Raw genomic sequence first — 57211 nt, 5'->3', positions numbered from 1 at the left:
CCGCGCACGTTCAAGGTCGGGTATTGCATCGCTTCCTGATAGTTCTGTCCGACCTTCTCGGACTGGGCGATGCCGAGGCGCTTGCGCAGCGCGACTTCATCGTCGGGCACCGCGCGCATGACGCGACGCGATTCGTCGTCGAGCTTGACGGCATCGTAGTAGCCGGCGATCGTCACGCGGCCGTCGTCATCCTTCATTGACGCCAGCAGACGCGCCATGGTCTGCGCCGGATTGGCGGCGTAGTTGCCGTAATGGCCGCTGTGGCTGTCCTGACGCGGCCCGAACACCTTCAGCGTGGCCTGGGCGACGCCGCGATTGCCGAACACCAGCGTCGGCAGATTGCTGGCGTGCATCGGGCCGTCCAGCACCACCAGCAGGTCTGCCTTGAGCAATGCCTGGTTCTGGTCGATCACCTTGCCCAGCGACGGCGAGCCTTTTTCTTCTTCCGCATCGAGGATGATCTTGACGTTGACCGACGGCGTCACGCCGCTCGCCTTCAACGCATCAAAGGCAGCCAGCATCATCAGGATTGGCGCCTTGTCGTCAGCCGCCGCGCGACCGAACAAGCGCCATTCCGGATTCGGATTGGCGCCGTAGAGCTGCTCGATCGGCAGCGCTTCCCACTGCCCGGCGGCGTTGCGTTGCTTGAGCGTCGGCTTCCATGGGCTTTCCTGTTGCCACTCGGATGGCGTCACTGCCTGGCCGTCGAGGTGGGCATAGAACAGCACAGTGGTGGCGCCGGCCTTGTTACCCGGCAGTTCGGCGAACAGCATCGGCTTGCCGTCGTTGGCCAATTGCTGCGTGCGGAAACCGCGGCGTTTGAAGGCCTGCTCGAACCAGGCGGTGTTGCGCTGGATGTCGGCGGCGACGATGGAATCGTTGGGAATGGCGATGGCCTCGACCCATTCCCTGAACGTGCCCTTGGCGGCGGCAGAAGTTTGTGCGACGCCGACTTCAGCGGCTTGCAGCGACGCGGAGCACAGCATCGCTGCGGCGATACAGGCGGCAGAAAGTGAAAGGGACAGCGAGCGGCGGGACAGTTTTTTCACGGGATTTCCTCTTGGCAATGGATGCCACATCATACAGAAATCACCGCTCTTGCCGCATTGAAAATAATTCACGGATGCGCATCAACTATCGCTGCGCATCCGTGGTTCATGCCGACGTGTTCAGGCAGAGGTATCGATGATGCTGCCAATCGCCTTGAAGCCGTCCGACACTTCGTCGGCCACGGTATGTGCGGCGGATTTGACGGCATCGACCGCGGTGTCGACGGTATCGCTGATTTCATTGCCGACTTTGACGGCGGCGTTCTTGACGGGAGCAACGACGTTGTCGTAAATGGCGTTGCTGTAGGACGAGGTGACGGACGAGATGCTCATGGCTGACTCCTGCAGGTTGTTGATAATTCTTCTGCGTTCAGCATAGCCATTCGCTGCGCGGACCGGAACCCATGCAGACGTCATTCCAGGTAAAACGGTTTAAAGATTTGTAAACCTGAGCGCCATCGCGATCAAGGCGTGTTGATGAAACGCTCGATCATGCCCGCCGCCTTGTCGATGTTGAGCACGCCTTCCAGGTGACCGCCCGGCCCTTGCAGCAAATACAGCGTGCCGCGCCCGCCCAGCTTCTTGAAACGCTGCAGCGCCTCCGAAGACAGCTTGAGCGGGAACACCAGGTCGGTGGAACTCGGGATGAACAGGATCTTGGCCTTGATGCCTTTGACCTCCTCGTCGCTGAGGTGGTACAGCTGATTCGCTTTCGACATGTAGATGATGCTGTTGCCATCGGCGACTTTTGCGCGGGCACGGGCTCCGGCTTCCAGCGTCGCTTCGATCTTGAACTGGTTGCCCATGGCGGCGCCGGGCGGCTTGGCGGCATCGGCCGGAGCGTAGCCGAACGCGGCTTGCGCCCAGTCCCAGTGGCGCGTCTGCACGGTCACCACCTTGAGTGCAGCGGCCACGCCGTCGTCCGGATCGCCGCTGCCGTAGTAATCGCCCTGCCGCCATTTCGGATCGAGCCGCACCGGCAACGACCATACGTCAAGCAGGCCGATCACGTAAGGACTGATGTCAAAACCGGGACCGATGACGTGCACCACGCGCTTGACGAAATCGGGATACAGCGCCGCCCATTCCATCGCCTGGATCGAGCCGCCCGACGCGCCCATCGCCGCCACCAGCTGGCGCACGCCGAGCTTGTCGAGCAGTTGCTTGTGCACGCGCACCGAATCGCGCATCGACACCACCGGGAAGCTCATGCCATACGGCTTGCCGGTGGCGGGGTTGATCGACGCCGGACCGGTGGTGGTCACCATCGGATCTTTGGTGTTGATGTTGACCAGCGTGTCGGCGCTGATGACGAAATACTTGTCCGTGTCGATCGCCTTGCCGGGACCGATCAGGCTGTCCCAGTAACCGGGCGCGGCGTCGCTGTCCTTGTATTTGCCGGCGGCGTGCGAGGTGCCCGAATAGAAGTGCGCGACAAAGATGGCGTTGTCGCCGGTATCGTTGAGCTTGCCGTAGGTTTCATAGCCGACGCGCACGTTGCGGATTTCCTGGCCGCCGACGGTGGTGTAGGACGCCAGCGTGAAGACCTGTTTGGTCACCAGCGGCAACGGCGCCGCGCTGTGTTGCGCCGGCTGTGCCTGCTGCGGCGACGGCGATGGTTGTGACAGCGGCGGCTGCGGCTGCCGTGCCTGCAATTGCTGCGTCGAAAACGCGGCGCCGGACAACGCCAACAGTGCAATGAAGAACGTCAATGCGCAATACGCGCGGCGAACAGGGGTCATGAAGTCGTCTCCGGATTGTGTGAATGTGCGGGTCCGGCAATGCGGAGCAGCCACTTTACGACAAGCTCCGGCACGCTACAACCACCCATGTGTAAAAATACGGGCTTGCATTCATGCTTTCATTACGGAGACTTCCCTTGCCTATCGCCAAACTTCCCGACGTCGCCGGTCTTTTGCAACTGCACAACGCGCATGGCGACAGCGCCGTCATCAGCCTGTACGGCGCCCAATTGCTGTCATGGCAAACCGTCGACGGCTGCGAACATCTGTATTGCACGCCCGAGCCTTCGCTCAAAACCGGCGCGTCCATTCGCGGCGGCGTGCCGGTGTGCTTCCCGCAATTTTCCGGACGCGGCGCCTTGCCCAAGCACGGCCTGGTGCGCAATCTGGTCTGGCAGGTCGATGGGGATGTATTGAGCGGCGCCGACCAGGATGTCGCCTATGCACGCCTGTCGCTGTCGGACTCCGACGCCACGCGCGCCTTGTGGCCGCACAGTTTCGCCTTGCAGTTGCAGGTCGAGCTCGGCGCCGGCTGGGTCAGCGTTGCGCTCAACGTCACCAACACCGGCGACGGCGCCTTCGATTTCACCACCGCGCTGCACACCTATCTGGCCACACCCGACGTACGCAATGCCGGCGTCACGCAACTCGGCAACGTGCGCTTCACCGACACCACCGTCGGCAACGACGAAGCAATCCATGACGGCAGCGTGCTGCGCATCGCCGACGAAACCGACAACATCTATTGGGCGCCCCCGGCCGCGCTGGCACTGCAGCAGGACGGCAAGCCGTTCCTGCATCTCGAGCAGCAAGGTTTCTCCGACAGCGTGATCTGGAATCCGGGTCCGGCCAAGGCGGCCCAGCTCGGCGACATGCCGGCGCAGGACTGGACCCGCATGCTGTGCATCGAAGCGGCGCAGATCGAGCACCCGGTGCGCCTGTCGCCGCAGGCGACCTGGCGCGGTTTGCAGCGCCTCACACGCGCAGGTTGAGTTTGGTCCGGCGGGTTATTTTTCGAGCAGCACTTTTTCCACCGACCATTTGCCCTGCTCCAGGCGATAGATCGTGTAGGCCGGATTGATCAGCGCGCCGTTCGCATCGAAGGACACGATGCCGGTCAGTCCGGAGTAGCGGATTTCATGCAAGGCGGTAGTGACGGCTTTCGGGTCGAGCGAGCCGGCCTTCTGGATGGCGGCGATGAGGACATTGGCGGCGTCGTAGGCGAACAGGGCGTAGTGCGTGATCTCGCCCTTGAAGTGGGCACGCATCTTGTCGTTGAACTCGCGCCAGCCAGGCAGGCGATCGCGCGGCACGCCGGTTTCCAGCGCCCATACATTATCCTGCACGCCCTCCGCCAGTTGCACGAACAAACCGGTCGCAGTGCCGCCGGTGGCCACCAGCCGGGTGTTCATGTTCCGGCGCAGCATGCCGCGCGCCAGCAAGGCGCTTTGCGTCACGACGCCGCCAAACACGATCACGTCGGCGTTAATCTTCTGCACATTGTTCAACACCGGATTGAAATCGGAAGTCTTGCTGCTGATGGCCTCGCGACTGACGACGACGCCGCCGGCGCGGCGCACGCCGGAGATGAAGGAATCGGCGAAATCCGTGCCGTACACCGTACCATCCTCGATCACGGCGATCCGCACAGCCTGCAACTGACGAACGATGAATTCCGCCAGGCGCACGGCGCCGACGCCATCGTGTCCCTGGACCTGGAAGATGGTGCGCAAGCCTTCCCGCGTGAAGCGGCTGCTGGTGGTCGCCATAGGAATCTGCGGAATGCCGGCGGCGCTGTAGAGCTCCGCCATGGCGATGCTGGGACCGCTGTTCCAATGGCCGATCACGCCCACCACTTTGGAGCGGATGAAGTATTGCGCAATGGGCGCGGCGAACAGGGCGTCACCCTTGTCGTCTTCCACCAGCAAACGGAACACCAGCTGCTTGCCGCCGATGCGGATGGCGCGGCGGTTGGCGTCGTCGAAAGCCAGACGCACGGCCGCGATGCCGCTCTCCGTGCGCGGCGATGTCAGCGGCGCGGCCACACCCACCAGCACCACCTGTTCGTTCGCGCCGGTGGATTGAGCGTGCGCCGCAACGGCCAGGCAGAGCGCCGGCAACAAGATGGTCAGTTTCATCGGATCCCCCCTCCCGCTTCCGCTTCCGCGCCTCAAAGGCGACGGCGTCATTGATGACCGATTGATTGTGCGCGCGCGCCTCCATTGTCTTTACGACAATGAGCGTGGTATTGCTCCTCCTGTTCTGCCACTACATCGCCGCGCAGCGTGGCGCGGCGGCCACAACTGCGCGGTCGACTCTGCGCCGGTCAGTTCATTTCCAGCAACAACGCGCCCTGCGCCGCACCTGCCTCCAGCAAACGATGCGCCGCGGCAACCTGCGCCAGCGGCAAACGGCCGGCGATGTCGATGATCAATCCTGCCTCCAGGCGCGTCGTGGCGGCGGCAGTGGCGAGGCGATATTGAGCGAGATCCTTGATGAAGGACAGGATGCTGGGACGCTCCATCAACACGCCTCGCAATTGCGCCGCCACCAATGCCTCGGCCGGTGCGCCCTCGCCCGAAATCGAGCCGATGGTGATGGCCATGCCACCGCTGCGCGTGGCCTCGATGCTGCGCAGGAAATGCGCGCCGCCGATGCCGTCCACGACGATGTCGGCGCCGCCGCCGCCGGTGTAGTCGCGCACCGCCGCGACGAAATCCTGCTCGCGATAATTGATTGCATGATCGAGTCCGCGCGAGCGCGCCAATGCCGCCTTCTCGTCACTGCTGACGGTGCCGATCACGCGTGCGCCCATCGCCTTGGCCCATTGCGTGAGCACCAGCCCGAGTCCGCCGGCGGCGGCATGCACCAGCACCGTCTGGCCGGGCTGCAGGCGGCCGTAGTGGTTCAGCAGCAGGTAGCCGGTCATGCTGCGCAACAGGCCGGCGCCGCCCTGCTCGAACGAGACCTTGTCCGGCAACGCGATGGCGCGCTCGGCGGCGACGTCGACCACCTCCGCATAGCTGCCATTGGTCGCCGACCACGCCACGCGCTGGCCGACGCGCGACGCGTCCACTCCCGCACCGACCGCCGTGATCACGCCGCTGCCTTCGACACCGAGCACCGCAGGCAAAGGCAAGGGATAACGGCCAACGCGCTGATAGACGTCGACGTAGTTGACGCCGGCGACATGCTGGCGCACGCGCACCGCCCCCGCAGCCAACGGCGGCAAGGTGCGCGTGACGAGTTCGAAGTTGGCGGCATCGCCATAGGCGGTCAGTTCGATAAGCTGGGTGGTGACGGTGGAGATTGCGGTCATATCTGTGCTCCTGTAATGAATGAGGAAGGTGGACGCTCAGAATAACTTCGTGCAAAATCGAACGGAATTCCCTATTTAGGCGCAAGTACTGTGCAAAAATCATCGAAACCGACCATATCGCCCGAGCAGCTGTCGTGGGATGACGTGCGCTACTTCCTCAGCCTCGCGCGCGGGGGCAGCCTGTCGGCGGCGGCGCGCGAACTTGCGGTGGAGCACTCGACCGTGTCGCGCCGCATTGGCGCGCTGGAAGGCGCGATCCAGCTGCGCCTGTTCGACCGCCTGCCGCGCGGCTGGCAACTGACCGACGAAGGCAAGACCCTGCTCGACGCCGCCGAACGCATCGAGCTCGAAGCACACGCCTTCGGTCGCGCGGTACAAGGGATGACGGCGATGCAAGGCACGGTGCGGCTGTCGGCGCCACCGGCCCTGACCAGCCATTTCCTGATGCCATTGATGGCGCAGCAACACAAGCGCTGGGAAGGAATCCAGCTGGACATGGTCGGCGAAATCCGCGCCGCCAACCTGCACCGTCGCGACGCCGACCTGGCGTTGCGGCTGTCGCGCCCGGACGATCCCGGCCTGATGGCGCGCCGCCTAGGCAACGCCGGCTACGGCCTGTACGGCCATGCGCGCTGGAAGCGCACCGCGCGCAGCAAACGTGAGTTCATCGGCTACGGCGAAGCATTGCAAGGCGGTCCCCACCAGGCCTGGCTGGCGCAGTACGCCGACGGCGCACCGTATGTCATGACGGCCAATGATTTTTCGCTGCTGCACCAGGCCTGCCGTGCCGGCCTCGGCCTGACCATCTTGCCGCATTTCATCGCACGCGGCGACGCCGAACTGACCGAGTTCGACAGCGGCCAGCCGGCGTGGCAGCGCGAGTTGTGGCTCACTGTGCATCCCGACCTGCGCCGCTCGCCACGCGTGCAACGCATCGCCGAACTGGTGGCGGAAATTGTGCAGGAGCGGCAGGATTTGCTGGTGTGAATTCGAACTAGAGAGATACAGAATCGGCATCTCCGGTATTCTTTGACAATCACAAATCGAGGCCAACGCTGATGCTGCTGTATATCATCTACCTGATCGCCATTTCCGCCGAAGCCATGTCAGGCGCCATCATGGGCATCCGCCGCGAGATGGACCTGTTCGGCATTTGCCTGATTGGCACCGTCGCCGCGCTTGGCGGCGGCACCGTGCGCGACATCCTGATCGGCCACTATCCGCTGGGCTGGGTCGCGCATCCGGAATACCTCGCCTTCACCATCTGCGCCGCCATCGTCACCGCCGTGGCCGCGCGCAAGATGCATCACTTCAAATCGGCCTTCCTGATCGTCGACGCGCTCGGCCTGGTCGCCTTCACCATCATCGGCTGCGACATCGCACGCGGCTTCGCGCATTTCAATCCGTTTGTGGTGGTGATATTCGGCATGATCACCGGCGTCTTCGGCGGCCTGCTGCGCGACGTGCTGTGCAATGAAATCCCGCTGGTGCTGCAACGCGAAGTGTATGCCAGCGTGTCGCTCGTCACGGGCGGCTTGTACGTCGGCATGCTGTGGCTGAACATCGATGCATCGATATCGACGCTGACGGCGCTGGGCGTGGGATTCCTGTTCCGGCTGCTGGCGATCCGCTATCACTGGACGCTGCCGAAATTCAACGACAAAGACATTCGCGGTTTCGAATAACACCTCACTCCACAGGAGCGCTTCACCATGCACGTCAGCCAGGAAACACCGGAACAAACCACCGCCCGATTGCGCCAGGTCATGGCGCAAGCCAGGCTGGAAATCTTTGACGGCGCCTACGCGTTTTACGAAACGCCGGTCGCGCAATTCCCGTCGCACCGCGTCGCCGATGCGCTGGCCTTCGTGCGCGACGAAGAAGTGTGGAGCTTCCTCGCGCCCGCCGATACAACGGTGGCGGCAGTGGATAAGTTCGTGCTGTTCTCGTTCCACTTCCCGCCCGCGCTCGACAACTCCGGTTTCGTCGGTTGGCTGGCCTCGCATCTCAAGGCCACCATCGGCACCGGCATCCTGGTGGTCTGCGGTCAGAACGCCGGCCAGGGCGGCATCTTCGATTACTGGGGCGCACCGGAAGTGGTGGCGCAAAAAGTGATCGCCGAGGTGCAACGCCTGCGCGGCCCACTGTAGTTTTTTTCATGCAAAGCCGACACGCTGTTCATTTGTTGAAACAAACACGGCGCGTCGCCACCTTCCGCTGAATTTTTCTCTCTTGTTGCCGCCGCACCTGTGCGCGCAGAATGGCCGTTCCAAGCTCGTCCGCCATATAACAACCAAGAGTTCACAATACCGGAGCCGGCCGCATGACAACTGATAACGCCCCCGACAAGCACGCCATCGCCGCGCAACTGCTGCAGGCACAAGACCATGTACGGCAGATCACGCCCATCACCACGCAGGCGCCCGGCTTCGACGTCGCTGCCGCCTACCAAGTCGCCGACCTGATCCACCAGCAAAGGCTGGCGCAAGGCGCGCTCGCCGCCGGCCGCAAGATCGGCTTCACCAACGCCGCGATGTGGGCCAGGTACGGCGTGGAGGCACCGGTATGGGGACACATGTATGACCGCACCATCGTCGACGTCGCCGGGTCGCAAGGGACATGCAGCGTCGCTCAGTTAGCCGAGCCGAAGATCGAGCCCGAGATCGCCCTGCACTTTCATCAGGCGCCGCCCGAAGATGCGGACATCGCCGCACTGATCGATTGCATAGACTGGATTGCGCCGGCGTTTGAGATCGTGCAGTCGCACTATCCGGGCTGGCAGTTCAAAGCCCCTGACACCATTGCGGACGGTGGATTGCATGGAAGATTGTTTGTGGGAGAACGTACCTCGCTGGCCGGCTTGGGCAGCGAGGCGTTGACGCAGCTGGCGTCATGTTCCGTGGATCTGCTCTGCGACGGCGCCCTGCGAGAAACCGGCAAAGGCGAAAACGCCCTCGGCAGCCCGCTCGCCGCGACGGCGCATCTGATCGCCGTGCTGGCGAAACAGCAAATCCGCCGCCCGATCCAGGCCGGCGAAATCATCACGACTGGCACGCTGACTGCGGCGTTTCCGGTCAGCGCCGGAGAAATCTGGAATATGGAATTCGGCGGGATTGCACTGCGGGGAATGACGTTGACGTTCACTGCCTGACATCGAATCAACAGGATAGCCGACAGCAGCAGCAGCAGCAGCAGCAACTACGTCGGACCATCCCTCAACACTTCACTACTGCGTCTGACTCAGGAATCTTGAGGAACGGCATCGCTGGGCGTTGGCTTTTCCGTCATCGGCCTGTTCAGACAGGAAATCCGATTCTGTCCCTCTGACTTGGCCATCTGCAAGGCGCTGTCGGCACGCTGCAAGAGAGCGTCCATATTCTTGTCGCCATGCTCACTGACGGCGACCCCGACGCAGATGGTGAAGGGCGGCAGATTGTCGCTGCGATCGTCGGCGATGCCGCGGCGCAGTTTTTCCGCGATGATCATCGCGCCGTGCAGATTCATGACCGGCAGCGCCAGGGCAAACTCTTCGCCGCCGACGCGGCTGATGATGTCGGTGTCGCGCAAGATGCGCGCCGCCAGTTCGCCGAAGCGGCGCAGCACGGCATCACCGACGGCGCGGCCATGCTTGTCATTGATCTGCTGGAATTGATCGATATCGCAGATCGCCATCGACAAGGGTTTGGCGGTGCGACGCGCCAGCCGGAATTCGCGGTTGGCGTATTCGTCGAATTGACGCCGATTGGCCAGCCCGGTGAGCGGGTCGAGGGTAGCCATCTCATAGAGGTGCGCATTGTAGAGGCGGATTTTCGTGATCAGGGGACGGAAAATCAGCAGTGCCTCCAGCGCCAGCACAATCAGCAGCAGCGCCAGCAAAACCTGTTGCGCCAGGCGTGCCTGTGCAATGCGGGCATCGGCTTGCCCGGCGAACAAGGCAGCCGCACGATCCAGCGCAGGCAACAGCAGATCGCGGGAATGGTGTTGCAGCGCCTTGTAGGCCGCGTCGCCGGCGCTCATCGTGGTCGCCGCCATGAAGCGGCGCGTGTCGTCCAGGAAGCTGCGCACCTCGGCATCGAGCGGTGCGTTGCCGCCAAAATACAGTTCATGTTCAGCCGCGGTGAGCTGACGGGCGGCGGGGTCGGCTTTGCCGCTGAGCGTATCTTGCAGGCGCTCCATCTCGCTGACGGCATTTTGCAAGGCCTCGCTGGTGGACGTATCGCCCACATACAGGTCCGTGCTCAGCAGTGCGATGCGTTGCGACAGCGCGCGCTGCTGCTCGACGACATGAACCCGCTGTGCGCTACTGCGTTGTTCGATGATGATGTTGTCGAGAAGAAAGTACGCCGCCAGGAACAACAGCGCCGTCATTGCCACGCCGATGACATAGGCGATGGTCATGCGGGTGGCGCTGATCTTTCTGTCGGGCAAGCTGGTCCATGTTGTTTTGGCTGGCTTGGTTTCTTGGGCCGCACGTGTCATCGTGGTGCTTTCTGTAGTGGGGACGCGCAGTGCGCGATGCATGGCTGAGGGTCGATATTATGACATCAGTGACGGGGGCGAACATTGATGCTTCGGGAACAGGGTCGCGATGAATTTTTCACTCCGAAAGTGCCACCGCCTTAACGTAGCAATCAGGATTAAATATATTTCCGACTCTTTCCAGGCCTGTTGCCAAACTGGCCAACGTGGGACGGAATTTCGATCGCGCAAAAAAACGAGGCCGTCCGCAGACGGCCTCGTGCATGTCGGCAGCAACCGATCAGAAGCGATAGGTGGCGCTCAGCACCGCGCTGCGACGGGCGCCGTAGAAGCAGTCGCCACGCGCCAGGCAGACGCTGACATAAGTCTTGTCGAACAGATTGTTGACGTTGAAGCGATACATCCACGAACCCGCGTTGTACGACATCATGGCATCGGCCAGCGTGACCGATGGAATCGGGTTGTTGTCCATGCCGTCGTAGGATGTGCCGACATAACGTGCGCCGCCACCCAGCGTCAGGCCGGCCAACGCTCCATTGAAACGATAGGTCGCCCACAGCGAAGCCATGTGTTCAGGAATACCTGCCAGACGCTTGCCGTTATCGGTGCCGTTGCTGCGCGCCACTTTGGCGTCGGTATAGCTGTAGCCGGCCGTCATGGTCCACTGCCGGTTCAGCTCGGTGGTCGCCTCCAGCTCCAGTCCGCGCACCTGCGCTTCACCGATCTGAATGCTGTTGCTGGGATTGGTCGGGTCGATGGTCTTGCGATTCAGTTCGCTCAGATCGTACAGCGCGGCGGTGTATGAGGAGCGGCTGCCGGCCGGCTGGAACTTGACGCCGACTTCGGTCTGCTTGCCGCGCGTCGGCTTGTAAGGTGTATTGTAAAAGTCGAAACCGCCCAGCGGCTGGAACGATTCGGCATAGCTGATATAAGGTGCAATGCCGTTCTCGAACTGATACACCAGACCGGCGCGCTTGGTCAGTGCGGTGTCGTCACGCGCGGCGCTCGGCGTATTGGCGGTGTCCGACTTGGACCAGTCGCGACGCACCGCCAGCAAGGCGGTCCAGGCGCCGAACTTGATCTGATCCTGCAGATAGACGCCGGTCTGGCGCTGAGTTGCCTCTGCTGCGCGGCGCAGCACCGGCAGTGTGTAGTTGCCATAGACCGGGTTGTAGACATCGATCGCCGTGGTGTTGCCGGAACCGCTGACGCCATTGGTCACGGCGCGCTGATAGTCGAGCCCGGCCAGCAAGGTGTGTTGCAGGGCGCCGCTATTGAGGCGCGCTTCCACCTGCGTATCGGCCACAGTGCTGATGACTTGCGGACGGTTGATGTACACCGTGCGGTTGATGCTGCGATTGTCTGCATTGAGCGCTGGCGCCGGACCGAAGCGCGCGTAGATGCTCTGGTAATTCACCTCGCTGTTGGTGTAACGCAAGTTCTGGCGAACAGCCAGATTGGGACTGAACTTGTGTTCGAACTGATAGCCGGCCGAACGCTGCTTGGCGGTGAAATCGTCGAAGCCGGGCTCGCTGATAAAGCGGCTGGTGGAGATCTGGCCATTGGGTGCAGCGTACAAGGTGCCGCGCCACGGGAAGAAGCCCACCGACGAGCCGCTGACATCTTTCTGATAGCGTGCATACAGCGTCAGCGAGGTATCGGCGTTCGGCCGCCAGGTCAGCGAAGGCGCAACCAGGGTGCGGTTGTCGGGCACATAATCGACATCGGTATCGCTCTCGCGACCGACCACCACCAGCCGGTACAGCAGCTTGCCGTCGTCATCAAAGGCGCCGGTGAAGTCGCCCGATATCTGCTTGCGATTGTTCAGGCCGAGCTGTACGCCGATCTCGTTCATGCGCTCGGCCTGCGGCATCTTCGACGTCATGTTGACGATGCCGCCGACGCTGCCCTGGCCGTATAGCACTGAAGACGGGCCGTGCAAGACTTCGACCCGCTCAAGCATGTAGACGTCGGGACGAATATTGGTATAGCTGCCGAAGGACATCTGCAGACCGTCCAGATAAATCACCGGCGCGACGCCGCGCACGGTGCTCCAGTCGCCGCGATTATCGAAGCCGTAAGCCTCGGCGCGAATGCCGGCGCTGTAGCGCATGGTTTCCTGCAGATTGAGCGCGCCGCGGTCTTCGATCTGATCGCGCGTGATGACGCTGATGGCCTGCGGCGTTTCGATCAGAGCGGAGTCGGTCTTGGAACCCGTGGCGCTGCGCCGCGCCACATAGCCGCGCACCGGGCCCTTGGCGGTTTCCTTGTCGCTCTCTGCCGAGACATCGATCTGCGGCAAGGTTTCTTGCGCCTGCGCCTGCGGCAATACGGCGCCGGCCAGCAGTGCAGAAAGTGTCACCGGCAAGAGGCCGGGGCGCCAGGCACGCTGCTGCCCGCCCCGATACCCAATGCGCCGTTGCCGATGTGCGTGGTGTTGCCTTGTCGTCCGTTCTGCCATGTCGCTTCCTTTAAGAAATGAAGTCGCTGGCAGTGAACGTTCAAGCACGCCGCAGATAATTGCGGCAACCGGAACCGGGCTGGCTATTGAAGAAAAACTGAAAGCCGCATTGTAAATGCTTTCTAAGAATGCTTCTCATTTTTGCTATTTGCTGCGCACTTGCCCAAAGTGGGATTGGTTCTTTGTGCGGTTTGAAAACTGTCTTTTGATTGGAGTGACCCCCTTAGGCTGGAGCAAGGGGTTCACTCCAATGAGCGAGTCAGCTTTCGATGAAGATCAACATAATTGTTAAAAAAAGATGAGTGCGAGTGTTCCGGGGGGGGACTTTTCGCTTAGAATTTTCGGCTGGATTTAGCGTCAGAACAATAAACAAGAACAATGAAGCCAAAGATCGTCGCACTGACACTGGGTATCCACTGGTCTGAGCCATACGTGCGCGTGATCCGCATCTATCATCGAATTGTCGCCCAGTCTGGCACCTCCCCCGCTGTATTTGTCTGTTGTCTCATCCACCAAAGCAAACAATAAATAGAGAAAGAAAACAATGACCACAACATTTCGCCCCTTTTTGATCGCCGCATTGCTGGCCGCAGCCCTGAGCGGCTGCGCACCGATGGAAGTGAAGGACATCACTGCCGACCGCACCGGCTATCTTGAAAAGAACTTTACGCCCTCGCTTCTTTCGACAGATGTCGGCAAAACCGTGGCCGCAGTGAAGATTGCTCCGCGCTTCCGCAAGGCCACGATCGAATACAAGTTCGACTTCGAGACCAATCTGGGCGAGAAAAAAGTAACTGAATCGGCAACCATTCAGTACGAAGATCTGGGCAACGGCGTTATCCGCGAGCTATCCGAATATTTCAATAACGGTATTCCAGTCTCGACCAGCTACGAATTACGTTACGGCGGCCTGGTGCCGTTGCGCTCCCAGCGCGTAATCAACGTGAATCGCCTGGCCAACATGATCATGGAAGTCAAGCACTTCAAATCCTTTGACAAGAATTTCGCCAATCTGCAAGCAGACGCCAAATACGATGCAGATTGGGCCGGCGGTACGTCGGTGCAGATCGTGAATTTTTTTGACAGAAAGCAAACCTGCACCACCGGCAAGATATATGCCGCAAATACCGTACATCCGGCATTTTCCGGCAACGCGGTGGATGTCGACTGCGAGATGTCCTTCAACGGCAATCTGGATACCAAACAGCAATTCGTTTTCTTGCAGCAATACGGTTTCGCCGTGGTGCGCGGGTTGATCAGCACTTCCGGCAAAGGAAAGGCATCCATCACGTCGGTCAAGCTGCAGTAAATCTGTGGTACCAAACAAGCGATAACAGCTTGAGCAAGCGGCCACCACAGAATCCATCACTGAACACCCTTCAAGTTCACAAAACACCCCAGATCCCGCGTAAAATGCGGGGTTCGCGGGTGTAGCTCAATCGTAGAGCAGAAGCTTCCCAAGCTTACGACGAGGGTTCGATCCCCTTCACCCGCTCCAGGGAAATCAAGGGATATCTGGATATTTATAGTTCCGCAAATTTGGAGGATTTCCGCAATCCTCCAAAGTGCCACCGGAAGCTACGCGTTCTTCTTAATGAAATCTGCGATTTCAATTTTCCGAGCGATTGGAAAAATCCATCCACAAAGTGATCCGTTCCATTTCCCGCCCATTTCTAAGTATTTATCCTTCAGCTTCTTCGTGTCTCCCTTTACAAGGAAGGATTTTATTTTCCCGTCCTTTTCATAATCTTCGATATAGACAGAATCTGCTTTCATAAGCTCCTTCACGACGGCCGCCTGTTGTGCCTGTTCTTGTTTTGTAGGTGGCTTGATCGGTTGTCCATCTAGAATTCCCTGCATATTGATGGTCAATTGACGAGAGAGCTTTTCCTTAAAATCAGCTTCATTTTCATATGACTCAAGTAAACCTAAGGGGCGCATCTTTTTTCGGAACTCATCGAGCTTTTGATATTGAGGGATGTCGATCTTAGTCGGGTCAATTGGCTTAGACGAAAAATAAAGCATGACCGGCTTACCCTGATCGATAAAATGCTGAATCTCTTCGACAGTTCCACTTTCGGATACGCCAGTATGTGTGCCGATCCGGGTCCAAAATAGACCGACTAACAAATCACATTCTTGGACGAGTTGCTTATTGATGATTTCCTGAGGACGATCACCCAACAGGGGAGCAGAATGCGTCTCCCATTTCACAGGTAACACAACAATATTTGCCCGCGAAGCTTGAAGCGCATTCCATTCATATATCACTTCAGAAATCAATTCTCGCTCGATGCCAACATCTCCTGGCGAGGCAATAAGTATTCGATAGACCGTTGCTTGAAATGCCATGTAAATCCCCTTCCCGTTATAGTTATAAAAATTCCACCAAAATTAAATACAAAATAGATTATCTGGTGGGCAAGACAATTTTTCCTCGACGTAGATAGTGACGCTGCGTTGTCCGCACGCTTTCATGTCCAAGAAGATCGCTCGCAGCCTGATCACCGCGCAAGTCAGAAGTATCGTCCGCAGCCTTCGCACGCAAATCATAAAACCAGAATTCTGAAATTGCATCAGCGATCTCAGGAAAAGTCTGAGCAGCATCCTTCTTCGCTTTATCGAAATACTTTCTCAGCATCGCATAGCTCAACTTACGGCCTTGCAGATTGGTCAGAAGTGATGAGGAGGCATTAATATAGCCTCTCTTCCGAACACTTATGCGCTTCAGTAACTCCTCAAGCTCGCCAACAACTACGATGCGCAAAGGCTGCTTTGTCTTTTCCTGAGTCACAATAAGATGACCATCCACGATGTCGTCCTCCGTCATCCTCAATGCGTCCGCAGGACGCTGCCCGGTTAGATATGCGAGGGTCATAGCATGCTGTAGAGGCACGCAAGCATGAGAATGGACGGCTCCGAATACATCGTCCGTGATGTATACAGTCCTCCTTTTCAAAGAATAGCCAGTGATACCCTCACAGGGATTTGGCGTATCCGTATAGCCCCAACCTCGTGCTCGATTCCAAATTGCAGAGAATAGCCGCTTACAACGATTCGCGGTGGTAGGTTTGTCGCTATGGCGGTTCAAAAACTGTCGAATATGCATCGGCCGAATCTGTTCGATTGGAGCCGTTTCAAAAAAAGCCCGTATATGCTTAATATCTGATCTATGCGTGTGCTGAGTATTCTTAGAAAGCAGCGGCAATTCATCAGACATGAATTTGTTAATTGCATCACCAAACAAACAAACCTCTCGATCGCGAGCGTCGATATTCAACTCGGCATATTTATGCAACGCCAATATAAAATCTGTACCAAGGCTGATTTCCTTCCGTGGCTTGGCACCTGTATCAAAAAAATAATAGACCTTTCCATTTGGGCGAGTCCGCTTTCGCATATGCGGCGGCAAATTCATATTCACAGTTGGCAACCTTCCCATACCTACCTCGGCGGGGTCCAAATAGGAACGGAAGCAGATCTCTTCGGCCCCTCAACTGCGGCAATAGCCACTACGGGCTTACCACATGCATTTACGAAGAAAGCGATTCCCATTTTTCGCAACACTTCGATTTGCTTCGACTTTACCTTTCGCCCAGTCAGAATAGCTAAGTCAGAAGCCTCCAGAAATTTACTCAATGGCTCGGCTCCTTAAGTTTCCAGCTGTCGCTATCCAGCAAACACCAAGCGCACGATTGGAAAAGAAATTCATGCCGTCATTGTTGTGATCAGCGGCAATTTGCATCACATGCGAGTACGCTTCAAACTCCGTCGTGCCGTAGGGAAGCTGATAAAAATTTTTCTCTGGAACGACAATGCCACGAGAAGTCCAGTAACGCTTCTTATTGAGCCCATGCCCCTCTTGGTCCTTCGATATGTATTTACTAATATAACCGGCCAATTTATGTGCACCGTTTTTACCAAATCCAAACTTGTGAGGATCTCGAACATTGATCTGGCCGCCTTGCTTTCCATCAGATCCAATACCAACAATCCGCTGCCAAATTGAGCGAATTAACTGATATATCTGGCGCCCGTGGACGGCAACGTGAATATGGAAGGCGCCACGATCTTGACGCTCTACAGTCGCAACATAATGGAACTTCTTGTATCTGGACATGCATCGACGAAATGAATCCCAATCCTTTAGTAGCCGCGTCCAGTCTTTCATATTTTCTCTGTAGGTTAACGTCAGCATCCGGTCTGCACGAATTGACTTGCAACGAAGACGCACAGCCTGTTTGGCACGCTTAGCGCTGTCATCATTATTCTCTGCACGTTTTTCCGACTCTCCCCGCTTCGCCCTATTTGGAAATGGAAGCGGGCCGTCTTGCTTTATGCGAACAGAGCGGCTAGCGCAGATCTCCCGCTGCCCATCTGGAAACTGCCTGTCGTATACCATCCATGTAGTTTTAAGAACTGGACCATCATCCAATAGCCAACATGCCGTTTCCTCATCTGTTGCAAGCCGGCACCCATCTGGCTGAAAATCATTGTTAAATGAAGACCCATCGCCTATATTGCTAGTCATTAGCGCAACCCTATTTCTGCGTTGATCATGGAGACGAACACTTGCCGGTGTTGCGTCTCTTTTTATTTTCAAAACCAAAAACCTATTTTGGAACCGCAGGCAATTTCTGCCCCTCTGCGTCAACCACTCTCTACCATCCGTTAAGTGTCCCTAATACAAGTTTAGGCGCGCTACGCGCGCTTCCGTCCTCGCTCCCGCTGCGGGCGTCACGCGATAGCGCGGCCCTACTAATTCGCCTCCCAAGCACCTGAGTAAACCGCTCAAGGATGCGTAGCCGCTTCGCGCCGACACATCCTCTCCTACGGAAAAAAATCCTCTCACTGCGTCCCATAGCCCTGGCAATAGCATTCCTGCCTATCGATTTCGGGAAATAGCGAAACTGCCGATCAGCGTTTTTTTTCGGCGTGCACGTCCATGCGGCGTACATAGCAGAATTCTTTCTCGAACAATCTGAATATCGATTTTTGATCCTGCGTGCAAACCAAACTTCCGCATCATTTCTTCCGGAAATTTGAGCATGTATCGACCGTTCTTTGAGTCGAATTTGATTGCGTTATCCAACACGTAATTGAATCGTCCCGATTTCGACTGACGAATTTTTCGGTATCTAAACATCATTCGTATTTTCAAATTTTTGTGAGCTGCAAAATCAAGATTATTTCTGCAGTGCTGGAATCCTGTGTCTTTGATCTCATGAACATAGGTAGAAACGAAAGCCCTGTAGTGCTCTCTGTCTGCTTCGTTTCTGCTAGACCTCCGATCAATACAACTTCCCCATCATTCATGCTGAGCACGGTCTTTACCTCTCTCTTATTAACAGTTGGGTAAGAAGAGCTGCCGCTTTGCGTGACGGTGAAATTCGAAAGTTGCTGAGAGATATTCAAATCCACGATGGAATCTCGAATAGTTGGCAGCAGATCAAAAATGACACCAGAGCTAAGATTCTCAATCGACTGTACCGGTGCCTGTCCGCTACCGGGATAAGAGATGGAGCCGGGAACACGGACGTCGGAACCGACCATAAATCTCCCGCTCTCTCCGGATTTAACACGCAAAGACGGCGTGCTAACGACTTTGAATCTGTCATCAGATGACAATGCAGAGAACACCGCATCGATGGTGCTATTTTTGAACCGCACAAATGATTCAACTGGGGCTACGGCTCCGTTCGCCATTGAGAGCTTTCCGCCAAGCAGATTTAGCGCAAGCGAGAAACCCGACCCATCTTTATTACCCGATGACACTTCATAAACGATTCCCCTCACCATCACTTCCCCGGCACGAACGTCAATCTGTGGCAGTAATCGACGCATCATGTCGACCTCGGCAATCGAACCTGAATAAAGCAACACGTCTGAATTTTGATCGACCAGGGATGCCGCAGAGCTAGGAGGAATGTAGCTATCAGTCTTCACTGGCTCCAAGGATTGAACAGCCCGCCTCACCGTGAAAGAGCCTTTTAATAGCGGCTGCAAAAGACTTGTGAGATAGGCGACCGAGCGAAATTTCGGCCGGTACAAGAATAATTCCTTCGTATCCTCGATCTCTTCAATTTTCTTCTTGAATATGAAATCCACGCCATCACGCCGCGCGATAGCTATACCAAGCGAATTAAAAAAATTATGGATGAAGGTACGTACATCGCCTTTTGAACTTTCATATCTGAAGGACACGCTTCGAGAGTCCAATAACACTTCAGGATCAATTACGAACGGCTCCTTTAACATCTCCGAATAGATTAAATTGACGACCTGAGAAACACTGACAAATTGAAAATCAAACTTTGTCGAGTTATGCGGCTGGACAAGCGGCGTGGGAATATTTTTCTGTGTAGGATCGCTCGCCTGAATAAAAAATTGTGGCGGTAAAGGCAATCGAACAACCGGGGTCTCAGCTTGAGACAGTGACGAAGTAAGCAGCAACACGGCAGCGACGATATTTTTCATTTCTTCCCCTCTAAAGGCATCGCCGAGCCTGACTTCGTCATACCGGAAAATACTGTGACCTTCTTGCCGCCAATGTTTCCTATCTGTGCATAGCCGTCATTAGTGAACATCGATGGAGATTCGACACGAAGATGCCCGACACCATCAGACATCACGACATACGATTTCACGCCTGAAGATACCCTACCGACTATTCTCCAATCGTCACTAAATACCTCCCCCTGATCCGACACCACAAGCCCGCTATGACTCGTTTGCTGCGCCGTTAGCGGTGTCGTTACCGAGTCCGGAGATGAAGAAACCGTGTCTGGCGATTTTTTATTGATCAGCGAGCGCCAAACGAAATATGGCCCCATAGTTACCGCGAACACCACCAACACAGCGATGAACCACAGACGAGGATTCATCAGTACATTCTGCCGTTTATCCATTGCCGTTTCTACGCCCGCGCCGGCGGCATAGGACTTATATAGCGGGAAGTATTCTTTTTTATATTTTTTTACGAAAACATCTAAGCGCGCCTTTTTCATGACTTTCTTACCTTGATAGATTTCAATGCGATAAGAAGTGGGAGCGCCCAGCGCTTTCATTTTTGTGCAGAGCGTAGTCATCTCAACTACGTTTAGAAGCTTCGGATGTATCCCGGTAGCGTCCTGCGTCATTATTGCCAAATCACATGTAACCCCAGTGTTTGGATTTGTATAGTGACGATGCATCCGAAAGAATTGCATGTGATTTTCACTAAGCTTGAATTCCTTTCCCCAAAACTGCCAAGCCTCATCGATGCACACTAAATCGCCGCCCTTCACCACGGAGTCCAGGTCTGGATATTTTTCGTCGGGGAAGAATGTGTCCAGTCGCACCTGCTCATCGGAGACCAGAACAAGTGAGCCTTGACTCTCCGATGAAATATCTCGCTTCTCCAACAGATAGCATCGAATCAGATTTGCATCGATTCCGGCAATATTTGTAACGACGCGACGACCAGCTGCTAAAGCATCAAGGATTACGGTAGACACTACCTCATATGATTTTCCGGATCCTTGAAGTCCCGTGTAATTGTTGATCGCCATGCTTACCCAATCAAAGGAATTCTACGAATGATGAATCTACTGACCGAGGCCGCTATGACTAGTGGAATACCAAACGGAAAAGCGAATAGATCCATGAAGAACCAGATTCCAGGAGACAGCCCGATAAAGGCACCATTCAATGAGTTCGCGCTAGGAAAAACTGACGCTCCCTGCAATACCGTAACGAATTCCGTAACCACAAACCACAAGGCGAAGAACGTCACAAATTTGACCAATACTGACCGAAGCAGGAAGCCCAGCATCGACATCAGAGCAGAAACAAGTATTCCAAACATGATGCTTCCTTAGGCTGCGAGCACAATAAAAAGACTACTTATCGTCCAGAACGCGACCATCATCGAGTAGATGGAAGTCCTCATTGATTCTGCAATTTCGCAGTGCGCCTCAATCTTGAATGTGCGCTCAAACAATGGCAGATTAATTTCCGGTCTCGGGCATGCACTGGAATGAGACGGAACGGCGTACCGTTTGAGATCAGGCATGAGATTTAACAACGGCTGCAGAATTGACTGGGCTGTTGGTGTCGGCTCTAGAGTGGGAGCACCAATTCCCGGATCTGGGCCAAGATCAATAGTCACATTCGTTGTGGGGGTAGTCGTTCCGGGATTGCTTGACGCCGGGGGCATAGAGACCGTTCCATTGGGAAGCGGACTTAGCAAGTCGGCACCTGTAGGCATTGCGCTAGGATTTGCAGCGAGCCAATCAGCGACATCTTTTGCGGTCACAGGATTGGTTAGCGAGACAGGAGCGCCCTTATAGTCAGCTTTTGAAGCAGCACGCTGCAATGCTGCGTTAGTTAGATCTGCCAAAGTCTGATTGCTGATTGGCTGAGTCAACGCACTGCTAGGAATCTGAGATAGAACTTGGTCAAACGGCGCAGTGACCGTTTCAGGTTGCCACGGAGTAGCAACGAAGCTGGGATTTGCTGTAGCAATCTCACTTTTATCAACCGTCGCGCCGGAACTATATGACAGCCGATAGTTAGCCATCATGTACGTATCGGTTTTCGTGTTGCCTGTAATAGATAAGGTACTCGGGCCTCCAGAGCCTGAGCTCAACCAGGCCGAGTTATTCAAAACAGCGTTATTTAAATCGCCATAGTTGCGAATCGCGACGACAGCTCCAGCACCCCCACTGATCCGATATCGATATTGCACATCGGACGGAAATGGAACATTAAAAGGTGTGCATGCGGCCTGACCGGGCAAACATATAACGTCCTTCCCGCTCTCAGGTGAGACGGGCTTATTAGTTTTCAAAGCCGGATCAGTTCCTGGCAACGCAACTCCGATACCGGATGAGCTATTTGCCGTTAAAAGTTTATATGCGCCGAAGGCCAATGCACCCACGCCAAGGCCAACTGCCACCGTCGCCCAGACTGGTGCGCCTGCAATACCTGCTGCGACCATCCCCACTGTACTAGCAGCACCGAAGACGGCGTCATTTGCTGCTGATCCCAGGGCGCCGAGGGTAGCGGAAAATCTCGAATCATTGGCCGCAATTCCGGTTCGCAGCATAAATCGCTCTACCACTCCACCCATCGCTACTGCAACTCTTGTCACCGCAGGAAGAGCTTGAGCCTGGGTCGGGTTCTGCTCTGACACCAATGCTAAGACTAGTAGCAGTACGATTATTTTTTTTACGGCAAGAACACCGATCAGATTTTTCATGTCAGGCCGCAATGAAAATGACGAACTTTATGAATCCCACAAAAGCTGCGAACAGCAGAAGTGGTATTGCTAAAAAAATACATGTGCCAATTAACTCCATCAGGTGAGCATCCCTGATCCAAATGATAGGCAGGATTAAGGGCATCAAAATTGGCTCCCACCATTCCTGAATCGCTTCCGTAACTGCGAAGTGAAAGACCGCGAAAAAATAGACAACGCCGATAACGACCAGAACGAAATGCCAAATATTGAATTCCATGTTTAGTTCCTCCCTAATCCTTCAATAACCGCCCGAGCGCATGCCAGCCCAAAAATAAAAAACGTCAAATACCAAAGTTCATTGATCGTCATATCTATTTCCAAAAAAAAGGAGCGAATCTCTCCGCTCCCTGTGCCGACCTGAATCTACTTAGCCACGAATCAACGGCAAGATGATCTTCACGCCGCGAATCAGAACGTAGACGCCAGCGACCGCAACACCAATTGCAACCACGCCGGTCAAAACGGATGAAAAATCGACCGCTGCAGTGAGTCCCGACAAATCTGGCGCGGCGGCAGCCATCGCACCCGTTGCCGCGGACAAGGCTCCGACCAAAAGCAAACCACGTTGAATATTTTTGTTCATAAACACCTCTCATAAAATTGCCGGAGGCCGTCCGGCTACGGTAAAAATTAATGACCACGTATGAAGCTAAGAAGAATTCCTATTTTTTTGCTGGCGAAGAACAGCCCCACTACAAAGCAGAATGACAAACTCCATAAACCGCTTGCAGCTACATAGTCGAATGGTGCGTTTTGAGCTTCGATGTTTTGGGCCTGGGATGGATCGATGACATATCCCTGAATAGTGGAAATCGCCATGCCAGAGGGACAGGGAGACTGAGCGAACTGAGATGGAACGCACACGATCAGTGTTTGTATCGATCCTGCCGACATAACTAGGCGGCCTTCTTATCTTGTTCTTTGGAATTTGAAACGGGCTTGCTGGCAACTGACGCGCCCTGACCGTATGGATGAAGTTTGGAAATCCGCGCACCGATTCGCAGCGTCTGATCGACAGCGAGCTCAAATTCCGCGAGATATTCACCTGCTGGGGTATCCCACAGAGACTTCGGCATCATCAATTCACCGACCAGCACTTGTTGGCCTTTCTCTACGCTTTCGGAAGTGACAATTGTCTGTGCGAGACGGATTTCCTCAGGCGCCCCCGTTTTTTTATTGCGATACGGAATAATCTTGTAGCCGACAATGCGGAGTAGGTGCTTGGTATCCATGAGTTCCTCTATAGATTGTGATGAGCGGGATTTCCCTGTAGGCGCGTCTTGCGCCAGCTTCCGTGCAAAATTTAACCACTAAGTGTAAATTTAATACACGGTGTAGAAAATATACCCAGTTTTCATATTTATTGCAACAAAAATGCAATATGCGACAATTGCTCATTAGCTTTAAGGAATACCCAAATGACAAAGGCACTAAAAGACATCGCACTCTCAGAGAGGTTGCGGGATCAGATAGTTAGGCGATTCGGAGAGCGAGGAAAATTCCGTCTCTTGGAAGAAGCGAGCGGTATTAACGAATCCAAGTGGAAGAATTTGTACTACCGAAAACAGGAAGCCACTGCCGAAATTATTGATTTTTGGTGCAGGCGCTATCCTGAGGATGAAGTATGGCTAAAGACTGGAAAAGCTCAGCCTCGCGAAGCGGATTACCCATTTCTTGCGCCAGTGGCCACTACTTGGGAAGGGCAAACAATAACCGACAGACTGAACTGGGTAATCACTGAATGGGCATCGCCTGTGGGCGAAGACCTGATGAAATACTTGGAAGAAAAATCGGGGAAGAAGATAAGTGCATCGCAGTGGTCAAAAGTGATTATGCGCTTAGAAGAACCTACCCTAGAGATGGTAAAGGTTGTCTGTGAAGCTCGCCCATTGTTCACCCAGTGGGTTCTTCTCGGCAAAGTACCTTCTCCGATGCAAGTTGACCCTAGCGATGAACAATCGGTTGCAGAATGGGCAAAAAAAGAAAAAAAGAGTTGGAAGACTTTCGAGAAATGGTTTGTGCGAACACATGGCAATAAGGGCGAACAATCTCCAACATAGAGGCTTATTTATAGTTCGAGTTGCTCAACTCAATTTGCTTTCATGAAAAAAAAGCCAGGTTGATAGCCTGGCTTTTGTACGTTCTCAGTTGGTTATCTTGAATAACCGTATAGCTCTATTTATCTAAATCTAAACCACGGCGGATGATTCAAATTTCATTTTCTAGAAAATGAGAACGGTAAAACCTCACCGGTTCCAGCGTCCGTTTTCCTGACTACTGGCATCTCTGCTCTCGCGGCTCGCAAGGTCGCGAGTTCGACCACATCCGCGGATGCATTGAAATAATTTTCACGAAGGCCGCAAAGCTTTTCTACATCACGTGGAGATATGCCTAAATGACGCGACATTCCCTCTGCTGGCAAAATACCTTCGCCAACTAGAAGCTCCACCGTTCGTCGCAAAAGACGAGGCGTCTCAATCTCCCACTTATCATCGCCAGGCTCGGCTTTGGAGCCCCAGCGAGCGGAACGACGCTTAAAAAGAATCAATTTTTCCTCGTCACTGAGCAAACTAAGTGCATGCAGTCGCATCATCATAGCGGCCACAGATGCGCCCCAACGCTGCTTGAGGATCAACAAATTATCCAAATTGGGAGGTATGCGAACCTCACCGGAAAAAACTTCAGCAGGAAGCAAGAGTGCACCAGCAAATTGGTGCGCCTGCTTTTCCATCTGATTATAGCGATCACGCTCATCAGCTCTTGGAATATGCTTGTGGAGAATGAGATGCCCGATTTCATGAGCCAAATCGAATCTACTACGGAACGCATTCGCTTTATCCGCAGACAGAAACACAATAGGGCGGCCAAGTAATTCACTCCAACTCGAAAGGCCCTCGATCGCCGAAATTTCGGTTTCTTCTCGGACGATAAGAATACCTGCACCCTCTGCTGCCAAAGTAAGATTCTGAATAGGCCCCCGGCCTAACTGCCATAAGGTACGGCACTCTTCAGCCGCTGCCTCAATGTCCGCCATGCTAATTTGCTCGGGATCTTGAAAGGATCGCTCAGGCAATTTGGCTTTTGGGTAGTCTACATAATCCTCAAGGAGAACTGCCACCTCCTGCGCCCATTCAGTACGTGCCTCTAGCTTGGCACGTGCGGTTTTAAGGGCTGACGCGTTACTCCGATAAAGCGGTGCAGATATGGGCTGTAACACGTTACGTGTCAGCCATTCCGGCTGGACGTTTAACACGGAGGCCAAACGCTCAAACGTCTCCGCTTCCGGAGCCTGATCGCCCTTACACCACTTGGTTACTGTTGACGCAGCTACGCCTACAAGACTTGCAAGCTGTCCTTTGGTGAGGTTTCGCGCCGCAAGTGCTTGCTCAAGTCGTGCGGGCTGAATGTCATTGATTCCCTTGGTCATTATCAGTTTGTTTCTTGGTATGTGGCTTAAGTTTTGGCTTAGCATTGTCCGGCTGAACAATGTCCTCAACTCGGTCGTAAAGTTTAAGGAAGTCTGCGATTGTACTCATGTATAGCCAAGATTTCATATCGGCAGCGGGCAACGCCAACATGACTTGAGTCAATTGGGAAATCCCATTTTCGTCCTGGCCATCCATTACACCCACGATGAAAATCGTACCACCAGTCGGCTCTGAGGCTTCTGCAAAAAAATCATTTTGCACATATTTTCGACCAATACTGTCGTTAAGTTCAGCGAGCTTTTTCCGGGTCGCACTGCGCTGTAAATTCACCCACTTGTGTCCTGGCACATTGAGCCGCGCAACGTTAAAAATACCCAACCGTCCAACAACCAATCGCGTGCCACGAAGCGGCGTCGGTTCAGCTCCAAGAGTTACCAAAGCTTCGTGAAATGATTCGTTGATAAAAAAGTGCTTTACGCTTCCCGCCGCAGAAGGTCGATGCCCCCTCTCAAAAATAGAGGCATGCGAACGCCCCTTCACATCTCCACCATAGTAGGCGTCCTCACACGCCATAAAAGCGTCGCGAGGAATATTATGGATGATAAGACGTTCTAATTCTTTTCGACCAAGAGTATGAGGGGAAGTCATAATTAATCCATAATTGTTTCCAGTAATGGGAATTGTATTGAAAATACTTTCGTGTTGCAACAATTTATCAATTTAATCCACCCCATGACGATATAGCGAAAGCCATACAGCTTCATCAGACAAAATTGCCTAAATTATAATTTTTCGGGAGTTGTTCAGCGTAAGCGCCATATCTTACGGATGAAAATCGCCTCGATATCGTTCCGCAAACCTGTTGAATCGCATTAATTTAGGCCTATTTCGTTCTGTTAAAATGTAACAATTGCGGAATGAAAATACGGCCACAACCCTCATGAACACTAGATAGTTGCAAGAGCTTCCCAAGCTTACGACGAGGGTTCGATCCCCTTCACCCGCTCCAGGGTGCTAGAGGATCACGCGCTTTTCTTCGCTGCTCTATTTGCCTTTTACCTGCCTTTTGCACGCCGCATAACAATTCCATCCTCCGATCTTTCGCTTCACGAGTCATTCATGTCAGAAAACAAGTCCGGCAAACCCCTTTTTTACGATCCGACCGAACATCGCATCCGCAGCTTCGTCACGCGCGCGGGGCGCTTGTCCGGTGCGCAGGCGCGCGCCATTGAGGAGCTCGGTCCGCAGTTCCTGCTGCCGTATGCGAAGCAGACGCTGGATATCGATGCAGCTTTCGGACGCGCGGCGCCGACGGTGTTCGAGATCGGTTTCGGCATGGGCGACACCAGCGCGAAGATTGCGGCGGATATGCCGGAGAAGAATTTCATCGGCGTGGAAGTGCATACGCCGGGCGTGGGTAGCCTGCTGAAACAGATCGGCGAACAGAGTCTGAGCAATATGCGCCTGATCCAGCATGATGCGGTTGAAGTGCTGACCAACATGATTGCGCCGGGCTCGCTGGCGGGCGTGCATGTGTTCTTCCCCGATCCGTGGCACAAGGCGCGCCACAACAAGCGCCGCCTGATCCAGGGGCCGCTGGTGAGCCTGCTGGCGTCGCGTCTGGCGCCGGGCGGTTACCTGCATTGCGCGACCGACTGGGAAGAGTATGCGATCCAGATGCTGGAAGTGCTGGGTGCGGAACCGGCGCTGAAAAACAGCACCGATGCCGCCGAAGGTTATGCGCCGCGTCCCGATTACCGTCCCGTCACCAAGTTTGAAAACCGCGGCCTGCGTTTAGGCCACGGGGTGTGGGATCTGGTGTTTATCAAGCAGGGCTGATCTCTTCTAACCTGTTTGCGATCTGTAGCGAGAGGCCATCAGCCGGTGGCGGACGGAGCGGAGGAACCGGAACGTACTTGAGTACGTGAGGATTCCGAGCACCGCCCGACGCCGGATCATGGCCTCGCAGTAAGATCGCGGACAGGTTAGGCGCGCAGTTTGAATACGCTGACTGTGCGCGCCAATCCGGCCGCCTGATCCTGCAGGCTTTCTGCAGCGGCGGCGGCTTGTTCCACCAGCGCGGCGTTCTGCTGCGTGACCATATCCATTTGCACCACCGCACGATTGACTTCGTCGATGCCGGCGCTTTGCTCGCGGTTGGCGCGCGTGATCTCGTCCATGATGCTGGCCACCTGCGCGACGGCGCCGACGATCTCTTGCATGGTCTGGCCGGCGTTGCCGACCAGGCTGGTGCCGGTGTTGATCTTGGTGACGGAGTCGCCGATGAGCTCCTTGATTTCCTTGGCGGCGGTGGCGCTGCGTTGGGCCAGCGTGCGCACCTCAGATGCGACCACGGCGAAGCCCCTGCCCTGTTCGCCGGCGCGGGCTGCTTCCACTGCGGCGTTGAGCGCGAGGATGTTGGTCTGAAACGCGATGCCGTCGATGACGCCGATGATGTCGACGATCTTGTGCGAGCTTTGCTCGATGGCGCTCATGGTGTCGACCACGGCGGCGACCATCTGGCCGCCCTTGACGGCCACGCCCGAGGCGTCGGCGGCGAGCTTGTTGGCCTGCTGCGTGTTCTCGGCGTTCTTTTGCACGGTGGAGGTGATCTCTTCCATCGAGGCGGCGGTTTCTTCCAGTGAGCCGGCTTGCTGTTCGGTGCGCGAGGACAAGTCCTGGTTGCCGGTGGCGATCTCGGTGGAGGCGGTGGCGATGGTGTCGGTGCCGCTGCGCACTTCGCTGACGATGCGCACCAGGTTGTCGTTCATGTCCTTGAGCGCCTGCAACAGTTGCGCGGTCTCGTCCTTGCCGCTGACGATGACTTCGGAGCGCAGGTCGCCTGCGGCCACGGTCTGCGCGATCAGGACGGCGGTGTTGAGCGGACGCGTGATGCTGGTGACCAGCCAGACTGTGACGATGCTGCCGAGGATCAGCGCCAGCACGATCGACACCACCAGCGTCAGGCGCGCTTCGCGATAATCGGCGGCGGCATCGAGGGCGATCTCTTCCCGGAATTTGTCGGCGGACTTGCGCACCTCGGCGACGATGTCGTCGATCATCTGGGTCGGCAGGCGGTCCGCGCCTTTGACGGCCTCATCGACGCGACCGACGCTGTCGCGGTCTTCCGGTTTGAATTCTTTCTGGAGCGCGGCGAGATAGTGGATGCCGAGATCGGCGTGCGCCTTCTGCGCCTGCTTGAGCTTGTCGGTGCTCATGCCGAGCGCCGGCAGCAAGGTGGTGAGCTTCTCGAGGTTGACCTGGGTGGCTTTGCCTTCGTCGATGAAGGCCTGGCGGTACTTGTTGAAGGTGGCGTCATCCTTGCCGCGCAGCAAGGTGTTCTTCCATTCCTGCACCTGGATCTTGAATTGCACCTGGGCGCTGCGGGCGGAGTCGATGGCCTTCTCGATGGTGCCGGCTTTTTGCATCGCCTGCGTGTTCTGCTCAAAGCTTTCGTTGAGCGTCATCCATCCGCGTACGCCGACGAAAACAGTCGCCAGCAACAATAAGGCCGCCAGCAAACCCAGACGCGTGCCTATCCTGAAATCGGTCAGCTTCATATACCCTCCATGCATGTCAGCGCGGAACTATGGCAGCGAGCGGAACCGACCGGCTGCGCACGGCCGGTCGGTTTCTTATCAGAATAATTACATTAACGGCAGGAGAACCCCGCCGCTGAAGACCTAGCCGGAAATTTCCCGGATCAGGGAAATGATTTCCGCGCCGTAGGTTTCAAGTTTCTTTTCGCCAACACCGGTGACTCCGCGCAGGTCGTCAAGGGAAGACGGTTTGGCCTTGGCAATTTCGCGCATGGTGGCGTCGTGGAAGATGACGTAGGCCGGCACGTTGTGTTTGCGCGCGGTCTCGACGCGCCACCAGCGCAGCTTGTCGAAGATGGTCTGTTCTTCGCTGGAAAGGTCGGTCTCGACGTAGTTGGATTTGGAGGAGGACGTGCGCTTGGGCTTGACCGGTTTCTGGTACTGGCGCAGCTGGATCTTTTGTTCGCCGCGCAACACCGGCTTGGCTTCTTCGGTGAGCTTGAGCGAGCTGTAGTTTTCATGGTCGACGCTCAGCAAACCCAGCGCGATGACCTGGCGCAGCACGGCGCGCCATTCGGCTTCGCCATATTCGCTGCCGATGCCGAACACCGATAACTGGTCGTGACGCCATTGCTTCACTCTCTCGCCATCGATGCCGCGCAAGACGTCCAGCACATGGCCGGCAGCAAAACGCTGCTCGACGCGATAGACGGTCGACAAGAGTTTTTGCGCCATCAGGGTGCCGTCGAAGGACACCGGCGGCGTCAGGCAGATGTCGCAGTTGCCGCAGGCTTGCTGGCCGTGCTGGCCGAAATAGTCGAGCAGGCGCACGCGGCGGCAATGCAGGGTTTCGCACAGGCCGAGCATGGCGTCGAGCTTGATGCCGAGCACGCGCTTGAAGGTTTCGTCGGCTTCGGATTCGGAGATCATGCGGCGCTGTTGCACCACGTCTTGCAGGCCGTAGGCCATCCAGGCGTTGGCCGGCAAGCCGTCGCGGCCGGCGCGGCCGGTTTCCTGGTAGTAGCCTTCGATGCTCTTGGGCAGGTCCAGATGGGCGACGAAGCGCACGTCGGGCTTGTCGATGCCCATGCCGAAGGCGATGGTGGCGACCATGACGATCTTGTCTTCGCGCAGGAAGCGCGACTGGTTGGCGGTGCGCTTGGCGTAGTCCATGCCGGCATGGTAGGGCAATGCGTTGATGCCGCTCTGCTTGAGGAATTCGGCGGTCTCTTCGACCTTCTTGCGCGACAGGCAGTACACCACGCCGGCGTCTTCGGGGTGCTCGCTCTCGATGAAGTCGAGCAGCTGTTTGCGGCCGTTGGCTTTTTCGACGATCTGGTAGCGGATGTTGGGGCGGTCGAAGGACGACACGAACTGGCGCGCGTCTTCGAGCTGCAGGCGATGGATGATTTCTTCGCGGGTCTGCTGGTCGGCGGTCGCAGTCAGCGCAATGCGCGGGACGTTGGGGAAGCGCTCGTGCAGCACCGACAGCTTGATGTATTCAGGACGGAAATCGTGGCCCCATTGCGACACGCAATGCGCCTCGTCGATGGCGAACAGCGCGATATGTGCGGCTTCCAGCAACTCGAGGCAGCGCGGCGTCATCAGGCGCTCGGGCGCGACGTAGAGCAGGTCGATATCGCCGCTGCGCACGCGTCGCTCGATCTGCATCGCTTCGTCGAAGGTCTGGGTGGAATTGAGGAAGGCGGCGCGCACGCCGACTTCAGCGAGCGCATCGACCTGGTCCTGCATCAGCGCGATCAGCGGCGACACCACCACGCCCACGCCGTCGCGCACCAGCGCCGGCACCTGGTAGCACAGCGACTTGCCGCCGCCGGTCGGCATCAGCACCAGCGCATCGCCGCCCTGCACCACGTGCTGGACGATGTCGGCCTGCTGGCCGCGGAACGACGAGTAGCCGAATACGGTTTCGAGTATGTGCAGCGCTTTGCTCTGCTGCTCCTGAACGAGTTCTGACATGTGATGCGACATCCCTTGCTGACCACAACCAATAAAAACATCAATTACACGAGGCTGGGTCGAATCCTGGCCGGGGCGACACAGTAATGTGCCGCCCTTGATGCAATGAGCTTACTCTACCCAGGCCACCACGCCGGTGTAGGCAGTAACCAGGATCACCAGGCCAAACACGATGCGGTACCACGCGAACGCAGTGAAATCATGCGAGCTGATGTAGCGCAGCAGCCAGCGCACGCACAGAAATGCCGAGACGAAGGCGGCCACGGTGCCGATCGTGAACAGCGGCACGTCGGCGGCGCTCAGCAGCGCGCGTTCCTTGTACAGCGAATAAATGGTGGCGGCGAACAGCGTCGGAATCGCCAGGAAGAACGAGAACTCGGTCGCGGCCTTGCGCGACAGGCCGAACATCATGCCGCCGATGATGGTGGCGCCGGAACGGCTGGTGCCCGGGATCAGCGCGAAGGCCTGTGCACAGCCGACCTTGAGCGCGTCCAGCGGCGTCATGTCGTCGACCGAATCGATGCGCGAGGAGGAGTAGCCCATGCGGCCCTTGTTGCGACGCTCGACCCACAGGATGATCAGGCCGCCGACGATGAAGGCGATCGCCACCGGCACCGGTGCGAACAGTACGGCCTTGATCTTCTTGCTGAACAACAGACCGAGGATCGCCGCCGGCAGGAAGGCGATGATCAGGTTGATCACCAGGCGCTGCGCCTTGCGATCGGAAAACAGGCCGATCAGCACCGAGGCGATGCGCACGCGGTATTCCCAACACACGGCCAGGATGGCGCCGGCCTGGATGACGATTTCGAAGACGTCGACCTTTTCCTTGGAGAAGCCCGGACCGGCGAAATTGAGCAGACTGCCGGCAAGGATCAGGTGTCCGGTGGAAGAAATCGGCAGAAATTCGGTCAGGCCTTCTACGATGCCCATGATGAGCGCTTTGAGCGCGAGGAGAGTATCCATGCTGAGGGGGAGTAAGGGAAAGTAAGTGGGTGGAAATCGGTGTTTGCCGGCGGCAAGGCCGGGCGAAGTCAGCATTTTACTGGCTTGGCGCGGAAGGTGGGGGTTTTGCGCCAAAGTCCGCGTGCTTGGCGGGATTTTCTCGAACTAAGTCAGACAATAAGTCAGACCGGCGTCAGGCCGACGTCAGCAAAGAGAAACGCCACCTGCGCTCGTGGCGGCAGATGGCGTTCACTTCACTGCTTGGGTAAGCGGCGAATCCGTTTGCAGCTAATCGCTCAGACCGAGGTCGACAAAGGCTTGTCCAGATCGACGCCCAGCTTGACGGCGGCATCCTTGAGCTTGCCTGCATCGGCGCCGAAGACTTCGGTCAGCGCGGTGTAGGCGATCCAGCGAGCATCGACTTCGAAGAAGTCGCGCAGGTTGGCGCGCGTGTCGCTGCGGCCGAAGCCGTCGGTGCCCAGCGTGACGTAGCGCGCCGGCACGTAGGCGCGGATGCTTTCGGACAAGGTGCGCACGTAGTCGCTGACGGCGATGACGGGCGCCTTGCCGGATTGCAGCTGCTGCGTGACATACGGAAGCACGCTCTTCACGCCCGGCTGCAGACGCGCCTGGCGTTCGGCGGCGATGCCGTCGCGCGCCAGCTCGGTGAAGCTGGTGACGCTCCACACCTCGGCCGTGACGCCGAACTGCTCCTGCAGCGTGCGTGCAGCCGACAGCGCTTCCTTGAGCATCGGTCCGGCGGCCAGCAGGCGCACCTGCGCGTCGGCTTGCAGTGCGAGGCAGTACATGCCGCGCAAGATGCCGTCCTTGACGTCGCGGTCTTGCGGCAAGCTCGGCTGCTCTTCGTTTTCGTTGGTGACGGTGACGTAATAGAACACGTCTTCGTTGCGCTCCAGCATGCGGCGCATGCCGTCGTCGACGATCACCGCCATCTCGTAGGCGTAGGCCGGATCGTAGGACACGCAATTCGGAATGCCGGCGGCGGTCACGTGGCTGCTGCCGTCCTGGTGTTGCAGGCCTTCGCCGCCGAGCGTGGTGCGGCCCGAGGTGGCGCCGATCAGGAAGCCGCGCGCACGCTGGTCGGCCGCCGCCCAGATCAGGTCGCCGATGCGCTGGAAGCCGAACATTGAGTAGTAGATGTAGAACGGCAGCATCGGCAGGCCGTGCACCGAATAGCTGGTCGCCGCCGCCGTCCACGACGAAATCGCGCCGGCTTCGGTGATGCCTTCTTCGAGGATCTGGCCATCCTTGGCTTCGCGGTAGGACAGGATGGAGCCGATGTCTTCCGGCTCGTACAACTGGCCTTGCGAAGAATAGATGCCGACCTGGCGGAACAGGTTGGCCATGCCGAAGGTGCGCGCTTCGTCGGCGACGATCGGCACCACATAGCGACCAAGATCGGCGTCCTTGAGCATGCTGCCCAACATGCGCACCAGCGCCATGGTGCTCGACATTTCCTTGCCTTCGGCCTCAAGCGCGAATTTGGCGTGGGTCTCGATGGCCGGCACGCGCAATTGCGCCTTGTCGTCGGCGTTGGCGACGCGGCGCGGCATGCGTCCGCCCAGCGAGGCGCGGCGCGCCAGCAGATGCTTCATCTCGGCGCTGTCGGCGGCCGGTTTGTAGAACGCCAGATTCTTGCATTCCTCATCGCTGATCGGCAGCTTGAAGCGATTGCGGAAGGCGATCAGCACTTCTTCGTCGAGCTTCTTTTGCTGGTGCGTGGTCATCTTGCCCTCGCCTGCCGCACCCATGCCGTAGCCCTTCTTGGTCTGCGCCAGGATCACGGTCGGCTGGCCGCGATGGTTGGCGGCGGCGGCGTAGGCGGCATGGATCTTCTTCATGTCGTGGCCGCCGCGACGCAGGCGATTGATTTCTTCGTCGGTGAGCGTCTCGGCGATGCGGCGCGTGCCGGCGGTCTGGCCGAAGAAGTGCTCGCGATTGAACGCGCCGTCGTTGGCGGCGAAGGTCTGCAACTGGCCGTCGACGGTGCGGTTGAGCGCATCGATCAGTTCTCCGTCCTTGTCGCGTGCGAACAGGCTGTCCCAGTCCGAACCCCACAGCAGCTTGACAACGTTCCAGCCGGCGCCGGCGAAGATGGTCTCCAGCTCGTCGACGATGTGGCCGTTGCCGCGCACCGGACCGTCCAGGCGCTGCAGATTGCAGTTGACCACGAAGATCAGGTTGTCGAGTTTTTCACGCGAGGCAAGACTCAGGGCGGCCAGCGATTCCGGCTCGTCCATTTCGCCGTCGCCGAACACGCCCCACACCTTGCGGCCCTGGTCTTGCAACAGGCCGCGATGTTCGAGGTAGCGCAGGAAACGCGCCTGGTAAATTGCATTGATCGGGCCGATGCCCATCGAGCCGGTCGGAAACTGCCAGAAGTTCGGCATCAGCCACGGATGCGGATACGACGACAGGCCTTGCTTGCCGTGCTTCTTGGCTTCGATCTCGCGGCGATAGAAGCCGAGGTCGTCTTCGGTCAGTGCGCCTTCGAGGAACGCGCGGGCATAAATGCCGGGCGCCGAATGCGGCTGGAAGTAGACCAGGTCGCCGGCGAACTGCTCGTCGCGCGCGCGGAAGAAATGGTTGAACCCGACTTCGAACAGGTCGGCGGCGGAGGCGTAGCTGGCAATGTGGCCGCCCAGTTCGCCGTAGGCGCGGTTGGCGCGCACCACCATCGCCAGCGCGTTCCAGCGCATGACCGAGGCCAGGTGTTCTTCAATCGCCTGGGCGTCGGAACCGCCCGGGAAGGGAGGCTCTTGCTCGGGGCGAATGGTGTTGATGTAAGGGGTGTTGCGGGCGTCGCGCCAGTTGATGCCCCATTGCTGGGCGGCGGCCGACATGCGCGACAGCAGAAAGCGCGCGCGGTCGGGTCCGACTTCCTGCAATACGCCTTGCAGCGCCTGCAGCCATTCCTGGGTTTCTTGTGCGTCGATATCGATGTCTTTGGCGATGCCGCTAGCTGATGACAGATCCACTTTCTGGTCTCCTCCTGAGTGAATTGACGACTGTACGCCTGAGCAGGCCGCATGAGTCACTGAAATCGACGCTTTGGCATACAATAAACAGCACAAAATGCCGCCCACACAAAATTCACGGAGATAAATTCTGCATATGGAACTCGACGCCATCGATTTACGTATTCTGAGCATGCTGCAGCAAAACAGCGCGCTGAGTAATCTCGAACTATCTTCCAAGATTAACCTTTCTCCGTCGCCGACGCTGGCGCGCGTCAAGCGGCTGGAGAACGAAGGCATCATCTCGCGTTACGTCGCGCTGGGCAATCCGCACCTGCTCGGGCTCAAGGTCAATGTCTTCATCAAGATCAGCCTTGAGAAACAGGAGTCGGCCACGCTGGCGCAGTTCGAAGAAGCGGTGAGCGCCTTCGACGAAGTCATGGAGGTTTACCTGATGACCGGCGACGAAGATTATCTGTTGCGCCTGGTGGTGCCGGACCTGCAGGCGCTTGAGCATTTCGTGCTGGACCACCTGACCAAGATCCCCGGCATCAAGAACATCCGCTCCAGCTTCGCGCTCAAGCAGGTCAAGTACAAGACCGCGCTGCCGCTGGGCAACCTGCCGCGCTGATTTTCTTCCGTTGTTCCGGCAGAAATAAAAAAAGGCGGATCGCATCGCTGCGAACCGCCTGCACACCGACGTTCATCACGTCGGTTCATGAGGCCTTGCTTGCGCATGCTGCACCTCATTCCCTCACCCCACTACAGAACTGCTTGCTGCTTACAGCTACTACCCCCACTACAAATTCATTGACCTGCTTTCAGCGTCTTCCGCATTCCGCATTCCGTATTCCGAATTACGCGGCGTAGCTCAGGTTGTCCAGCGACAAGGCCGGTGCGCTGGCTGGCTTGGGCAGGTGATGCACTTGGGCCGCTTTAGACGACACGACGTTGCGGCTTGTGTTCAAGGCCAGGGCCGGCGCTGCCTGTTCTGTTGCGTATTCCATGTGCTGATCGTCGAGCTTGAACACGCTGACCAGTTCGGCCAGGCTGCTGGTCTGGCTTTGCATCGATGCTGCAGCAGCGGCGGCCTCTTCCACCAGCGCGGCGTTTTGTTGCGTTACCTGATCCATCTGGGCGATGGCGTGGTTGATCTGTTCGATGCCGCGGGTCTGCTCGTCGCTGGCCGAGCTGATGTCGCCCATGATGCCGGTGACGCGCTGGATGCTGTCGAGGATCTCGCCCATGGTGGCGCCGGCTTCGTCAACCAGCGCTGCGCCGGCATCGACCTTTTCGACCGAAGTACCGATCAGTTGCTTGATTTCCTTTGCTGCCGAAGCCGAACGCTGGGCCAGGCTGCGCACTTCCGAAGCGACCACCGCAAAACCGCGCCCTTGTTCACCGGCACGTGCCGCTTCCACTGCGGCGTTGAGCGCAAGGATGTTGGTCTGGAAAGCGATGCCGTCGATGACGCCGATGATGTCGACCACTTTCTTCGACGACTCGTTGATCGAGGCCATGGTTTCCACCACACGGGCCACCACTGCGCCACCCTTGACGGCGATGTCGGAGGCTGTTGTCGCCAGCTTGTTGGCTTGTTGTGCATTCTCGGCGTTTTGCTTGACGGTGGCGGTCAGTTCTTCCATCGCCGAAGCGGTTTCCTGCAGGGAGCCGGCTTGCTGTTCAGTACGGGACGACAGGTCCAGATTGCCGGTGGCGATTTCGCTCGAGGCAGTCGCAATGGTGTCGGTGCCGTGACGGACGTCGCCGACGATGCGCAGCAGGTTGTCGTTCATTTCCTTGAGAGCCAGTTTCAGCTGACCCAGTTCATCCTTGCTGTCGACCGTGATGGTGCTGGTCAGGTCACCGGCGCTGACGTTTTGTGCAATCGTCACGGCTTCCTTCAGAGGACGCGAGATCGAGCGGGTCAGCCACCAGGCGATCAGCGAACCGAGCAGCAGCGAGACCGCGCTTAGGGTCAGCATGGTCCACTTCGACACTTCGTAGGCTTCTTGCGCTGCAGTAACGCTCTCGGTGGCGCTGGTACGCATCACGACGTTGAATTCGTTGATATGGGCGATCACTTGCTTGAGCAGCGGCATGCAGTCGGCGACCAGCGATGCCTTGGCTGCTTCAGTCTGCTGGGTTGTGGCCAATGCGCCGATCTTGGTGGCGATTGGCAGGTATTTGCCTTCCAGTGCGCGCAGCTGTTCGAGCATCTCGCGCTCCTTGGCAGTGGCGTCAGCCGGGTTCTTCGTCAATGCGGTCAATTCCTGCATGCCGCTGTCGATGTCTTTCTGTGCTTTGGTGATCAGTTCGATGTCGCCTTTTTGCTGCGCCGGGTCAGTCACCAGCACCAGGTTGCGGGCTGCGATGGCGCGCAGGCCGACGGCGAACTGAACCTTGCTCAGCGCCAACAATTTGCCTTCATCGACCGATGTGATGAATTCGACACGATCGTTCAGCTTGGCGACCTGGCGCAGGCCGAATGTTGCTCCGGCGACCAGCAGTGCCAGGACGATGCCAAAACCGATAGTGAGGCGTACGCCGATTTTCCAGTTTTTCATGTTGTTCTCCCTTGGGGTTGTGTGAGGGGACTGCCGGGACTGCTGGATGTTTCTAGTGGGTGAACAGATTTTCAGATAAATCGGTGCGGGCGAATATCGGGCTTTTCCTGAGTGGATGAAAGCACATGCTTTCTTCAGAGAAATTGGGTGGCGTCATGCTTGTTTTTTCGGCAACCGCTATCATGTGCGGTCAGTACGGTTGCGAGGGGGTTGCAGCCGGCGCAGGCTGGCATTCCTACCAATGCATAGCTATGCACCCATCATAAAAATTACCTACAGGCAGCAGTAATGGATACCCGAGAAACAGAGCGCATTCTGGCCTTGCGACAACTTGATGCGCTGGCCGTGCTCGACAGCAAGGTTGCGGACGGACTGGAACACATCACCCACCTGGCGGCGCGCCATTTCAAGGTGCCGATGGCCTTCATCTCGCTGATTGACGGCGAGCGCCAGTGGATCAAGCGCAGCGTCGGCATGACCATGCGCGAGACGCCGCGCAAGGAATCGTTCTGCGACTACACCATCCGCACTGCCGAACCGATGGTGATCGAAGACACCCACCTCGATCCGCGCTTCCGCGATTTCCCGCTGGTGACCGGTCCGAGCGCGGTGCGCTTCTATGCCGGCGCGCCGCTGCTGACCGCCGACGGCCACGCCATCGGCAGCTTCTGTATCGCCGACAAGGTGCCGCGCACGATGAGCGAAGACGACCGCGCCCAGTTGCAACGCCTGGCCTCGCTGGTGATGTCGCACTTGTCGCTGCGCCGCGCAGTCGACCGGCTCGATCCGATTTCCGGCATGGCCAATTCGCATCAGCTGGCCGATGAGCTCGACCTGCTGGCTGCCATGGGCGTCGCCGAAAAACGGGCACTGGTCTATCTCGACATGCCCGATGCCGCTGCCGCGCATGACATTGCCAGTGCGCTCGGCGCAGCGGCCTACGATGAACTGGTGCGCAATACCGGGCGACGCCTGCAAACGATGATGCATGAACATGCGACGGTGTTCCACATCGTCGGCACGCGCTTCGCGCTGCTGTCACATGCGCATGACGTGGAGAATTTCCACACGGTTCTGGGCGGCATGGACGACGCCTTCGATGCACCGCTGCATATCCAGAACATTCCGTTGAACCTGGCGCTCAACGCCGGGATGGTGAGCTTCAACACCGACCGCGAAGGCGTGCTCGATGCGCCGCGCAAGGCGCTGGCGGCGATCAAGCAGGCTCAGAGCGAGCAACGCCGCTGGTCGATCTACAACGAGCAGGAAGACGACACCCACCGGCGCGCATTCCGCTTGCTGAACGATATTCCGCAGGTGCTGCATGCCGATGAATTCCGCCTGGTGTTTCAACCAAAGCTGGATCTCGCCAGCAATACCTGTCACAGCGCCGAAGCGCTGCTGCGCTGGACGCACGCCGAACTCGGTGCGATTTCGCCGGCTGAGTTCATTCCGCTGGTGGAAAAGACCGCGCTGGTCAAACCCGTGACCGACTGGGTGCTGGAAAGCGCGTTCAGGCAGATGCGTGCCTGGGCCGCGATCGGCAAACGTCCGAAGATCGCGCTCAACGTCTCGGCGCGCAACCTGGAAGAGCCCAACATTTGCGCCCGCCTGGCCGAACTGTGTAATCGCTACGACATTTCACCGTCGCAGATCGAGATCGAATGCACCGAAGGCTTGTGGATGAACAGCGAAAAGGTATTGCAGACCTTGCATGACATCCGCAGCCTTGGCATGAGCATTGCGCTCGACGACTTCGGCACCGGCTACAGCAATTTCTCCTACCTGCAATATGTGCCGGCGACCACGGTCAAGCTGGATCAATCGCTGATCCGCAATGTCCACGCCAACCAGCGCGACCAGCGCATCGTGCGCTCCATCATCGCGCTGGCCAAAGACCTCGACTACCGTATCGTCGCCGAAGGCGTCGAGACCGAAGAGATCATGGGCCTGGTGAAGGACTGGGGCTGTGATGAAGTGCAGGGATATTTCTTCGCACGGCCGGTGGCGGCGGAGGAATTTTTGACTTATCTGAATTGAAACCGGCCCGGCAGAGCTACCAGATCAGAAGCGCTGCGCACTGAACGGCGCCAGGTCGATCTCGGGCAGTTGCCCGGCCAGCAACTGCCCGACCAGGCGCCCGGTACGCGCCGATGATCCGAGTCCGATGTGGCCGTGGCCGAAGGCGTGGATGATGTCGGCGCTGCGCGACGACGGCCCGATGCAGGGCAAGCCGTCCGGCATGCTGGGACGACGGCCCAGCCAGTAGCGCACGCGATTCGCAGGCAGATCGCGCGGCAGCGCCGGGAATAATTTCAATGCGAGGTCGCGCATGATCTCGGCGCGGCGCCAGTCCGGTGCGGCGTCGAAGGAAGCGATCTCGACCTGCCCCGCCACGCGCAAGCCCTCTTCCGTCTGTGTGGCGATGACCTTGCGGTCCATGATCATCATCGGCGTACGCGGCCGGCCCTCGGGCGCGAGCACCATGGCGTGGTAGCCGCGCTCGGTTTCCAGCGGCACCTTGTCGCCGGCTTGCGCGGCCAATGCTTTCGACTGCGCGCCGGCGGCGATGACGGCGGCGTCGCAAACGATGTCACCGGCGTCGGTCTGCACCGCCACCAGTTTCTTCCCTTCAAAACGAAAACCTGTTGCCGTCGTCGCCTTCAGACGTGCGCCGCGTGCGCAGGCATGCGCCGCCAACGCCGCGATGTACGCACCGGGATTGCGGCAATGCCCGGCTTCCGGAATCAGCACGGCGAAACCGTAGGACGGATCAAGGTCCGGTTCGCGTGCGTGCAGTTCCTGCGCAGACAATTCCTGCCAGCCGATGCCAAGCTTGCGGCGAATGCCCCAGCCCCGCGCGTCGGTTTCGAAGTGCTCGCGCGAACGATAGATGTGCAGCAGACCGCCAAGGTCGATCAGGTCGCCGACGCCGGCGCGGTCCGCGATTTCTTTATGCAGCGGCGCCGCGCCCTGCAGCAGCGGCCGCAATGCCGCTGCAGCCGCGCTGATGCGCGCTGTCGTCGAACCGGCCACCAGATAGCGCAACAGCCACGGCAAGGTGCGCGGCAGGTAGCGCCAGCGCACCGATAGCGGCCCCAGCGGATCCGCCAGGAAACCCGGCACCTTCTTCCACACGCCAGGCTCGGAAGGCGGCAGCACCGAATGCGAAGACAACCAGCCGGCGTTGCCGTAGCTCGAGGCATGCTCGCCACCCGGCTGCCCCGGATCGACGATGGTCACCTGCAAACCCTGGTCGAGCGCATGCAGCGCGCTCATCAACCCCACCGCGCCGGCGCCGATGACGACGACGTGGCGCTGGACGGAGGCGGCAGAAATTTCTGAGGGGGAAGCGGAGGAAGGGGGCGTAGTCATGACCACAAGTATACGCAGTTTGGCGTCACTACACTGCCAGGTAAGCGCGGCGCACGGCGTCATCGCGCGCCAGTTCCTGCATGGTGCCCTGGTAGCGGATGTGGCCGTTTTCGAGGATGTAGGCGCGGTCACTGACCAGGCCGGCGAAATGCAGGTTCTGTTCCGACAGCAGGATCGCCATGCCGGCCTGCTTCAGGCGCAGGATCATGTCGGCCATCTGTTCGACGATCACCGGCGCCACGCCTTCGGACGGCTCGTCCAGCAGCACCAGGTAAGGATTGCCCATCAGCGTGCGCGCGACGGTCAGCATCTGCTGCTCGCCGCCGCTCATGCGGCCGCCGGCGCGCTGCGGCATTTCACCGAGATTGGGGAACAACTCGAACAATTGCTGCGGCGTCCACACGAAGGCATCGGGCCGCGGCGGCTGGCGGCCGACTTCGAGATTCTCGAGCACGCTCAGCTCGGAAAAGATGCGCCGGTCCTCCGGCACGTAACCCATGCCCATGCGCGCGATCTTGTGCGGCTGCGTACGGCTGATATCCTGGCCGCGAAACACGACCTTGCCGTCGGCGCGATCGAGCAATCCCATGACGGCCTTCATCGTGGTCGACTTGCCGGCGCCGTTGCGGCCCATCAGCGCCACCACTTCGCCGCGCCGGACTTCCAGGCCGACGTCGAACAGGATGTGGGCCTGGCCGTACCAGGCGTTGAGATTCTCGACACGCAACAGGCTGTCCGTCTGCACGCCGCTCATCGCGCTTCCTTTTCGAATGTCTTGCCGGTGCCCAGATACACCTCCTGCACCTGCGGATGATTGCGGATGGTTTCGCCGTCACCTTGCGCGATGATGCGGCCGCGCGCCAGCACGATCATGCGATCGGCGAAGGCGAACACGACGTCCATGCTGTGCTCGGTAAACAGCACCGAGAGCTTGCGCTCGACCACCAGCTCCTTGGTCAGCGCCATCAGTTCGTTGCGCTCACCCGGCGCCATGCCGGCGGTGGGCTCATCCATCAGCAGCAGGCGCGGACGGTTGGCCAGCGCGATCGCCAGCTCGACGCGCTTGACGTCGCCGTAAGCCAATACGCCGCAGGGACGCTGCGCCTGTGCGCCCATACCGACCGTGGCCAGCAGTTCCATCGCTTCATCGCGATGCCTGCTGGCCGCCGGACGCCACAGGCTGAACACCTTGCGCTCGCGCGAGATCAGCGCCATCTGGATGTTTTCGACGACGGTCAGGGAGCTGAAGGCGGCAGAGATCTGAAAGGTGCGGCCGACGCCCAGACGCCAGACATCGCGCGGCTGCATGCTACTGCGCGCGTTGCTGATCTCGCGGCCGTCGAAGTGCACCGTGCCGGCGTCGGGCTTGTACTGGCCGTTGAGGATATTGAAACAGGTCGACTTGCCGGCGCCGTTCGGCCCCAGCAGGGCCAGCAACTGTCCCTCAGGCAGGTCGAACGACACGCCGTCCAGCGCCTTGACGCCGCCAAAACTCTTGCCGAGGTCGCGTACTTGCAGCAGGCTCATGCGGCCTCCCCTGGGTTCTTGCGCCATTTGCTGGAGAAGCCGGCGATACCTGCAGGGAACAACAGCACCAGCGCCAGGATGACCGCTCCCAGCAGGGCGCGCCAGTAATCCGTCTCGCGCGCGATCACGTCCTGCAGCCAGGTGAACACGGCCGCACCGGCCACCGGCCCGAACAGCGTCTGGATGCCGCCCAGCATGACCATCACGAGGCCATCGACCGAGCGGCTCACGCTGATCGCTTCCGGTGAAATGCTGCCCTTGGAAAACGCAAACAGCGCACCGGCCATGCCGCAGAACAAGCCGGCAACGATGAAGGCCATCCATTGCACGCGCTTGACGTCGATGCCGATCGCTTCGGCGCGCAATGGCGAATCGCGGCCGGCGCGCATGGCGTAGCCGAACGGCGCAAACAGCACGCGCCGTAGCAGCAACATGCCCGCCACGCTGAACGCCAGCGCCAGATAGTAAAAAGCTGTCGGCGATGCCGCCCAGGCCGAAGGCCAGATGCCGACCAGGCCGTTGCTGCCGCCGGTGACCTCGTCCCACTGGAATACGATGGCCCAGACGATCTGCGCGAACGCCAGCGTCAGCATCGCCAGGTAGACGCCCGACAGCCGCACGCAGAACCAGCCGAACAGCAGCGCACCGACTGCGCCCGCCAGCGGGCCGGCGATGAGCGCCACTTCCATCGGCAGGTGCAGGCCGGTCAACACCAGCGCCGCCGCATAGGCGCCCAAGCCGAAATACGCGGCATGACCGAAGGAATGCATGCCGCCCGGCCCCATGATGAAATGCAGGCTGGCGGCGAACAGCACGGCGATGAATATTTCCACCATCAGTACGCTCAGGTAAGGGAAGCTGCCGGCCAGCAGCGGCGCTGCCAGCAGCAAGACAAACCCGGCCACGCCAAGACGACGTTGCAGGGTGTTTGCCGGGCGCAGCGGCGCCTCGGGCGGACCGGCGACACGATTGGCGACCTGCGGCTTGCCGAGCAGGCCCCAGGGTCGTAGCACCAGGATCAGCGCCATGACGAGGAACTCGGCCACCAGCGTCAACTTGGACAGCGAGACCACGACCCCGCCAATCGAGACCTGGCCGAAGGCCACGCACAGCGCCTTGATTTCGGCGATCAGCAACGCCGCCAGGAAGGCGCCGCCGATTGAACCCATGCCGCCGACGACCACCACCACGAAGGCGTTGCCGATGGTTTCCAGGTCGAGCGCCAGGGTGGCCGGGATGCGCGGCCCCTGCAGCGCGCCGCCCAGGCCGGCGAGGAAGCAGCCGAGCGCGAACACGCCGGTGAACAGCCATGACTGGTTGATGCCGAGCGCACCGGCCATTTCGCGATCCTGGGTCGCCGCGCGGATCAGCGTGCCCCAGCGCGTGCGGTTGAGCAGCAGCCACAACAGACCAAGCACGACCGGGCCGATGACGATCAGCACCAGGTCGTATTGCGGCAGGCGACGTCCGAGCAACTCCACCGAGCCGGCCAGGCCGGGCGCACGCGGACCGAACAGGTCCTCCGGTCCCCACAGGTAGAGGGTGGCGTCTTTCAGCACCAGCACCACCGCAAATGTCGCCAGCAACTGGAACAGCTCGGGCGCGCGATAGATGCGGCGCAGGACGGTGATCTCGACCAGCGCGCCGAGCAGCGCCACCACGCAGGCCGACAGCAGCACCGCACTCCAGAAGCCGACGCCGCTGGCGCCGATCAGGCTCACCAGCGTATAGGCGATGAATACGCCGAGCATGTAGAACGAGCCGTGGGCGAAATTGACGATGCGCGTGACGCCGAAAATCAGCGACAGGCCGGCCGCCACCAGGAACATGGCGGAGGCGTCGGCAAGGCCGTTGATCAGTTGTACTGCGAGGCTGGAAAAGGTCATTGCATGTATTTGCCGGAGGACGGCGCTGCGGCTTGCGCGCACGCCATCGGGGAATATTGGGCTAGAGTATACGATGCCGCGCCGCCAAACGTCCTGTGCGCCCACCCTTGCCAACATTGGAGTCTGCATGTTTCTTGATTTTTCTCAGGTTGATCCGCGCCAGGCGTATAGCTGGCTGGCCTCGGCCGTCATCCCGCGGCCGGTGGCCTGGGTGTCCACCGTGTCGGCGGCGGGCGTGAGCAATCTGGCGCCGTTCAGCTTCTTCCAGATGATCACGGGCAAGCCGCCGACCGTGATGATTTCGCCGCTGGTGCAACGCGACGGCGGCATCAAGGACACCGTGCGCAATGCACAAGAGACCGGCCAGCTGGTGGTGAACCTGGTCGGCTTCGACATGGCCGACGCCATGAACGAAACCTCGTTTTCATACGACGCCGACGTCAGCGAATTCGAGCGCTGCGGCGTCGCCACCGCACCGTCGACGCTGGTGCGGCCCGCGCGCGTCGCGGCAGCGCCGGTCAGCCTCGAATGCGAACTGGTCAGTTGCACGCCCTATCCCGCCGACGCGCCGTCTTGCCACATCCTGCTGGGCCGCGTGCTGGCCGCGCATTTCGACGAGAGCATCCTCAACGACAAGCAACTGCCCGACCCGGTCAAACTCAATTTGCTGGCGCGTATGGGCGGCGACTGGTATGGCCGCACGCGCAGCGACGCCAACTTTGAATTGTCGCGTCCGCGCGGTTGGGAGAAATGAAGGGAAGCAAGATAGAAACGCCGGGATTTCCTGATAAAGTTGGACCCCGGCCGTATGCGCGCGCCGGGCCAACAATAAAAACCCGGCATGCTGAGCCGCAAGGAACGATGTGATGAAGAAGCTGACCCTGGTTGTCTTTGACGGCGTACAAGCGCTGGACGTGGCTGGTCCCCTGGATGTGTTCTCGGAGGCCAACCTGTTGCTGCCGGCCAAGGATCATTACCAGATTACGCTGGTGGGCGAACGGCCGGACAGCGTCATGTGCTCCAGCGGGATGGAGTTCCGGGTCCATGTCGACTATCCGAATTTCCACGCCGACAGCGACTTGCTGCTGGTGGCAGGCGGGCCGCGCGTGCCGGAATACCGGCCCGATCCAGCCTTCATGGACTGGCTGAATGACCGCGCGCGCGGCGCCGCGAAATTCGGCGCAGTCTGCAACGGCGTCTTCCTGCTGGGCCACGCCGGATTGCTGGCCGGTCGCGAAGTGACCACGCATTGGGATCATGCCGAGCGTCTCGCCAGACAATTCCCCGAACTGAACGTCCGGCCCGACAAGATCTTCGTGCGCGACGGCAATCTGTTTACCTGCGGCGGCGTCACCGCCGGCATCGATCTGTGCCTGGCGCTGGTGGCCGAAGACTGGGGCCACGAACTCGCCATCAAGGTGGCCAAGCGGCTGATCGTCTACATCCGCCGCGAGGGTGGACAGTCGCAATACAGCCCTTATCTTGCGGTCGGACCGAATGAGGATTCGCTGGTGGCCAAGGTGCTGAAATACGTGACCGACCACATCAGCGACGCCCTCACCATTGAAGAAATCGCCGATGCGGTGGGGGTCAGCCGCCGCACCTTCTCACGCGCCTTTGCCAAGCATGCAAACGTGACGCCGTCGGTGTTCGTCGAACAGGTCCGCATCGACTTCGCGCGTAAGCTGCTGGAGGAAACCGACGTGCCGCTGAAGACCGTGGCGTTCCGCTGCGGCTTTAGCAACGCGACACAGATGCGCATGATCTTTTCGCGTCAGCTGAACACCACGCCGAAAACTTACAGAGACGGTTTTCGCGCGGATCGTACCTGAGACTGAGACCGCACTATGCGCTCAGCAAGCGTCCGGTAAGCAAGGCGTGCAGTGTGCGGAAGGACAGCACGATGATCGAGGTCGTCAGCACAAACAGCAGCAGCGCCGCGATGAATCCCAACCCCTTCCCTCCCACTGCACCGGCGTAGATGAACGCCGCATTGGTCATGGCCGCCATCGGGAAGCCGATGCCCCACCATGTCGACGAGAACGGCGCCGGCTTGACCAGCAGGCGGTACAGGATGATCGCAAACAGGAACAGGCCGAAGTAGAACAGCAGCGCGGCGAACATGTCCACCTTCTGCGCCAGGTTGACGTAAGCGATGAAGCCGACCGCGAACGGCGCCATCAGGATCATCTTCGACGGACGCATGGCGGCGCCGAGCGGATCGTGATGAATCAGGCGCGAAAAAATCAGGATGAAGAAAACAATCGCGCTGACGCTGCCGATGGCGGCCGCCAACAGATTCACCTCATGCGTCCAGCTCGCGGTAAAGCTGCCGCCCGTGACCACGATGTCGAGACTGCCGACGCCGCCGATCAGCCAAGCCGGCACCGCGCTCGCCGGGGCGGCGTTGCCGTTCAGCAGGCGCGAGATCATGAGCACGCTCAGCGCCAGCGTGATGAGGGTGCCGATGCACCAGACCACCAGTTGCGCTGTGCTGCTGTAGCTGCCGATCACGCTCGAGAGCAGCATGATGCTGATGCCGACGGTGCCGAAGAAGCTGCCGCTGACAGGATGTGCGAACTCCGCCTTGACGATTTCCGGATGCAGAACCAGCTTGCCGAGATAGGACAGCGCCAGCACGACGAACAGCGCCAGTGCGACGACACCGATGGTCTCGGACACGGCGATGTTGACGCCGTAGGCCTTGCCGGCCAGACGCCAGGCCAGCGCAAGGCCGGCGATGCTCATGACGGAGCCGAACAGACCGATCGGCATATGACGGACAGATTGCGTGCGCGCGGCCGGAACGGCGGCACGGCTGGTTGAGGCAGTTTCCATACAGACTCCATGTAGATGCGGTGTATCACCGTATGCCCGGATTCTGCATGAGCTCTGCGCGCTTGATTCGTCGCCGGCGGCGCTTGTCCCAAAAGCGTGATTGCTTGTCCCGAAAACGATCAGGGGCTGTTGCGTGATGACACGGCGTTGATGCGTTGCATCAAGCCGATGGTGGGAGCGCGCTATGCCGAGAGTAGTCCGGCAGCAACAGCCGTGCAGAGGACGACAAGCCACGGCGGCCACTTCCCGAACGCCAGCAACAAAAAGGCGGCGAGTCCGAGCCAGAAATCGTTCCAGGACCGGATGCCGTTGCTCCAGACGGGATTGTAGAATGCCGCCAGGAGTATCCCGACCACGGCGGCGTTGATGCCCAGCATCGCCCTTCGCACGGCCCCGTATCGACGCAGCGACTCCCAGAACGGCGCGAAAGCGACGATCAACAGGAAGGCCGGCAAGAAGATGGCAAACGTCGCGATTGCCGCGCCCGTCCATCCATTCGGCGTTTGCGAAGATATCGCTCCCAGGAACGTGGCGAACGTGAAGAGAGGGCCGGGAACAGCCTGCACCGCGCCGTAACCGGCGAGGAATGCGTCGTTCGACACCCATCCGGCCGGCACGACTTCGGCTTGCAGCAGCGGCAGCACGACGTGGCCGCCGCCAAATACCAAGGCGCCGGCGCGATAGAAGCCGCTGAACAGCTTCAGTGCATAGATGCCGGATCCTTCGGCGATGATCGGCAAGATGATCAGGAAACCGATAAAAAGGAACAGACTTGCGATGCCTGTGGTACGGCTGATCGTGACATGCAGTCTCGCGTCGTGGGGCGCGGTTGGTGTTGCGAGAAACGCGAACCCGTACAAGCCGCCGATGGCAATTGCGGCGACCTGCCCGATTGACGACGGCACCGTCAGGACGACGGCGGCAGCGACCCCGGCCATCACGGCGCGTTTCATGTCTGGCGCGAGCGTCCTGCTCATTCCCCACAGCGCCTGCGCCACCACCGATACCGCCACGACTTTTAGACCGTGTATCCAGCCCACGCCCAACTGGGCGCTGAAGTGACTCAATCCGATCGCGAACAGGACCAGTGCAAGCGCCGAGGGCAAGGTAAACCCCATGAAGGCCGCGATGGCTCCAGGAATACCGGCGCGCGAGATGCCGACCGCCATGCCGACCTGGCTGCTCGCTGGGCCGGGAAGGAACTGGCACAGCGCGACGATATCCGCATAGGCCTGTTCGCTGAACCAGTTTCTGCGTACGACGAACTCTTGCCGGAAGTAGCCAAGATGCGCGACGGGTCCGCCGAATGCCGTCAGGCCAAGTTTGAGAAATACAAAGAACAGGCGTACTGTCTCGCTGCCATTCCGAAGGCTGTTCATCGGTTCAATGCCCGCTGAAAAAAATCATTTGGCCGCCAGACGAAAACGGCTGGCATCCTTCGCCGGCGCGGCGCCGAAGAGGCGCGAATAGTCACGGCTAAACTGGGAGGGACTGTCGTAGCCCACCTGATATCCCGCGCTTGCCGCATCCAGGCCATCGCCGACCATCAGGCGACGGGCCTCTTGCATTCTCAACTGATTCCTGAATTCCAGCGGGCTCATTGCCGTGACGGCCTTGAAGTGGTCGTGAAACGTCGAACGACTCATTCCGGCGATTTTGGCAACCTCGTCGATGCGAAAGACTTCCTTGAAATGCGCCCTGATCCAGATGATCGCGCGGGCGATCTGTCCATGCCGGCTGTCGGACTGCGTGACCGCATGAATGACCCCGCCACCTGGCCCGGAAAGCAGCCGATAGAAGACCTCGCGTACCGCCAGCGGTCCGAGCGCCTCGATGTCATCAGGCGTATCCAGTAACGTCACGAGGCGTGTGGCGGCATCGAGAAGGCCCGCGGTCATTTCATTGAGGGTCAGACCTGCAGAGAGGCCACCCTTCCCGGCCTGACGCGGATGCCTCAACGCCAGCTCCGTTAGTTCCGGTGAATTGAGGTCGAGTTGCAGACTCAGGTACGGATGCTCCCGGGTCGCCTCGACGACCGTGCCCACCACAGGAAGCCCGACCGATGCCACCAGATAGCTGGCCGGGTCGTAGTGAAAAATACTGGCGCCCAGCGAGGCGCGCTTGCGCCCTTGTGCAACGAAGCAGACGGTCGGCTCGTAGATGACCGGCATCGGCATGGTCGGCGCCGAACAGCGGATCAGCTTCACGCCGGGAAGGGCGCATTCAAACGTGCCGTCAGTCAAGGCATGGCGCGCGACGGCGTTCCTGAACAGCTCGGACTGGCTCATGGGTTTCCATTCCACGGATTTTGGGTAGCGAGGGCGCTCTTTTCAGCGACCTCGGACGATCGTGCAAGCTTACCGGAAATTCCGTCTACCGGTGCTCTCCCTGAAATCAAGAGAATGGACCCAAGGCGAAGAGTGCTTTTGAACCGGCTCTACGCAGGAAGCTACTCAACTCAATCATCTTCATACGGAGAAAACGACCATGACCACACCGACCTCACTCAACCACTACCGCCTTCTCGGACGCTCCGGCCTGCGGGTCTCGCCGCTGTCGCTCGGGACGATGACCTTCGGCTCCGATTGGGGCTGGGGCGCCGATGACGCAGAAGCACGACGCATCTTTGATGCCTACGTGGATCGCGGCGGCAACTTCATCGACACCTCAGTCAACTACACGAACGGCGCCTCCGAGCGCATTCTCGGCAGCTTTGTGAAAGGCAAGCGCGACCAGCTCGTAATTGGCACGAAGTTCACGATGGCCCGCGACTTGGCCAATATCAACTCCGGCGGCAACCACCGCTTCAATCTCGTGCGCTCGGTCGAAACCAGCCTGCGCCAGCTGAACACGGATCGCATCGATCTGATGTACGTCCACGCGTGGGATTTCACTACCAGGCCGGATGAAGTCATGCGCGCGCTGGACGATCTGGTGCGCGCAGGAAAAATCCTCTATCTGGGCATCTGCAATACGCCGGCCTGGCGCGTGGCGGAGCTGCAGACCCTCGCCGACCTGCGCGGCTGGTCGCCGTTGGTTGCGCTGCAGATCGAGTACAGCCTGGTGGAAAGAATCGTGGAGCACGAGCTTCTGCCCATGGCGCAAGCGCTGGGACTTGGCGTACTGCCCTGGTCTCCGCTGGGCGGCGGCATCCTGACCGGCAAATACGGCCGCGCCGATCTCTCCGATGAAAACGAAGCGGACGTCGCCACCAGCCGCAAAGGTGTGATCGCGTCGACGGGCCATCTGAACCAGCGCTCGCTGGATATTGCCGATGTGGTCGGCGTCGTCGCCGGGGAGCTGGGCGTCTCGCGTTCGCAAGTCGCGATTGCCTGGACGTTGAACAATCCGGCGGTCGTCTCGCCGATCATCGGCGCGCGTACGTTGCGCCAGGCGGAAGACAATCTGGGCGCATTGGAAGTGACGCTGAGCGAGGATCAACTGACTCGCCTGAACCAAGCCAGCGCGCCGGCGCCGATCTTTCCCGAGCGCTTTATCGGACGCCCGATGGCGCAGCAGCTGATCTTCGGCAATGCCACGTTGACCGACAGGAAGTGAACCGTGGTCCGCAAAGCGCCTGCCTGGCCAGGCCTCGTCCTGGCCGGCGCTGCGTGCTGCACATTCGTGCATGCGCCTTCGGTCGCCGACCAATCGAACATCAACCCGACCATCAACAAAACAGACTACGGAACCACGATGAAAAAACATCCCTACATCGGCATGTGGGTCACCAAAGACGGCCGTATCCGCCAGGAACTGCTGTCGAACGGACGGTATGACGAGGCGCGGGGCGCCAGAAAAAGCATGTACCAAGGGCGGTATGAAGTCAGAAGCAAGCATATCGACTACTGGGACGACACCGGATTTACAGCGGACGGCGACTTTGTCGGCGATGACGAACTGCATCACGGCGGCATGATTTTTTACCGCGAGAAGTAAGCGGAGGCTCACCCCGGCGAGGACGAATTCCGGAAGTTATCTGCGAGTCGAACCGACTGACATTTTTCCGAATGCCGAAAACGCAGAGCAAAAAGAAAAGACCCACCGAACGGTGGTCCTTCTAAATACTGGTGCTGGCTGCAGGACTTGAAATCGCCCTCCTGATTACAAGTTCGACGTAGAAAAAATCAATAACACCAATCGGCAGTGCGCAATTGCCGGCTTGCGGACAGATCAACATCGCAACGTGCGACGACGTTCTCGACAGCGATCGTGCAGCAGGATTGATGCCCGGATAAGAGCGGGCCTTTTCATCCGCTGTAACAATTTCCCCACGGCACGCAACCTAAGCGTCGCACAGGGAAATGTTTGTCTAAGTGCACCAATTCCGATAAATTGATCCGTGCTGCCTTCAGAGACGACATCAGTCGCAGTAAGCGGCAGTGAAAACAGTACAAAAATAATGCAAAAGCCGCCTTCACAGAAGGCAACAATAAAAAAGGGGAAATGTATGCACGGTGGAGTGATAAAGATTGCAGCAGGTGTGATTGGTGTGATTACGGCTATTGTCGCCGGCACAGCTTTCGCAGCTGGCTCGCTGGCCATTGACACACTGCAGGGCAAGGAATACGGATTCTCTTTCAACCATCCGTCGTACGGCGTCGCTGACGAGCGTGCAAAGAGAGAGTGCGGCCCGGATTGCAACATTGTGAAACGCTTTGAAAACCAATGCGCCGCGTTTGCTGCCGATCAGGCTGCCGGCTCCACCGTTTACGGCTGGTGGCAGGGTGCGGCCACCAGCGCCGTCGTGCAACAGCGAGCCCTATCCGAATGCCGAAACCAGGGTGGATCCAGCTGCATTGTGCGCGCGTGGGGCTGCGACACGATAAAGGCGAACGACAGACAAGCCAATGCAAAAACGCCGAAGCAAGATGGCAATGCATTCACCATGCTGGGCGAGTGGACGCTGGATTACACCACGGCGCGCGGCTATTCGGCAAACGGCATCGTGCGCGTAACGAACGCCGTCGGCGATGGTGTCTTCCGTGGCGTTATCGTGCTGTCGTATACCTTCAGTGGCGTCACCAAGCAGATTCAGGAAGATGCGCTGATTACTGTGCAGGGGGAAACGATCGCCATCAATGGCAGTAACCCGGTGTTTGTGTCAGGTAGCGGTAATTACAACGCAGACAATTACACGCTCAACAAGATCAGCAACAACGTCCTGAAGGGGGTCAACAAAGACAATGCCGGCGCGGGCGGCATTATCGTTCTAATCAAAAAGTAGCTGAGCCATTGTCATGCATCCGGTTTTCGCATGCTTGTTCGAGCGTACCCTGACGGCAAGTAAAGAAACGTAGGGGCGTTCGCGACCGCTATCTCTTGAACAAGAGTCTGCAACCAGCCAATAACGGACTAACAACAAACAAAAAGAAGGGGTTTCTGAAGATGGAACATTTTGCTTATTCTTTATGGCGAATTGCGGGTTGGATTATTCCAGTGTTGTGGCTAGGAGCAGCTTGGCTGTCGTGGTCAAATAGTTTGAAGAGTATTGCTGTCCTGTTTTTCTGCGCGTTCCTTTTTTCAACAATTTGGAATTTTCTATTCCTCCCAAATGGCGCATTGCCCGGCCAACCGTTAACTATCAATCCAGTTGCCGTTTTTTATGACGATGCACCATTAGGATTTCTTCTCTCTTGCTACTTACCTGTGCTCGCGAATGTATGCCTTGTTAGTGCGATTGCTCTACTCATAATTCGCAAATCTAACTGACGTCCGCAACCGGCCAGAAGCCGACACTCAAATTAACAGGCACACATGAAAAAAAGAATAGCCATAATTGCCGTCGTTGGAACCTTGCTCCAAGGTTGCATTCCGCACACATTGCTCTACTCACGTCTGGAAGCACCGGACTCCAAATACTTTAAGAGCAGATGCTTTGGTGGTGCGGGGGCGACTTCTGTTATCTACTATCCGTTTCACGGCATCTACATATCGCTGAATATCACCGGAACATTGAGATTGGGATTGCATGTTCCTGCAGGTGAGGTCGCTCAACTTACTGACAACGTAATCAAGATCGAAGGCCGTTCAGGGGACGAAACATTCGGTGGCTTCTCAGGAAAGCTCATCGCAGCTCGGCAAGGCTCGATTGGTGCCGTCTATCCTAAGGAGTTACGAACACTGCCCGATCCGTATTCATCACCTGATAATTTTGGGCCGTTGATGGGAGGTAGTAAAAATGGAGACCACGTATGGTATTTCTTTACCGTTATGGAAAATGGAAAGCCAAACCGTTTTTCTAGATTACCTACGGGACTCATACGTGGGACTGTCGAACTCCCATCGATTTCGGTGAACGGAGTGAATTACGGACCGCAGATAATCCCTTTCAAGCAAGATACCTATTTCGAATTAGGCCCGATCAACTGTTAGTCCGCAATCGGCCAGAAGCGGATACCTACATTGACATTGATAGCGATATGAAGCTCAACATAGAACATCCTTCGGAGCTCAGAGCTCTATTCGCTGCAATTCGTGAGGCGAAGTTTTCCTCCAGCCCGCTGGAAGATGTCGCCCTCATGACGAGTCCATTTTTAGCTGACGTATCCCATAGAATTGGTGAGCTTGTTCTTTTGGAAGAAGAGAAGCTGCACGGAAAAGAGCAAGCGCAAGAGGCTTGGACACGCTGGAGCAGTCTTACGCCTGAACGACGTGAATGGAAAATGGCGTACGATTTCGCATCGAATGCGTTCCTCTCAAAATGGCCACAATGGACGCAGGAAGAGAAAGAGCAGAATTGTAGATATTTATTCAGTCCATTTCGCGCGACTCAGGAAATGCTAACGGTCTTCGTCAACCAGTTGGATGCAAAACTGGAATAAAGCCACGAAGAATGGAATCTCCGCCGATAAAGTCCGCAATCGGCCAGAAACGGACTCTCCTGTAACGAAGAATGTATTGGCGCATCATGAACGAATACGAAAAAAATAATCGTACAAGACTCATCCAATTATTATCGAAGATTCCATCTCAACCGTGTCCATCTGGCTGGCGAAAGATCGGTACATTCGCCGTTGGGGGACTAACCGAAATTGGCTTCTCGCAACGATCTGAGTTACTTTTGGTTGTTTCCAGCGCCGGCAGAGGTGTGATCGATTGCACGCAGGGGAAAAAAATTGCACGTGACGACGAGGTCGATGGCGACTGGTATTCCGCATCCTCCTTGATTTGTGAAGGCATCGGCCCCTTAAAAGACGAGCGGGTACAACTTGCCGGATTAGCAGGTGGTGGCTTGCCACTTTCCAACAGAAGCGGCGAGTCGTTAGAAAGTGCGGCGCCGAACTGGCCTAAATTCGATTTATTCTTCTGCGGTCCCTATAAGTCTGCTTTGGTCGAGGGCCATCAGACTGGCTGTGTACATATCGCATCTGACGACTTCCGTGCATTTGGATTTTCGTTTAGCGGAAACTCATTTGTCTTCGCCACTAGCAGCGATATCACAGTGTTTAGCAAGCTAATGGGGTGACCGCTATCGGCCAGAAGCGGACGATTTCAGGAATCCTAAAATATGAACCGACTAGCGATAGAAGACCTTCCTGACCCTGACAACTCACAGGCTGTCTTTGCCTTTGCTATGTCATTCAATGGCTACGAGCATTTCGGCTCATTTTCTGCTTCTATGACAGCTGCCAAACAACGCAAGCGTGCGACATTGATTGATGTTCGGAATGAGCTTTTCACCGCAGCTCGAGCATCCCGACACATGGATAGTGAAGCTTACTTAAACAGCTACCGAGAGTTGCTGCCAATATTGCGTGAATTGATTGCAGCGGACACGTGAGTCCGCAATCGGCCAGAAAGAGAAGGTAATGAAAGTAAAGCTAAGTAGGGATGATTTTGTCGGGTTGCCAAGATATACATTATTGGACCCAATATTAGACTTGTTACTTGCACACGGTAATCAGCTCGCGACAACCTACCGATGGGGAAGCAATCCGACAGGCTATTTTGCAATCTTGAGGAAACCAATTGACTTCGATTTGATTGAACGAAGTTTCGAGTTTCCGACCTCTACAGTGCTTAACAAGCAATACGGAGAAGTTGATTATGGAGAGGGTACCGTAATCATCCGAGTTGAATAGTCCCAAACATTGATGGCCCCTACATGGAGGGGCCTTCGCTTCCCTCACACCCGCGCGAACTTACGGAGCACCGCTGCATCAACCTTCGCTTGCCATGAATTTTATTTCCGAAGGTCCGCAATCGGCCAGGAGCTGCCGTTGGCTGAACATAGTTTATCGAGGAAAATCGTACGTAATATCACTCTTTAATCGGTCTATATGAAAATAAAAAAGGCAGTGCTCTTATCCTTTGTTGTGTTGGTTCTTAACCAGCTTCCCGCTTTCGCAGCAGAGACCGTTAAGCTCACGGCTGATTACGAGAAATGCGGGGCTCGTGCCGAAAGTAACACCTCTCGACTACAAGATTGTGAAGCTGCTGAATTTGAGCGGCAAGACCGCCGATTGAATTCGGCATATCGGTCGCTTCTGCCTCTTCTTCCGAAAAGCAAAGCCGAGGAGCTTCGCACAGTGCAGCGGAAATGGTTGGAATATATAGAAGCGAAATGCGGCTTTTGGTTTGACAGAGAAGATTTCAACGGCACTTTGGATCGATTGGTTGCGAACCACTGCAATGTAGTCGAACGGGCTAGGCGGGCTGATGAAATCCAGGTCTTAATCCATCACCAAGGCGGTTAAATAGCTGTATTCCTTGTTTCGGAAGTCAGCAATCGGCCAGCAGCAGCCACTCAACTTGGAATCAGATAGCCATTTTTAAAGATCAAGACATGCATCAACCTCCATTTAGATCGCTGGCCAAATTATTTTCTTGCTCCCTAATCGTTTTTTTCTGCTCAGGGGACGGTGTTAGTAATGCGCAGCAGATATCAGAAAGAATAGATGGCCATGGTCGATGCGAATATGTAGAGACTGATGATGGCATCTGCGGATGGCTAAGTCCGCTTGAACGAAAAGAGAAATATGAATTTCTAATGACGTCCGCCTATGAGCGACTTCAAGTTCTTCTGCAAGAAATGCAAAGTGCTGATTCTGAAGTGATGGCCTCGTACTACGATAGGGTCATTTCCGACCTGAATTTTGCGCAAAAGACATGGGTAACTTACAACAGTTCCGAATGCGGTTTGGCCGGCACTCTGGCATTAGATGCCCGCCAAGCGGCATTTGATTGTGAGGTGGAGGGGCTTCGAATTCGCTTCCTAAAGATAAACCAGTCATTTGCCTGCTTAAAGGAGAAATCCGTACAAGAGCGAATTACCGAGATGCCTGGATGTCTTTCGAAATTTCTTCCACTCATCTACAGTGAAGGGCGAGGTTTCTAGCCTTTCATCTTATCAATCTACGTCCGCAACCGGCCAGAAGCAGCCAAATACCTAAATAAAAAAAGGGGATTCATGTTCTTTCTGTTCATCGCCTTGCCATCCGTGCTTGCAATAGGCTTCTCGTGCGTCACTTGGAACAGCCTCAATCGACCATGGTTGTTTGTCATTCTCTCGACCGTGGTCCTTAATATCATCTATGCCTTCGTGGCACTCACCTTCGGCCCGGGCACATCTGGCTTTTTAGAGTATAGAGACCCTGCCAGCGTTTCCTTGGATAAGCCGCTGCTTGGCCCCGATGCTGTATTCATGATTCAGTGTTCAGTAGTGGCAATTCTTCTACTGCTCGTGGCGTGGCATTTCTTCCGCAAAGCTACTTAGAGAGGTCCGCAATCGGCCAGCAGCGGACGCCAATTCTGAATAGACAAGTTGCCAATCTTCGTCTTGCTTATGAGAAAAAATATTCTGTTAGCAGTGT

Annotated in this window: 54 protein-coding genes and 1 tRNA gene (1 of these 55 cut by a window edge); 23 read left to right on the top strand and 32 right to left on the bottom strand. The window is 57.6% G+C overall.

The window, feature by feature from the left end; genetic code table 11:
* The 3 genes from ACIROW_RS08165 to ACIROW_RS08155 form a co-directional block, all read right to left on the bottom strand.
* Positions 1-1049, bottom strand: the 5' portion of a protein-coding gene (locus ACIROW_RS08165) for a M20/M25/M40 family metallo-hydrolase (RefSeq protein ID WP_402273973.1). 514 nt of this gene lie to the left of the window's left edge; only the first 1049 of its 1563 coding nucleotides appear in the window; the start codon lies at positions 1047-1049; its stop codon lies off the left edge, out of view.
* Between the two features lie 120 nt (positions 1050-1169).
* Positions 1170-1382 carry a protamine P1 domain containing protein gene (locus ACIROW_RS08160; RefSeq protein WP_402273970.1) on the bottom strand — a complete coding sequence of 71 codons (213 nt, stop codon included), beginning with the start codon at positions 1380-1382 and terminating at the stop codon, positions 1170-1172.
* Positions 1383-1513: 131 nt separating this feature from the next.
* Positions 1514-2791: a homoserine O-acetyltransferase gene (locus ACIROW_RS08155; RefSeq protein WP_402273967.1), complete on the bottom strand. Its 1278-nt coding sequence runs from the start codon at positions 2789-2791 to the stop codon at positions 1514-1516.
* A 137-nt stretch (positions 2792-2928) separates the two neighbouring features.
* Here ACIROW_RS08155 and ACIROW_RS08150 point away from each other — a divergent pair, with 137 nt between their 5' ends.
* Complete coding sequence (locus ACIROW_RS08150) at positions 2929-3783, top strand: D-hexose-6-phosphate mutarotase (RefSeq protein WP_402273964.1); 855 nt, start codon at positions 2929-2931, stop codon at positions 3781-3783.
* Between the two features lie 15 nt (positions 3784-3798).
* Here the strand turns inward: ACIROW_RS08150 and ACIROW_RS08145 are convergent, their stop codons facing one another.
* Complete coding sequence (locus tag ACIROW_RS08145) at positions 3799-4929, bottom strand: branched-chain amino acid ABC transporter substrate-binding protein (protein ID WP_402273961.1); 1131 nt, start codon at positions 4927-4929, stop codon at positions 3799-3801.
* Positions 4930-5117: 188 nt separating this feature from the next.
* The gene (locus ACIROW_RS08140) at positions 5118-6110 is read right to left on the bottom strand and encodes a quinone oxidoreductase family protein (RefSeq protein WP_402273959.1); all 993 of its coding nucleotides are present in this window, start codon (positions 6108-6110) and stop codon (positions 5118-5120) included.
* 90 nt (positions 6111-6200) lie between these two features.
* On the opposite strand from ACIROW_RS08140, the gene ACIROW_RS08135 reads away from it, so the two are divergent.
* The 4 genes from ACIROW_RS08135 to ACIROW_RS08120 all read left to right on the top strand — a co-directional run bounded on the left by ACIROW_RS08135 (position 6201) and on the right by ACIROW_RS08120 (position 9261).
* Positions 6201-7097 carry a LysR family transcriptional regulator gene (locus tag ACIROW_RS08135; protein WP_402273957.1) on the top strand — a complete coding sequence of 299 codons (897 nt, stop codon included), beginning with the start codon at positions 6201-6203 and terminating at the stop codon, positions 7095-7097.
* Positions 7098-7168: 71 nt separating this feature from the next.
* Positions 7169-7795 carry a trimeric intracellular cation channel family protein gene (locus ACIROW_RS08130; RefSeq protein ID WP_402273954.1) on the top strand — a complete coding sequence of 209 codons (627 nt, stop codon included), beginning with the start codon at positions 7169-7171 and terminating at the stop codon, positions 7793-7795.
* A gap of 27 nt (positions 7796-7822) precedes the next feature.
* A complete protein-coding gene (locus ACIROW_RS08125; protein WP_402273952.1) occupies positions 7823-8260 on the top strand; it encodes a DUF6196 family protein in 438 nt (145 codons plus the stop codon).
* Between the two features lie 173 nt (positions 8261-8433).
* On the top strand, positions 8434-9261 hold the full coding sequence (locus tag ACIROW_RS08120) for a 2-keto-4-pentenoate hydratase (protein WP_402273950.1): 828 nt from the start codon (positions 8434-8436) through the stop codon (positions 9259-9261).
* Between the two features lie 89 nt (positions 9262-9350).
* Here the strand turns inward: ACIROW_RS08120 and ACIROW_RS08115 are convergent, their stop codons facing one another.
* Positions 9351-10538, bottom strand: coding sequence for a GGDEF domain-containing protein (locus ACIROW_RS08115; protein ID WP_402273948.1), 1188 nt, complete (start codon positions 10536-10538; stop codon positions 9351-9353).
* Positions 10539-10869: 331 nt separating this feature from the next.
* Positions 10870-12951: a TonB-dependent siderophore receptor gene (locus tag ACIROW_RS08110; RefSeq protein ID WP_402273945.1), complete on the bottom strand. Its 2082-nt coding sequence runs from the start codon at positions 12949-12951 to the stop codon at positions 10870-10872.
* A 679-nt stretch (positions 12952-13630) separates the two neighbouring features.
* On the opposite strand from ACIROW_RS08110, the gene ACIROW_RS08105 reads away from it, so the two are divergent.
* Together ACIROW_RS08105 and ACIROW_RS08100 are read left to right on the top strand one after the other, a co-directional pair.
* Positions 13631-14359: a hypothetical protein gene (locus ACIROW_RS08105; protein ID WP_402273942.1), complete on the top strand. Its 729-nt coding sequence runs from the start codon at positions 13631-13633 to the stop codon at positions 14357-14359.
* A gap of 115 nt (positions 14360-14474) precedes the next feature.
* A tRNA-Gly gene (locus tag ACIROW_RS08100) sits at positions 14475-14548 on the top strand.
* Between the two features lie 80 nt (positions 14549-14628).
* Here the strand turns inward: ACIROW_RS08100 and ACIROW_RS08095 are convergent.
* The 11 genes from ACIROW_RS08095 to ACIROW_RS08045 all read right to left on the bottom strand — a co-directional run bounded on the left by ACIROW_RS08095 (position 14629) and on the right by ACIROW_RS08045 (position 23565).
* Positions 14629-15402 (bottom strand): hypothetical protein, encoded by a 774-nt coding sequence (locus ACIROW_RS08095; RefSeq protein WP_402273940.1) that lies wholly within the window; start codon positions 15400-15402, stop codon positions 14629-14631.
* A gap of 58 nt (positions 15403-15460) precedes the next feature.
* A complete protein-coding gene (locus tag ACIROW_RS08090) occupies positions 15461-16468 on the bottom strand; it encodes a tyrosine-type recombinase/integrase (protein ID WP_402274947.1) in 1008 nt (335 codons plus the stop codon).
* 26 nt (positions 16469-16494) lie between these two features.
* On the bottom strand, positions 16495-16689 hold the full coding sequence (locus tag ACIROW_RS08085) for a DUF4224 domain-containing protein (RefSeq protein WP_402273938.1): 195 nt from the start codon (positions 16687-16689) through the stop codon (positions 16495-16497).
* Positions 16682-17581 (bottom strand): hypothetical protein, encoded by a 900-nt coding sequence (locus ACIROW_RS08080; RefSeq protein ID WP_402273936.1) that lies wholly within the window; start codon positions 17579-17581, stop codon positions 16682-16684. Before ACIROW_RS08080 ends, ACIROW_RS08085 begins: the two co-directional genes overlap by 8 nt.
* A 626-nt stretch (positions 17582-18207) precedes the next feature.
* Complete coding sequence (locus ACIROW_RS08075; protein ID WP_402273934.1) at positions 18208-19527, bottom strand: type II secretion system protein GspD; 1320 nt, start codon at positions 19525-19527, stop codon at positions 18208-18210.
* Positions 19524-20600, bottom strand: coding sequence for a zonular occludens toxin domain-containing protein (locus ACIROW_RS08070; protein WP_402273932.1), 1077 nt, complete (start codon positions 20598-20600; stop codon positions 19524-19526). The genes ACIROW_RS08075 and ACIROW_RS08070 overlap by 4 nt, the downstream gene beginning before the upstream one ends.
* A gap of 2 nt (positions 20601-20602) precedes the next feature.
* A complete protein-coding gene (locus ACIROW_RS08065; RefSeq protein ID WP_402273930.1) occupies positions 20603-20896 on the bottom strand; it encodes a DUF2523 family protein in 294 nt (97 codons plus the stop codon).
* Between the two features lie 9 nt (positions 20897-20905).
* Positions 20906-22291: a hypothetical protein gene (locus tag ACIROW_RS08060; protein WP_402273928.1), complete on the bottom strand. Its 1386-nt coding sequence runs from the start codon at positions 22289-22291 to the stop codon at positions 20906-20908.
* A 1-nt stretch (position 22292) separates the two neighbouring features.
* Positions 22293-22550 (bottom strand): hypothetical protein, encoded by a 258-nt coding sequence (locus ACIROW_RS08055; protein ID WP_402273926.1) that lies wholly within the window; start codon positions 22548-22550, stop codon positions 22293-22295.
* A 150-nt stretch (positions 22551-22700) separates the two neighbouring features.
* Positions 22701-22916, bottom strand: coding sequence for a hypothetical protein (locus ACIROW_RS08050; RefSeq protein ID WP_402273924.1), 216 nt, complete (start codon positions 22914-22916; stop codon positions 22701-22703).
* Positions 22917-23229: 313 nt separating this feature from the next.
* Complete coding sequence (locus tag ACIROW_RS08045) at positions 23230-23565, bottom strand: hypothetical protein (RefSeq protein WP_402273921.1); 336 nt, start codon at positions 23563-23565, stop codon at positions 23230-23232.
* A gap of 186 nt (positions 23566-23751) precedes the next feature.
* On the opposite strand from ACIROW_RS08045, the gene ACIROW_RS08040 reads away from it, so the two are divergent.
* Positions 23752-24393, top strand: a complete 642-nt coding sequence (locus ACIROW_RS08040; protein ID WP_402273918.1) for a hypothetical protein — start codon at positions 23752-23754, stop codon at positions 24391-24393.
* Between the two features lie 155 nt (positions 24394-24548).
* Here the strand turns inward: ACIROW_RS08040 and ACIROW_RS08035 are convergent, their stop codons facing one another.
* Positions 24549-25760 carry an XRE family transcriptional regulator gene (locus tag ACIROW_RS08035; protein WP_402273915.1) on the bottom strand — a complete coding sequence of 404 codons (1212 nt, stop codon included), beginning with the start codon at positions 25758-25760 and terminating at the stop codon, positions 24549-24551.
* Entirely contained in the window at positions 25741-26409 is a 669-nt protein-coding gene (locus ACIROW_RS08030) for an alpha/beta hydrolase (RefSeq protein WP_402273912.1), read from the bottom strand. The genes ACIROW_RS08035 and ACIROW_RS08030 overlap by 20 nt, the downstream gene beginning before the upstream one ends.
* Positions 26410-26880: 471 nt before the next feature.
* On the opposite strand from ACIROW_RS08030, the gene trmB reads away from it, so the two are divergent.
* Positions 26881-27600 (top strand): tRNA (guanosine(46)-N7)-methyltransferase TrmB, encoded by a 720-nt coding sequence (gene trmB, locus ACIROW_RS08025; protein WP_402273910.1) that lies wholly within the window; start codon positions 26881-26883, stop codon positions 27598-27600.
* A gap of 146 nt (positions 27601-27746) precedes the next feature.
* Here the strand turns inward: trmB and ACIROW_RS08020 are convergent, their stop codons facing one another.
* From ACIROW_RS08020 to mdeB, 4 genes are all read right to left on the bottom strand, one after another.
* Positions 27747-29321 (bottom strand): methyl-accepting chemotaxis protein, encoded by a 1575-nt coding sequence (locus ACIROW_RS08020; RefSeq protein WP_402273908.1) that lies wholly within the window; start codon positions 29319-29321, stop codon positions 27747-27749.
* Between the two features lie 123 nt (positions 29322-29444).
* The gene (recQ, locus tag ACIROW_RS08015) at positions 29445-31280 is read right to left on the bottom strand and encodes a DNA helicase RecQ (protein WP_402273906.1); all 1836 of its coding nucleotides are present in this window, start codon (positions 31278-31280) and stop codon (positions 29445-29447) included.
* Between the two features lie 111 nt (positions 31281-31391).
* A complete protein-coding gene (locus ACIROW_RS08010) occupies positions 31392-32246 on the bottom strand; it encodes an undecaprenyl-diphosphate phosphatase (RefSeq protein WP_402273903.1) in 855 nt (284 codons plus the stop codon).
* Between the two features lie 275 nt (positions 32247-32521).
* On the bottom strand, positions 32522-35224 hold the full coding sequence (gene mdeB / locus ACIROW_RS08005) for an alpha-ketoglutarate dehydrogenase (RefSeq protein ID WP_402273901.1): 2703 nt from the start codon (positions 35222-35224) through the stop codon (positions 32522-32524).
* A 136-nt stretch (positions 35225-35360) separates the two neighbouring features.
* Between mdeB and ACIROW_RS08000 the strand changes: the two genes are divergently transcribed.
* The gene (locus ACIROW_RS08000; RefSeq protein WP_402273899.1) at positions 35361-35834 is read left to right on the top strand and encodes an Lrp/AsnC family transcriptional regulator; all 474 of its coding nucleotides are present in this window, start codon (positions 35361-35363) and stop codon (positions 35832-35834) included.
* A 226-nt stretch (positions 35835-36060) separates the two neighbouring features.
* Here ACIROW_RS08000 and ACIROW_RS07995 read toward each other — a convergent pair whose 3' ends face one another.
* A complete protein-coding gene (locus tag ACIROW_RS07995) occupies positions 36061-37770 on the bottom strand; it encodes a methyl-accepting chemotaxis protein (RefSeq protein ID WP_402273897.1) in 1710 nt (569 codons plus the stop codon).
* Between the two features lie 288 nt (positions 37771-38058).
* Between ACIROW_RS07995 and ACIROW_RS07990 the strand changes: the two genes are divergently transcribed.
* Positions 38059-39810, top strand: coding sequence for a putative bifunctional diguanylate cyclase/phosphodiesterase (locus ACIROW_RS07990; protein WP_402273894.1), 1752 nt, complete (start codon positions 38059-38061; stop codon positions 39808-39810).
* A 24-nt stretch (positions 39811-39834) separates the two neighbouring features.
* Here ACIROW_RS07990 and ACIROW_RS07985 read toward each other — a convergent pair whose 3' ends face one another.
* From ACIROW_RS07985 to ACIROW_RS07970, 4 genes are read right to left on the bottom strand one after another with little or no spacing between them, the layout of a single operon-like run.
* Positions 39835-41145, bottom strand: coding sequence for an NAD(P)/FAD-dependent oxidoreductase (locus ACIROW_RS07985; protein WP_402273891.1), 1311 nt, complete (start codon positions 41143-41145; stop codon positions 39835-39837).
* A 28-nt stretch (positions 41146-41173) separates the two neighbouring features.
* Complete coding sequence (locus tag ACIROW_RS07980) at positions 41174-41899, bottom strand: ABC transporter ATP-binding protein (protein WP_402273889.1); 726 nt, start codon at positions 41897-41899, stop codon at positions 41174-41176.
* Entirely contained in the window at positions 41896-42672 is a 777-nt protein-coding gene (locus ACIROW_RS07975; RefSeq protein ID WP_402273887.1) for an ABC transporter ATP-binding protein, read from the bottom strand. Before ACIROW_RS07975 ends, ACIROW_RS07980 begins: the two co-directional genes overlap by 4 nt.
* Positions 42669-44558: an ABC transporter permease gene (locus tag ACIROW_RS07970; protein WP_402273885.1), complete on the bottom strand. Its 1890-nt coding sequence runs from the start codon at positions 44556-44558 to the stop codon at positions 42669-42671. Before ACIROW_RS07970 ends, ACIROW_RS07975 begins: the two co-directional genes overlap by 4 nt.
* Positions 44559-44685: 127 nt before the next feature.
* Here ACIROW_RS07970 and ACIROW_RS07965 point away from each other — a divergent pair, with 127 nt between their 5' ends.
* Complete coding sequence (locus ACIROW_RS07965; RefSeq protein WP_402273883.1) at positions 44686-45312, top strand: flavin reductase family protein; 627 nt, start codon at positions 44686-44688, stop codon at positions 45310-45312.
* A 112-nt stretch (positions 45313-45424) separates the two neighbouring features.
* Entirely contained in the window at positions 45425-46390 is a 966-nt protein-coding gene (locus tag ACIROW_RS07960) for a GlxA family transcriptional regulator (protein WP_402273880.1), read from the top strand.
* A gap of 13 nt (positions 46391-46403) precedes the next feature.
* On the opposite strand, the gene ACIROW_RS07955 is transcribed toward ACIROW_RS07960, so the two are convergent.
* The 3 genes from ACIROW_RS07955 to ACIROW_RS07945 form a co-directional block, all read right to left on the bottom strand.
* Positions 46404-47396 (bottom strand): SLAC1 anion channel family protein, encoded by a 993-nt coding sequence (locus tag ACIROW_RS07955; protein ID WP_402273878.1) that lies wholly within the window; start codon positions 47394-47396, stop codon positions 46404-46406.
* 182 nt (positions 47397-47578) lie between these two features.
* The gene (gene chrA, locus ACIROW_RS07950) at positions 47579-48775 is read right to left on the bottom strand and encodes a chromate efflux transporter (RefSeq protein WP_402273876.1); all 1197 of its coding nucleotides are present in this window, start codon (positions 48773-48775) and stop codon (positions 47579-47581) included.
* A gap of 24 nt (positions 48776-48799) precedes the next feature.
* Positions 48800-49684 carry an AraC family transcriptional regulator N-terminal domain-containing protein gene (locus ACIROW_RS07945; RefSeq protein ID WP_402273874.1) on the bottom strand — a complete coding sequence of 295 codons (885 nt, stop codon included), beginning with the start codon at positions 49682-49684 and terminating at the stop codon, positions 48800-48802.
* 199 nt (positions 49685-49883) lie between these two features.
* On the opposite strand from ACIROW_RS07945, the gene ACIROW_RS07940 reads away from it, so the two are divergent.
* The 10 genes from ACIROW_RS07940 (at position 49884) to ACIROW_RS07895 (ending at position 57114) form a co-directional block, all read left to right on the top strand.
* Positions 49884-50954, top strand: coding sequence for an aldo/keto reductase (locus ACIROW_RS07940; protein ID WP_402273872.1), 1071 nt, complete (start codon positions 49884-49886; stop codon positions 50952-50954).
* 3 nt (positions 50955-50957) lie between these two features.
* The gene (locus ACIROW_RS07935; protein ID WP_402273870.1) at positions 50958-51335 is read left to right on the top strand and encodes an Atu4866 domain-containing protein; all 378 of its coding nucleotides are present in this window, start codon (positions 50958-50960) and stop codon (positions 51333-51335) included.
* Between the two features lie 511 nt (positions 51336-51846).
* Positions 51847-52623 (top strand): DUF4189 domain-containing protein, encoded by a 777-nt coding sequence (locus ACIROW_RS07930; RefSeq protein ID WP_402273868.1) that lies wholly within the window; start codon positions 51847-51849, stop codon positions 52621-52623.
* Between the two features lie 530 nt (positions 52624-53153).
* The gene (locus ACIROW_RS07925; protein WP_402273866.1) at positions 53154-53771 is read left to right on the top strand and encodes a hypothetical protein; all 618 of its coding nucleotides are present in this window, start codon (positions 53154-53156) and stop codon (positions 53769-53771) included.
* Positions 53772-53818: 47 nt separating this feature from the next.
* Complete coding sequence (locus ACIROW_RS07920) at positions 53819-54220, top strand: hypothetical protein (RefSeq protein ID WP_402273863.1); 402 nt, start codon at positions 53819-53821, stop codon at positions 54218-54220.
* An 86-nt stretch (positions 54221-54306) separates the two neighbouring features.
* Entirely contained in the window at positions 54307-54864 is a 558-nt protein-coding gene (locus ACIROW_RS07915) for a hypothetical protein (RefSeq protein WP_402273861.1), read from the top strand.
* A gap of 42 nt (positions 54865-54906) precedes the next feature.
* Positions 54907-55179 (top strand): hypothetical protein, encoded by a 273-nt coding sequence (locus tag ACIROW_RS07910; RefSeq protein ID WP_402273859.1) that lies wholly within the window; start codon positions 54907-54909, stop codon positions 55177-55179.
* Between the two features lie 499 nt (positions 55180-55678).
* Complete coding sequence (locus ACIROW_RS07905; RefSeq protein ID WP_402273857.1) at positions 55679-56095, top strand: lysozyme inhibitor LprI family protein; 417 nt, start codon at positions 55679-55681, stop codon at positions 56093-56095.
* 89 nt (positions 56096-56184) lie between these two features.
* On the top strand, positions 56185-56736 hold the full coding sequence (locus ACIROW_RS07900; RefSeq protein ID WP_402273854.1) for a hypothetical protein: 552 nt from the start codon (positions 56185-56187) through the stop codon (positions 56734-56736).
* 72 nt (positions 56737-56808) lie between these two features.
* Positions 56809-57114 carry a hypothetical protein gene (locus ACIROW_RS07895; protein WP_402273852.1) on the top strand — a complete coding sequence of 102 codons (306 nt, stop codon included), beginning with the start codon at positions 56809-56811 and terminating at the stop codon, positions 57112-57114.
* Positions 57115-57211 lie beyond the last annotated feature (97 nt).

It is taken from the genome of Herbaspirillum sp. NPDC101397 (genome assembly GCF_044767325.1).
Lineage (GTDB): Bacteria > Pseudomonadota > Gammaproteobacteria > Burkholderiales > Burkholderiaceae_D > Herbaspirillum.
This window is presented reverse-complemented; position numbering and strand designations above follow the sequence as displayed.

Coding starts and splice junctions, on each gene's coding strand:
- ACIROW_RS08160 (WP_402273970.1), bottom strand. CDS start 1,382: ATGAGCATCTCGTCCGTCACCTCGTCCTACAGCAACGCCATTTACGAC.
- ACIROW_RS08155 (WP_402273967.1), bottom strand. CDS start 2,791: ATGACCCCTGTTCGCCGCGCGTATTGCGCATTGACGTTCTTCATTGCA.
- ACIROW_RS08145 (WP_402273961.1), bottom strand. CDS start 4,929: ATGAAACTGACCATCTTGTTGCCGGCGCTCTGCCTGGCCGTTGCGGCG.
- ACIROW_RS08140 (WP_402273959.1), bottom strand. CDS start 6,110: ATGACCGCAATCTCCACCGTCACCACCCAGCTTATCGAACTGACCGCC.
- ACIROW_RS08130 (WP_402273954.1), top strand. CDS start 7,169: ATGCTGCTGTATATCATCTACCTGATCGCCATTTCCGCCGAAGCCATG.
- ACIROW_RS08125 (WP_402273952.1), top strand. CDS start 7,823: ATGCACGTCAGCCAGGAAACACCGGAACAAACCACCGCCCGATTGCGC.
- ACIROW_RS08120 (WP_402273950.1), top strand. CDS start 8,434: ATGACAACTGATAACGCCCCCGACAAGCACGCCATCGCCGCGCAACTG.
- ACIROW_RS08095 (WP_402273940.1), bottom strand. CDS start 15,402: ATGGCATTTCAAGCAACGGTCTATCGAATACTTATTGCCTCGCCAGGA.
- ACIROW_RS08090 (WP_402274947.1), bottom strand. CDS start 16,468: ATGAATTTGCCGCCGCATATGCGAAAGCGGACTCGCCCAAATGGAAAG.
- ACIROW_RS08080 (WP_402273936.1), bottom strand. CDS start 17,581: ATGACTAGCAATATAGGCGATGGGTCTTCATTTAACAATGATTTTCAG.
- ACIROW_RS08075 (WP_402273934.1), bottom strand. CDS start 19,527: ATGAAAAATATCGTCGCTGCCGTGTTGCTGCTTACTTCGTCACTGTCT.
- ACIROW_RS08070 (WP_402273932.1), bottom strand. CDS start 20,600: ATGGCGATCAACAATTACACGGGACTTCAAGGATCCGGAAAATCATAT.
- ACIROW_RS08065 (WP_402273930.1), bottom strand. CDS start 20,896: ATGTTTGGAATACTTGTTTCTGCTCTGATGTCGATGCTGGGCTTCCTG.
- ACIROW_RS08060 (WP_402273928.1), bottom strand. CDS start 22,291: ATGAAAAATCTGATCGGTGTTCTTGCCGTAAAAAAAATAATCGTACTG.
- ACIROW_RS08055 (WP_402273926.1), bottom strand. CDS start 22,550: ATGGAATTCAATATTTGGCATTTCGTTCTGGTCGTTATCGGCGTTGTC.
- ACIROW_RS08050 (WP_402273924.1), bottom strand. CDS start 22,916: ATGAACAAAAATATTCAACGTGGTTTGCTTTTGGTCGGAGCCTTGTCC.
- ACIROW_RS08045 (WP_402273921.1), bottom strand. CDS start 23,565: ATGGATACCAAGCACCTACTCCGCATTGTCGGCTACAAGATTATTCCG.
- ACIROW_RS08040 (WP_402273918.1), top strand. CDS start 23,752: ATGACAAAGGCACTAAAAGACATCGCACTCTCAGAGAGGTTGCGGGAT.
- ACIROW_RS08035 (WP_402273915.1), bottom strand. CDS start 25,760: ATGACCAAGGGAATCAATGACATTCAGCCCGCACGACTTGAGCAAGCA.
- ACIROW_RS08030 (WP_402273912.1), bottom strand. CDS start 26,409: ATGACTTCCCCTCATACTCTTGGTCGAAAAGAATTAGAACGTCTTATC.
- trmB (WP_402273910.1), top strand. CDS start 26,881: ATGTCAGAAAACAAGTCCGGCAAACCCCTTTTTTACGATCCGACCGAA.
- ACIROW_RS08020 (WP_402273908.1), bottom strand. CDS start 29,321: ATGAAGCTGACCGATTTCAGGATAGGCACGCGTCTGGGTTTGCTGGCG.
- recQ (WP_402273906.1), bottom strand. CDS start 31,280: ATGTCAGAACTCGTTCAGGAGCAGCAGAGCAAAGCGCTGCACATACTC.
- ACIROW_RS08010 (WP_402273903.1), bottom strand. CDS start 32,246: ATGGATACTCTCCTCGCGCTCAAAGCGCTCATCATGGGCATCGTAGAA.
- ACIROW_RS08000 (WP_402273899.1), top strand. CDS start 35,361: ATGGAACTCGACGCCATCGATTTACGTATTCTGAGCATGCTGCAGCAA.
- ACIROW_RS07995 (WP_402273897.1), bottom strand. CDS start 37,770: ATGAAAAACTGGAAAATCGGCGTACGCCTCACTATCGGTTTTGGCATC.
- ACIROW_RS07990 (WP_402273894.1), top strand. CDS start 38,059: ATGGATACCCGAGAAACAGAGCGCATTCTGGCCTTGCGACAACTTGAT.
- ACIROW_RS07985 (WP_402273891.1), bottom strand. CDS start 41,145: ATGACTACGCCCCCTTCCTCCGCTTCCCCCTCAGAAATTTCTGCCGCC.
- ACIROW_RS07980 (WP_402273889.1), bottom strand. CDS start 41,899: ATGAGCGGCGTGCAGACGGACAGCCTGTTGCGTGTCGAGAATCTCAAC.
- ACIROW_RS07975 (WP_402273887.1), bottom strand. CDS start 42,672: ATGAGCCTGCTGCAAGTACGCGACCTCGGCAAGAGTTTTGGCGGCGTC.
- ACIROW_RS07970 (WP_402273885.1), bottom strand. CDS start 44,558: ATGACCTTTTCCAGCCTCGCAGTACAACTGATCAACGGCCTTGCCGAC.
- ACIROW_RS07965 (WP_402273883.1), top strand. CDS start 44,686: ATGTTTCTTGATTTTTCTCAGGTTGATCCGCGCCAGGCGTATAGCTGG.
- ACIROW_RS07960 (WP_402273880.1), top strand. CDS start 45,425: ATGAAGAAGCTGACCCTGGTTGTCTTTGACGGCGTACAAGCGCTGGAC.
- ACIROW_RS07955 (WP_402273878.1), bottom strand. CDS start 47,396: ATGGAAACTGCCTCAACCAGCCGTGCCGCCGTTCCGGCCGCGCGCACG.
- chrA (WP_402273876.1), bottom strand. CDS start 48,775: ATGAACAGCCTTCGGAATGGCAGCGAGACAGTACGCCTGTTCTTTGTA.
- ACIROW_RS07945 (WP_402273874.1), bottom strand. CDS start 49,684: ATGAGCCAGTCCGAGCTGTTCAGGAACGCCGTCGCGCGCCATGCCTTG.
- ACIROW_RS07940 (WP_402273872.1), top strand. CDS start 49,884: ATGACCACACCGACCTCACTCAACCACTACCGCCTTCTCGGACGCTCC.
- ACIROW_RS07930 (WP_402273868.1), top strand. CDS start 51,847: ATGCACGGTGGAGTGATAAAGATTGCAGCAGGTGTGATTGGTGTGATT.
- ACIROW_RS07925 (WP_402273866.1), top strand. CDS start 53,154: ATGAAAAAAAGAATAGCCATAATTGCCGTCGTTGGAACCTTGCTCCAA.
- ACIROW_RS07920 (WP_402273863.1), top strand. CDS start 53,819: ATGAAGCTCAACATAGAACATCCTTCGGAGCTCAGAGCTCTATTCGCT.
- ACIROW_RS07915 (WP_402273861.1), top strand. CDS start 54,307: ATGAACGAATACGAAAAAAATAATCGTACAAGACTCATCCAATTATTA.
- ACIROW_RS07910 (WP_402273859.1), top strand. CDS start 54,907: ATGAACCGACTAGCGATAGAAGACCTTCCTGACCCTGACAACTCACAG.
- ACIROW_RS07905 (WP_402273857.1), top strand. CDS start 55,679: ATGAAAATAAAAAAGGCAGTGCTCTTATCCTTTGTTGTGTTGGTTCTT.
- ACIROW_RS07900 (WP_402273854.1), top strand. CDS start 56,185: ATGCATCAACCTCCATTTAGATCGCTGGCCAAATTATTTTCTTGCTCC.
- ACIROW_RS07895 (WP_402273852.1), top strand. CDS start 56,809: ATGTTCTTTCTGTTCATCGCCTTGCCATCCGTGCTTGCAATAGGCTTC.